The 45,750-nt window shown below is 63.9% G+C and carries 38 protein-coding genes, 1 pseudogene and 1 riboswitch (1 of these 40 running past the window's edge); of the genes and pseudogenes, 17 read left to right on the top strand and 22 right to left on the bottom strand.

Annotation, left to right across the window (positions count from 1 at the left end):
* From FDW81_RS14370 to gcvP, 5 genes are all read right to left on the bottom strand, one after another.
* Positions 1-348, bottom strand: a 348-nt coding sequence (locus FDW81_RS14370) for a serine dehydratase beta chain (protein WP_305004154.1), incomplete at its 3' end; no start/stop codon positions are given.
* Between the two features lie 91 nt (positions 349-439).
* Positions 440-1,759, bottom strand: a complete 1,320-nt coding sequence (gene glyA, locus FDW81_RS14365; RefSeq protein WP_138134887.1) for a serine hydroxymethyltransferase — start codon at positions 1,757-1,759, stop codon at positions 440-442.
* Entirely contained in the window at positions 1,756-2,139 is a 384-nt protein-coding gene (gcvH, locus tag FDW81_RS14360; protein WP_120692540.1) for a glycine cleavage system protein GcvH, read from the bottom strand. The genes glyA and gcvH overlap by 4 nt, the downstream gene beginning before the upstream one ends.
* Positions 2,140-2,242: 103 nt before the next feature.
* Positions 2,243-3,364: a glycine cleavage system aminomethyltransferase GcvT gene (gene gcvT, locus FDW81_RS14355; RefSeq protein ID WP_138134885.1), complete on the bottom strand. Its 1,122-nt coding sequence runs from the start codon at positions 3,362-3,364 to the stop codon at positions 2,243-2,245.
* A gap of 9 nt (positions 3,365-3,373) precedes the next feature.
* Positions 3,374-6,226, bottom strand: coding sequence for an aminomethyl-transferring glycine dehydrogenase (gcvP, locus tag FDW81_RS14350; protein ID WP_138134883.1), 2,853 nt, complete (start codon positions 6,224-6,226; stop codon positions 3,374-3,376).
* A 160-nt stretch (positions 6,227-6,386) separates the two neighbouring features.
* Positions 6,387-6,484: riboswitch (glycine riboswitch) on the bottom strand.
* A 326-nt stretch (positions 6,485-6,810) separates the two neighbouring features.
* Here gcvP and FDW81_RS14345 point away from each other — a divergent pair.
* Entirely contained in the window at positions 6,811-7,926 is a 1,116-nt protein-coding gene (locus FDW81_RS14345; protein WP_240720298.1) for a fumarylacetoacetate hydrolase family protein, read from the top strand.
* 9 nt (positions 7,927-7,935) lie between these two features.
* Here FDW81_RS14345 and FDW81_RS14340 read toward each other — a convergent pair whose 3' ends face one another.
* The gene (locus tag FDW81_RS14340; RefSeq protein ID WP_138134879.1) at positions 7,936-8,127 is read right to left on the bottom strand and encodes a hypothetical protein; all 192 of its coding nucleotides are present in this window, start codon (positions 8,125-8,127) and stop codon (positions 7,936-7,938) included.
* Between the two features lie 122 nt (positions 8,128-8,249).
* On the opposite strand from FDW81_RS14340, the gene FDW81_RS14335 reads away from it, so the two are divergent.
* The 4 genes and pseudogenes from FDW81_RS14335 (at position 8,250) to surE (ending at position 10,640) form a co-directional block, all read left to right on the top strand.
* On the top strand, positions 8,250-8,534 hold the full coding sequence (locus FDW81_RS14335; RefSeq protein WP_138134877.1) for a DUF427 domain-containing protein: 285 nt from the start codon (positions 8,250-8,252) through the stop codon (positions 8,532-8,534).
* A 164-nt stretch (positions 8,535-8,698) separates the two neighbouring features.
* A pseudogene (locus FDW81_RS14330) lies at positions 8,699-8,854 on the top strand (MBL fold metallo-hydrolase); the annotation flags it as partial.
* Positions 8,855-8,871: 17 nt separating this feature from the next.
* Positions 8,872-9,858 (top strand): 1-phosphofructokinase family hexose kinase, encoded by a 987-nt coding sequence (locus FDW81_RS14325; protein WP_138134875.1) that lies wholly within the window; start codon positions 8,872-8,874, stop codon positions 9,856-9,858.
* The gene (gene surE, locus FDW81_RS14320) at positions 9,855-10,640 is read left to right on the top strand and encodes a 5'/3'-nucleotidase SurE (RefSeq protein ID WP_138134874.1); all 786 of its coding nucleotides are present in this window, start codon (positions 9,855-9,857) and stop codon (positions 10,638-10,640) included. Before FDW81_RS14325 ends, surE begins: the two co-directional genes overlap by 4 nt.
* A 22-nt stretch (positions 10,641-10,662) precedes the next feature.
* Here surE and FDW81_RS14315 read toward each other — a convergent pair whose 3' ends face one another.
* The gene (locus FDW81_RS14315) at positions 10,663-11,394 is read right to left on the bottom strand and encodes a GPP34 family phosphoprotein (protein ID WP_138134873.1); all 732 of its coding nucleotides are present in this window, start codon (positions 11,392-11,394) and stop codon (positions 10,663-10,665) included.
* Between the two features lie 257 nt (positions 11,395-11,651).
* Here FDW81_RS14315 and FDW81_RS14310 point away from each other — a divergent pair, with 257 nt between their 5' ends.
* A complete protein-coding gene (locus FDW81_RS14310) occupies positions 11,652-11,906 on the top strand; it encodes a hypothetical protein (RefSeq protein ID WP_205754621.1) in 255 nt (84 codons plus the stop codon).
* Between the two features lie 133 nt (positions 11,907-12,039).
* Positions 12,040-12,513: a GNAT family N-acetyltransferase gene (locus tag FDW81_RS14305; RefSeq protein WP_138134872.1), complete on the top strand. Its 474-nt coding sequence runs from the start codon at positions 12,040-12,042 to the stop codon at positions 12,511-12,513.
* 98 nt (positions 12,514-12,611) lie between these two features.
* Here the strand turns inward: FDW81_RS14305 and FDW81_RS14300 are convergent, their stop codons facing one another.
* From FDW81_RS14300 to FDW81_RS14285, 4 genes are all read right to left on the bottom strand, one after another.
* Positions 12,612-13,085 (bottom strand): SRPBCC family protein, encoded by a 474-nt coding sequence (locus tag FDW81_RS14300; protein WP_138134870.1) that lies wholly within the window; start codon positions 13,083-13,085, stop codon positions 12,612-12,614.
* A gap of 225 nt (positions 13,086-13,310) precedes the next feature.
* Positions 13,311-13,820, bottom strand: a complete 510-nt coding sequence (locus tag FDW81_RS14295) for an OsmC family protein (RefSeq protein ID WP_138134868.1) — start codon at positions 13,818-13,820, stop codon at positions 13,311-13,313.
* 192 nt (positions 13,821-14,012) lie between these two features.
* Positions 14,013-15,050: a metallophosphoesterase gene (locus tag FDW81_RS14290; protein ID WP_138134866.1), complete on the bottom strand. Its 1,038-nt coding sequence runs from the start codon at positions 15,048-15,050 to the stop codon at positions 14,013-14,015.
* A 24-nt stretch (positions 15,051-15,074) separates the two neighbouring features.
* Entirely contained in the window at positions 15,075-15,935 is an 861-nt protein-coding gene (locus FDW81_RS14285) for a phosphatidylinositol-specific phospholipase C/glycerophosphodiester phosphodiesterase family protein (RefSeq protein ID WP_138134864.1), read from the bottom strand.
* A gap of 207 nt (positions 15,936-16,142) precedes the next feature.
* Between FDW81_RS14285 and FDW81_RS14280 the strand changes: the two genes are divergently transcribed.
* From FDW81_RS14280 to fdhA, 6 genes are all read left to right on the top strand, one after another.
* The gene (locus FDW81_RS14280) at positions 16,143-17,249 is read left to right on the top strand and encodes a spore photoproduct lyase family protein (protein WP_205754620.1); all 1,107 of its coding nucleotides are present in this window, start codon (positions 16,143-16,145) and stop codon (positions 17,247-17,249) included.
* A gap of 201 nt (positions 17,250-17,450) precedes the next feature.
* A complete protein-coding gene (locus FDW81_RS14275; RefSeq protein ID WP_138134862.1) occupies positions 17,451-18,779 on the top strand; it encodes a hypothetical protein in 1,329 nt (442 codons plus the stop codon).
* Between the two features lie 110 nt (positions 18,780-18,889).
* Positions 18,890-19,519 (top strand): class F sortase, encoded by a 630-nt coding sequence (locus FDW81_RS14270; protein WP_240720296.1) that lies wholly within the window; start codon positions 18,890-18,892, stop codon positions 19,517-19,519.
* Positions 19,520-19,683: 164 nt separating this feature from the next.
* A complete protein-coding gene (locus tag FDW81_RS14265; RefSeq protein ID WP_138134858.1) occupies positions 19,684-20,259 on the top strand; it encodes a hypothetical protein in 576 nt (191 codons plus the stop codon).
* Complete coding sequence (locus FDW81_RS14260; RefSeq protein ID WP_138134856.1) at positions 20,256-23,117, top strand: ATP-binding cassette domain-containing protein; 2,862 nt, start codon at positions 20,256-20,258, stop codon at positions 23,115-23,117. The genes FDW81_RS14265 and FDW81_RS14260 overlap by 4 nt, the downstream gene beginning before the upstream one ends.
* Positions 23,118-23,511: 394 nt before the next feature.
* On the top strand, positions 23,512-24,729 hold the full coding sequence (gene fdhA, locus FDW81_RS14255; RefSeq protein ID WP_138134854.1) for a formaldehyde dehydrogenase, glutathione-independent: 1,218 nt from the start codon (positions 23,512-23,514) through the stop codon (positions 24,727-24,729).
* 97 nt (positions 24,730-24,826) lie between these two features.
* Here the strand turns inward: fdhA and metH are convergent, their stop codons facing one another.
* Together metH and FDW81_RS14245 are read right to left on the bottom strand one after the other, a co-directional pair.
* Positions 24,827-28,471, bottom strand: a complete 3,645-nt coding sequence (gene metH, locus FDW81_RS14250; protein WP_138134852.1) for a methionine synthase — start codon at positions 28,469-28,471, stop codon at positions 24,827-24,829.
* Positions 28,472-28,716: 245 nt separating this feature from the next.
* Entirely contained in the window at positions 28,717-30,537 is a 1,821-nt protein-coding gene (locus FDW81_RS14245; protein WP_205754619.1) for a DUF4041 domain-containing protein, read from the bottom strand.
* A 343-nt stretch (positions 30,538-30,880) separates the two neighbouring features.
* On the opposite strand from FDW81_RS14245, the gene FDW81_RS14240 reads away from it, so the two are divergent.
* Together FDW81_RS14240 and FDW81_RS14235 are read left to right on the top strand one after the other, a co-directional pair.
* A complete protein-coding gene (locus tag FDW81_RS14240; RefSeq protein ID WP_171027221.1) occupies positions 30,881-32,929 on the top strand; it encodes an NACHT domain-containing NTPase in 2,049 nt (682 codons plus the stop codon).
* Positions 32,930-33,027: 98 nt separating this feature from the next.
* Entirely contained in the window at positions 33,028-33,603 is a 576-nt protein-coding gene (locus FDW81_RS14235) for a hypothetical protein (protein WP_138134848.1), read from the top strand.
* Between the two features lie 253 nt (positions 33,604-33,856).
* Here the strand turns inward: FDW81_RS14235 and FDW81_RS14230 are convergent, their stop codons facing one another.
* The 9 genes from FDW81_RS14230 to FDW81_RS14190 all read right to left on the bottom strand — a co-directional run bounded on the left by FDW81_RS14230 (position 33,857) and on the right by FDW81_RS14190 (position 44,247).
* On the bottom strand, positions 33,857-35,875 hold the full coding sequence (locus tag FDW81_RS14230; RefSeq protein ID WP_138134846.1) for an ABC transporter ATP-binding protein: 2,019 nt from the start codon (positions 35,873-35,875) through the stop codon (positions 33,857-33,859).
* Complete coding sequence (locus FDW81_RS14225) at positions 35,872-37,620, bottom strand: ABC transporter ATP-binding protein (RefSeq protein WP_138134844.1); 1,749 nt, start codon at positions 37,618-37,620, stop codon at positions 35,872-35,874. The genes FDW81_RS14230 and FDW81_RS14225 overlap by 4 nt, the downstream gene beginning before the upstream one ends.
* 115 nt (positions 37,621-37,735) lie before the next feature.
* Positions 37,736-38,182 carry an HPP family protein gene (locus FDW81_RS14220; RefSeq protein ID WP_240720293.1) on the bottom strand — a complete coding sequence of 149 codons (447 nt, stop codon included), beginning with the start codon at positions 38,180-38,182 and terminating at the stop codon, positions 37,736-37,738.
* Positions 38,183-38,280: 98 nt separating this feature from the next.
* Positions 38,281-39,657 carry an NAD-dependent succinate-semialdehyde dehydrogenase gene (locus FDW81_RS14215; protein ID WP_138134840.1) on the bottom strand — a complete coding sequence of 459 codons (1,377 nt, stop codon included), beginning with the start codon at positions 39,655-39,657 and terminating at the stop codon, positions 38,281-38,283.
* 59 nt (positions 39,658-39,716) lie between these two features.
* The gene (locus tag FDW81_RS14210) at positions 39,717-39,959 is read right to left on the bottom strand and encodes a hypothetical protein (protein ID WP_138134838.1); all 243 of its coding nucleotides are present in this window, start codon (positions 39,957-39,959) and stop codon (positions 39,717-39,719) included.
* 73 nt (positions 39,960-40,032) lie between these two features.
* A complete protein-coding gene (locus FDW81_RS14205; RefSeq protein ID WP_138134836.1) occupies positions 40,033-41,127 on the bottom strand; it encodes a DUF3445 domain-containing protein in 1,095 nt (364 codons plus the stop codon).
* Positions 41,128-41,138: 11 nt separating this feature from the next.
* Positions 41,139-42,110: a PDR/VanB family oxidoreductase gene (locus FDW81_RS14200; RefSeq protein WP_138134834.1), complete on the bottom strand. Its 972-nt coding sequence runs from the start codon at positions 42,108-42,110 to the stop codon at positions 41,139-41,141.
* Positions 42,107-42,712 carry a dimethylamine monooxygenase subunit DmmA family protein gene (locus tag FDW81_RS14195; protein ID WP_138134832.1) on the bottom strand — a complete coding sequence of 202 codons (606 nt, stop codon included), beginning with the start codon at positions 42,710-42,712 and terminating at the stop codon, positions 42,107-42,109. Before FDW81_RS14195 ends, FDW81_RS14200 begins: the two co-directional genes overlap by 4 nt.
* A 23-nt stretch (positions 42,713-42,735) precedes the next feature.
* Positions 42,736-44,247 (bottom strand): APC family permease, encoded by a 1,512-nt coding sequence (locus tag FDW81_RS14190; protein WP_205754618.1) that lies wholly within the window; start codon positions 44,245-44,247, stop codon positions 42,736-42,738.
* Between the two features lie 264 nt (positions 44,248-44,511).
* On the opposite strand from FDW81_RS14190, the gene FDW81_RS14185 reads away from it, so the two are divergent.
* Both FDW81_RS14185 and FDW81_RS14180 read left to right on the top strand, forming a co-directional pair.
* The gene (locus FDW81_RS14185) at positions 44,512-45,273 is read left to right on the top strand and encodes a FadR/GntR family transcriptional regulator (RefSeq protein WP_138134828.1); all 762 of its coding nucleotides are present in this window, start codon (positions 44,512-44,514) and stop codon (positions 45,271-45,273) included.
* On the top strand, positions 45,270-45,750 hold the 5' portion of the coding sequence (locus tag FDW81_RS14180) for a cache domain-containing protein (RefSeq protein ID WP_138134826.1). The gene runs 221 nt beyond the window's last position; only the first 481 of its 702 coding nucleotides appear in the window; its start codon is at positions 45,270-45,272; the stop codon falls past the right edge of the window. Before FDW81_RS14185 ends, FDW81_RS14180 begins: the two co-directional genes overlap by 4 nt.

The following is a 45,750-nucleotide window of genomic DNA, read 5'->3' as shown; positions in this document are numbered from 1 at the left end:
CGGCCGCAGCACCATGTCCTTCACCCCGTACGGCAGCGGCACGGAACCGGCCAGCTGCAGGATCCCGGTCCCCGCTATCGAGGCCAACCGCTCCTCCACCTCCGCCGGCAAAATCAGCTCCGGATGGAACCCCTCCAAACCCAGCAGGACCGCGGTCATGGTGCCGTGCCCGTGCCCGGTCGCGGCAAGGGACCCATACAAGTCCACCCGCAGCGACGCCACCTGCTCCAGCTTCCCGGAGCCTTTGAGCTCCTCCGCAAAAACGGCAGCAGCCCGCATCGGCCCCACAGTATGCGAAGAAGAGGGCCCAATCCCGATCGAAAACAGATCAAAGACTCCAACAGCCATGGTGGGATTCCTAACGAGACGTGTAATGGGTGGGTAGAGCGTCGCCAAGGCGACATGCGCACGAGGGGCCGGCGGAGCCGGGACAAGCCACTCAGGCGAGGTTTGCGACGCCCGGGTAAAGGGGGTGGGCTGTTGCCAGGGCTTCGACGCGGTGACGGAGCCCCGAAAGGTCCGTGTCGGCGTCGGCCGTTAAAGCCTCGGCAATGATGTCCGCAACCTCGCGGAAGGCAGCCTCGCCGAACCCGCGCGTCGCCAGGGCGGGCGTGCCGATCCGGAGGCCGGAAGTGACCATCGGAGGACGCGGGTCGAACGGCACAGCGTTGCGGTTGACGGTGATGTCGATCGCCGCGAGCCGGTCCTCGGCCTGCTGCCCGTCGAGCTCGCAGTTGCGCAGGTCAACGAGGACCAGGTGCACATCGGTGCCGCCGGAGACCACACTGATGCCCTTGGCGGTGACGTCCGGCTGGGCCAGGCGTTCGGCCAGGATCCGGGCGCCGGCGAGGACGCGCTCCTGCCGCTCCTTGAACTCGACGGACGCGGCGATCTTGAACGCCACGGCCTTGCCGGCGATGACGTGCTCCAGCGGGCCGCCCTGCTGGCCCGGGAACACAGCCGAGTTGATCTTCTTGGCGATGTCGGCGTCGTTCGTCAAAATGATGCCGCCGCGGGGACCGGCGAGGGTCTTGTGCGTGGTGGACGTGGTCACGTGCGCATGCGGCACCGGCGACGGGTGCAGCCCGGCGGCCACCAGGCCGGCGAAGTGTGCCATGTCCACCATCAGGTAGGCGCCCACGGAGTCAGCGATGCGGCGGAACTCGGCGAAGTCCAGCTGGCGGGCGTAGGCGGACCAGCCGGCCACGATCAGCGCGGGCTTGGTTTCCTGCGCCAGGCGCTCCACCTCGGCCATGTCCACGGTGTGGGTGTCCTCCCGGACGCCGTACGGGACCACGTTGTAGAGCTTGCCGGAGAAGTTGATCTTCATGCCATGGGTGAGGTGGCCGCCGTGGGCCAGGTTCAGGCCCATGATGGTGTCGCCCGGCTTGATCAGCGCGTGCATCACCGAGGCATTGGCCTGCGCGCCGGAGTGCGGCTGCACGTTCGCGAACCCGGCGCCGAAGAGCGCCTTGATCCGGTCGATGGCGAGCTGTTCGACGACGTCCACGTGCTCGCAGCCGCCGTAGTAGCGCTTGCCCGGGTAGCCCTCGGCGTACTTGTTGGTCAGCACCGAACCCTGCGCCTGCATCACGGCGACGGCGGTGTGGTTCTCGGAGGCGATCATCTCCAGGCCGTCGCGCTGGCGGGTGAGTTCGTCGTCGATCTTCGCGGCAATCTCGGGGTCCAGCGCGGACAGGTCCGCGTCCAGGGACGGCGATACCACCTGGGCGAATTCTGTCACTGCTGCCGGGTTCACAGTTCGCCGCCGTTGGCCGAGGCGTACTCTTCAGCGGACATCAGGGGGCCTTCTTCGGTGACGGAGACCTTGAAGAGCCAGCCGGCGCCATAGGGATCGTTGTTGATCAGGGCGGGGTCCGAGACTACTTCGTCGTTGATTTCCACTACTTCGCCGGTGACGGGGGCGTAGAGGTCGGAGACGGATTTGGTGGATTCCACTTCGCCGCAGGTCTCCCCCGCGGTCACCGTGGAGCCCACCTCAGGCAGGTCCACGTACACGATGTCGCCCAGTGCTTCGGCGGCCACAGCAGAGATGCCGATGTTGGCGGGGCCGGATCCGTCAGCAGCAACCCATTCGTGCTCGGCGGAGTATTTAAGTTCAGCAACAACTTTTGCCATGTGTATTTCCTTAGGTTGGTTTTGAAAAGTGAGAGAGGGTTTGGCCAAACCCGACATCAAGTGACGGAGGGTTTGGATACACCCGACATCAAGTGATGGAGCGTTACTTTTGGCGCTTGTAGAACGGGAGGGCTACTACTTCGAAGGGCTCCGGCTTGCCGCGGAGGTCGACGTCCAGGGCGGTGCCGGGTTCGGAGTGTTCGACGTCGACATAGGCCAGGGCAATCGGGTAGCCGAGGGTGGGGCTTGGCTGGCCGGAGGTCACCTCGCCCACGACCGTGCCATCCTTGAGGACGGGGTAGTGGCTCCGGCCGGCGCGGCGGCCCAGGCCCTTGAGGCCCACGAGTTTGCGGCCGGAGGTGGAGCCGGCTCCCAGTGCTTTGAGCTCGGCCAGGACCGCCTTGCCCACGAAGTCGGATTCCTTGGCCAGCGAAACCACAGGGCCCAGGCCTGCGGCGTACGGGTTGCCCTCACGCGACAGCTCATTGCCGTAGAGCGGCATGCCGGCCTCGAGACGGAGCGAGTCGCGGCAGGCAAGGCCAGCGGGGATGAGCCCGTGCCCGGCGCCAACTTCCAGCAGGGCGTCCCACAGTCCGGCAGCGTCCTCGTTCGGGATGTAGATCTCGAAGCCATCCTCGCCGGTGTAGCCGGTGCGGGCCAGCAGCAGGTCCTGGCCGTTGATCTCCACCTCAACGGCGGCGTAGTACTTCAGTTCGGTCACTAATGAGTGCTGTTCGGCCGGGACCAGCGTCAGCAGGATGGCTTCGGCGTTCGGACCCTGGACCGCGATGAGGGAGGTTTCAGCGGAGACGTCCTGCACCTTGACGTTGAAGTTGGCGGCCCGCTCGGCAAGTGCTGCGGCGACTACCGCGGCGTTGCCCGCGTTAGGGACCACGAGGTACTTCTCTTCGCCCCGGCGGTACGTGATGAGGTCGTCGATGATGCCGCCGTCTTCCTGGCAGATCAGCGAATATTTTGCCTTGCCCACCGCCGCGGCGGACAGCTTGCCCACCAGCGCGTAATCCAGGAACGGTGCGGCGTCCGGGCCGGTGACCCAGATTTCGCCCATGTGTGAGAGGTCGAACAGACCCGCGGCGTTGCGAACGGCGCGGTGTTCGGCCAGCTCCGAGCTGTACTTAAGGGGCATCTGCCAACCGCCGAAGTCGGTGAAGGAGGCGCCGGCAATCTTGTGCTGCTCGTAGAGCGCGGTGTAGTTCTCAGTCATCGGAAGTCCTTAGTTCTCAAATTCAGAAAGCGGCGGGCAGGAGCAGACCAGGTTGCGGTCCCCTGCGGCACCGTCGATGCGGCCCACCGGCGGGAAGTACTTGTCCTGCCGGAGCGAGGCCACCGGGAAAGCCGCCTGCTCGCGCGGGTACGTCCGGTCCCAGGTGGAAGAGACGACGGCGGCGGCCGTGTGGGGTGCCTTGCGCAGCGGGGACTCCTCCACACTGAAGTCTCCGTTGGCCACCTGGTCGATCTCCTTGCGGATGGTGATCATGGCTTCGATGAAGCGGTCGATCTCGGCCAGGTCCTCGGACTCGGTGGGCTCCACCATCAGGGTGTCGGCCACCGGGAAGGACAGCGTGGGGGCGTGGAAGCCGAAGTCGATCAGACGCTTGGCCACGTCCTCGGCGGTGATGCCGGTCTTCGCGGTGAGTTCGCGGAGGTCCAGGATGCACTCGTGCGCCACGAGGCCGGTTTCGCCGGTGTAGAGGACCGGGAAGTGCTCGTCCAGTCGGGCGGCAACGTAGTTCGCGGCCAGCAAAGCGGACTTGGTTGCCTCGGTCAGGCCCTGCCCGCCCATCAGCTTCACATAGGCCCACGAAATCGGCAGGACACCGGCGGAGCCGAAGCGGGAAGCGGAAATTGCGACTCCGTGGCCGGCTTCGTGTGCGGCCTTGTTCGCGTCTCCCGGCATGAACGGTGCCAGGTGCGCCTTGGCAGCAACGGGTCCGACGCCGGGTCCGCCGCCGCCGTGCGGGATGCAGAACGTCTTGTGCAGGTTCAGGTGCGAGACGTCGCCGCCGAACTTGCCCGGCTGGGCGAGTCCCACCAACGCGTTGAGGTTCGCGCCGTCAACGTACACCTGCCCGCCGGCAGCGTGGATCGCGTCGCAGACCTCACGCACGTCGGAATCGTACACACCGTGGGTAGAGGGGTAGGTGATCATGATCGCCGAGAGCACGTCCTTGTGGGCCTCGATCTTGGCGTACAGGTCCGCGTGGTCGATGGTGCCGTCCGGCGCGGTGGCCACCACAACAACCTTCATGCCGGCCAGGACAGCAGACGCAGCGTTGGTGCCGTGGGCCGAGGCGGGGATCAGGCAGACGTTGCGCTGCTGTTCGCCGCGGGAGTGGTGGTAACCGCGGATGGCCAGCAGGCCCGCGAGTTCACCTTGGGACCCGGCATTGGGCTGGATGGATACCTGGTCGTAGCCGGTGATCTCGGCGAGGTCTGCTTCCAGCCCCGCAATCAGTTCACGCCACCCGGCCGTCTGGGAATCCGGGGCGAACGGGTGAATGGACGCGAACTCCGGCCATGAGATGGCCTCCATTTCGGCGGTGGCGTTCAGCTTCATGGTGCAGGAACCCAGCGGGATCATGGTGCGGTCCAGCGCCAGGTCGCGGTCGCTGAGCTTGCGGATGTAGCGCAGCAGCTGGGTCTCCGAGCGGTGGGTGTTGAACACCGGGTGCTGCAGGTAGCTGGAGGTCCGCAGCACCTGCTCCGGCAGTTCGAATCCGGAACCCGCAACCACGGGACCGGCGCCAAAGGCGACGGCCACCGCGGAGAGGACCTCCGGCGTCGTGGTTTCATCGACGGACACGCCAACTGTGTCCGCGTCGATGAGGCGCAGGTTGATGCCGCGGGCTTCGGCGGCGGTGATCACCTTGGCGGCTTTGCCGGGCACGCGGACGGTGAGGGTGTCGAAGAAGGTGTCGGAAACCAGCTCGCGTCCGGCCACCTGAAGCGTGGTCGCCAGGGCGCGGGCGTTGTTGTGGACGGTTTCGGCGATCGCCTTCAGGCCGTCCGGGCCGTGGTAGACGGCGTAGAAGGAGGAGACGATGGCGAGCAGGGCCTGCGCGGTGCAGATGTTTGACGTGGCCTTCTCGCGGCGGATGTGCTGCTCGCGGGTTTGGAGGGCCAGTCGGTAGGCGGGCACACCGGCGTCGTCCTTGGACACGCCCACGATGCGCCCGGGAAGGGTGCGTTCCATGCCCTCGCGGACGGCCATGTAGGCGGCGTGCGGGCCGCCGAAGAACAGCGGGACGCCGAAGCGCTGGGTGGAGCCGACGGCGATGTCCGCTCCCTGCTCGCCTGGCGGGGTGATGAGGGTGAGGGCCAGGAGGTCGGCGGCGACGGTGACCAGCGCCCCACGCTCCCTGGCCTCGGCGATGACGGCGGACTGGTCCCACACGCGGCCGGAGACGCCGGGCTGCTGCAGGACCACGCCGTTGATGTCGCCCTCGGGCAGGCCGCCCGTGAGGTCGGCGATCTCCACCTCGAAGCCGAGGGCTTCGGCCCGGCCCAGCACAATGGCAATGGTCTGCGGCAGGAGGTCGGCGTCCAGGACGGTCTTGCCGTCCTTCGCGGTCCTGGACTTGTTCGCGCGGCGCATCAGCAGGACGGCTTCGGCGACGGCGGTGGCTTCGTCCAGCAGGGACGCGTTGGCCACCGGGAGCGCGGTGAGGTCCTGGACCATGGTCTGGAAGTTCAGCAGCGCTTCGAGCCGGCCCTGGGAAATCTCGGGCTGGTACGGGGTGTAGGCGGTGTACCAGGCGGGGGCTTCGAGGATGTTGCGGCGGATCACCGGCGGGGTCACGGTGTCGAAGTAACCCTGCCCGATCATCTGAACGGCGGTCTTGTTCTTGCCGGCAAGCTTGCGGAGCTCACCGAGGACCTGGACTTCGCTGAGGGCGCTCTGGAGGGTGAGCGGCTTGTCCTGGCGGATGGAATCCGGGACCGCGCTGTCCACAAGGCCATCAAGGCTGTCGTAGCCAACGGCCTTGAGCATGGTGTCGATGTCGGACTGGCGGCGCGCGCCGATATGGCGGTCTGCGAAGGTGGTGGGGGACGAATGAACCGTCATGAGAGGAACTCCATAATTCAGGTGGCATATGCTGCCACTTTGATTCGGGTTCCTCCCCGCTCTGTATTGGACCTGAGAGTTTTGTAGTGCCCTGCTGTTCAGCAGCGCGCCACTTGCACCGTCGGTGAGTCCGGTTGCCCGGACTGCTTTCCAGAGTTGCCTTGCCGCGGCGGTACGTGGGCCTGAGAGATTCCTGGGGAGGATTTGCTCCTACGGCGCCTGCAGAACGTACCGGCAGGACTCTCCCGCCGCAGATCATAAGCACGTGCCACTGGTCGGTGACACGGCTCACACCATACCCGGTTACGGTGCGGGATGCAAAATTGCACGCCACTTGAGGCGGACGTACGACGACGGGAAGGCACCGCCGTCGTACGCCTCGCCTGCAGCAAAACGTTATGGACTGCCCCGTCCGCAGGCTGGCTTATGATTCCCAAAGCGACTCCGGCCACCCATGGAAAGAGGTAGCAAGCGTGCCCCCAAGCCAACCGCCAGGTACCGACCGCACCGAGGCGAACACCAGCCCCCTGTCCGTCCTCCCCGAGGATGCCGATTCCGCGCTCCTGGTCGGCCGGATCTGGGACATGGAGACGTCCGGCCCGCGCGTGGTCGCGGTCCAGGGCGATGACATCTTTGACCTCCAGCCTCTCGCCGGAACGGTCTCGGAACTCCTGGAACGTCCCGCCCTGGTGGCCGATGTCCGTGCCGCGATGACGGCTAAGCGGTGGACGGCGTCGGAAGTCATCGAAGCCTCCCTGCAACGCGACAGCACCCGGCCCCATCTGCTGGCACCAGTGGACTTGCAGGTCATCAAGGCCTGCGGCGTGACCTTCGTGGACAGCATGATCGAGCGGGTGATCGAGGAGCGCTGCGGCGGCGACGTGAGCCGGGCGCAGCAGACCCGGGAACTGGTGGCGAAGGCGCTGGGCGGCAGTATCGCCGCCATCCGCCCGGGCTCCCCCGAAGCAGCCGAGGCGAAGAAGGTGCTGATCCAGGAAGGGCTGTGGTCGCAGTACCTTGAGGTGGGCATCGGCCCGGACCCTGAAGTGTTCACCAAGGCGCCCGTGCTGTCCTCGGTGGGGCTCGGTGCGCAGGTGGGAATTCCCTCGTTCTCGCACTGGAACAACCCGGAACCGGAGCTGGTGCTGGTGGCGACGTCCGAGGGCTCGGTGGTGGGCGCCATGCTGGGCAACGATGTCAACCTGCGCGACGTTGAAGGCCGGAGCGCCCTGCTGCTGGGCAAGGCGAAGGACAACAATGCATCCAGCGCGCTGGGCCCCTTCATCCGGCTGTTTGACGGAGACTTCAGCCTAAACACCCTCCGCGACGAGGAGATCCTGCTGCGGGTGGAGGGTGAAGACGGCTACGTGCTGGAGGGCCGCAACTCCGTGGCCAGGATCAGCAGGCCCTTTGAGGAACTGGTGGCGGCAACCCGCGGGCGGCACCACCAGTACCCGGACGGTTTCGCGCTCTACACCGGCACGCTTTTCGCACCGACGCAGGACCGGGACGAGCCGGGTCAGGGCTTCACCCACCATGCGGGAGACGTTGTGACCATCAGCAGCCGGCACCTTGGCTCGCTCATCAACCAGGTGGGCCGCACCGAGGAACTGCCGGAATGGTCGTTCGGGCTGCGCCAGCTGTTCGACTACCTGCACCGGCAGCGCCAGCTGGCCGGATCCGCGCCTGCCAAGGCCTAAGCGCCGCGCTTATTGCGTATCGGCGATGGGCAGGCTGCTCAACGGCGCGTAGGAGAACCAGCTGATGTAGGTGTTCCGGTTGATCCAGGGGATCAGCATCCCCACCAGGGCTATGACAAGCCCCGCTACCGGCAGGAGCGCGCCCGGGAGCCGGGTCCGCTTCGGTGTGGGATGTCCTTCAAGCGCGTTGTTGTCCCCCATGCAGCCGAGTCCAGCCCGGCCGGAAGCGCCTGCCGGGAACAAGTGCGCCCCCTATCCCGTTGGCATCCCTACGACCCGCGGCGCACTCAGAGTGCGGCAGCACCCCAACGAAAGGGATCAACATGGTAAGGGCCATCTGGAACGGAATAGTAATCGCCGAATCCACGGACACCGTGGTGGTGGAGGGCAACCATTACTTCCCGCGCGACGCCGTCAACGCCGGCTACCTGCGGGACAGCGACCTGTATTCGGTCTGCCCGTGGAAGGGCAGGGCCAGCTATCACACGCTGGAAGTGGACGGGAAGCTGAACGTGGACGGCGCCTGGTTCTACCCCAATCCGAAACCGCGCGCGAAGCAGATCGAGGACCGGATCGCGTTTTGGCGCGGAGTGACCATCGAGGACTAACAGAGTCCTTGCCCAAGGCGATAACTACATAAAGCAAGCGGACGACGGCGAGACCACCCGCCGTCGTCCGCTTCCGCTGGCGGGTGGTACGGCAGGGGTACCGGCCGCAGATCCCGGACGGTAGCGTGAAGAGCAGGCCAATGCCATTCGAGGAGGAATCCGGCATGGAAGTCGTCACCATCGAAACGCCCCAGCTCGGCGACCGCACCTACCTGGTGCATGACGGCGAGGTGGGCGTCGTCATCGATCCCCAGCGGGACACGGACCGGGTGGACAAGGCGGTGGCGGACGTCGGCGTGCGGATCAACCACGTTGCAGACCCGCAGGCGGGTGAACCATGGGGTCCGTAGTAATTTTCGCTCCGTCCCCTGTCCTGACCGTCACGGTGGAGGAAGTGGACGGCACCCCCGACATCCACATCCACGCCGGGGGCCAAGGGGTCTGGCAGGCCCGCATGCTGAAGGCCCTGGGCGCTGAGGTGACCATGTGCGGGGTCTTCTCCGGAGAAACGGGACGCATCCTGAAGCACCTGATTGACGACGAAGGAGTAACGGTGCTGCCTGTTTCCGGCGAAGGGAACAGCGGGGCCTACGTGCATGACCGGCGCAGCGGCGAGCGCGATGTGGTGGCGGAATCGCCCGGCCACCAACTAACCCGCCACGAGCTGGACGAACTTTACGGGCTGACGCTGCAGGCGGGAATGAAGGCGGAAACCGTGATTCTCAGCGGCACCGGCCGGGAGGATTCGGTGCCGCCGGACATGTACCGGCGGCTCACTGCCGACCTGCGCACCGCCGGATGCACCGTCGTCGCCGACCTCGCGGGCGAGAGGCTGAAGGGAATCCTGGCCGGGAAGCCGTCAGTGGTGAAGATGTCCGACTCCGAGGTTGTGGACACTGGCCGTGCCAGCGCTTCGGAAACAGACCAGTTGATTGAAGCGATGCACGCCCTCGCGGCGGAGGGCGCGGAATCGGTCATCATCACCCGCGCCAAGCTGCCCTCCCTGTTCCTCAGCGACGGCGAGATCAGCGAAATCCACGTCCCGCAGTTTGAAGCGGTGGAAACCAGCGGCGCCGGCGATTCGCTCACCGCCGGCGTGGCCGCCGTGCTGGCTGACCACGGAAGCCTGCACGATGCCGTTGTCCTGGGCACGGCGGCCGGCGCGCACAACGTCACGCGCCACGGCCTGGGTTCCGGCGAGGCGTCGGCGATCCGTGAAGTGGCCAAGCTCGTGAAGATCGTTCCGCTGGATGACACGAGTGAAGACGAACCGGCAGAACAGCTGAGCCCCGATGAGCTGGCACGAAAGGTCAGGAAATCATGAACAAATCCACGCGTGTCCTGATTACCAACGACGACGGCATCGGCTCCCCCGGCCTGCATGCGTTGGCTGCCGCGGCAGTGCGCGTGGGTCTGAGCGTGGTGGTGGCCGCCCCCGCCTCCGAGGCCAGCGGCAGCAGCTCCTCGATCACTGCAGTGGAAGAAGACGGGAAGATCACGATAGAAGAGCGCCAGCTGGAGGACCTGGACGGCGTTGAAGCGTACGCCGTCCACGGCGCACCGGCCTTCATCTCCATGATTGCCACCCACGGCGCGTTCGGCCCCCCGCCGGACATCGTCCTGTCCGGCGTCAACCGCGGGGCGAACGTTGGACGGGCCATCCTGCACTCAGGAACCGTTGGAGCGGCGCTCACCGCCGGCATCAACGACGGACGCGGCATGGCGGTGTCACTGGACACGGGCATGCATCCAAAGAAGATCCACTGGGACACAGCCGCGCGGCTGGCCACCGGCCTGCTGCCGTTCCTGATGGAGCAGGAGGCGGGAAGCGTCCTGAACCTTAACGTCCCCAACAGTGCCGGGCCGGACCTGCCGGAGTTCCGCACCGCCACGCTGACCAGGTTCGGCATCGTCCAGACCACCCTCGCCGAACGGGGGCAGCAGCACGTGCGCCTAGCTATCGCGGACACCACGGAAACGCCCGATCCGCGCAGTGACGCGGCCTTGCTGGCGGCGGGCTACGCCACGGTTACTGCCCTCCAGCCGGTTACGGGAACGGCGCTGCCGTCCCTTGACGCCCTGCCGCAGGCGGCCTCACAGGCTTAGGGCAGCTATCAGGCGCGGCGCGTCACAGTGTGGCTTTTTCCTCCTCCGCCAGCCGGATCATACGCAGTTCGTCCTCAACGGCACGGGCCGGCCAGTAGTCCTTAGCCAGTTCATCCGCCCACACCCTGTCCGCCGTCGGGAAAAGCTTCGGGAGCAGTCCTGCCGCCTCAAGCAGGGCGATCAGGGCCAGCGTCCTGGCATCGGGGCCTTTGGCGGCAGGCTTCGCGGTGGCAGCCGCACCCTCCTCAGGGGAGCCCGGCCCCGCGTCAGTGGATTCAGGCACCCGGGGAGCAATCCGAGTATCAGTCAGCGCCGCCTCGAGCTTCTGCAAGAGGGCGGCTTCCGGGACATGGTCCTTCTCCGGGTACCGCATTGTCCGGAACAGCCCCAGGTGCTTTTCCCCGACCTGCTCCACAATGCCCAGCGATGCCATCGACTCGTAGACCCGCTGCACCTCGGAACGACCCTCCAGCATGGAGACCCACCGCCGCGGCGTGTGCGGCCGTGATTTGTGCCGGATGAGGTCCAATTCGCGCTGGAAGTCGGTTTCGGGGCTGGTGCCGGTATCTCTAACGTGTTTTCCCCGGAGCTCGATCGCGCCGATCCGCTCCAGCTCGGCCAGTATCGCCCCTGCCAGGGTGGTCCTGAGCGCGAACACGGGTATTTCGGGTTTGCCGTCACTGTCGTTCGTTGCCAAAAGGAGGAAGGCCTGGGGAAGGTTCAGCTCTTCAGCCTTGGGTAATTCCGCGTTCATAGCACTATCGTGCGCGCGTCCTCGAGCTACCACAATGGGCTCTTTAAATGGCCGAAGACGAGGCCCTCACCGTCGCTGTGCCCCTTTCCTGCCCGCCCGGCGACAAGGCCGAAAGACATGCCAATCCGTCAGTTTTGCTGATGTGTATTGTGCAGAAAACTTTGCTTTTTCTTATGCCTGTACAGATCCATACTGGGACACAGGCACATTTGCCGGCCTGCCGCACCCGCCCATAGATTCGGACCGAAGAAGCAACGATGAAGAAGCGTATCCTCCGCCACCCGTTCCTCAGCAGCCCACACTCCCCGGAAAGCCGCGAGGCGAAGACCGGCGAGCATTGCCCAGTCACGGGCTGGTGGGCGCCTTCCGGCGAGGAAGCAGACGCGCATTTTGTGACGGAAGGGAGCATCATGCCGTCCCGCCAAGGGGGCTCCACGTCCTGGGCGCTTGCCGCAGGCAGGATGGAAGCGGCGCAACTGCAGTCTGCATCAGCGGCAGGAGGAGCCCAGTGAACACGTACGGTCCTGACTGGAACCAGGACGGCTGCGAGGATGACTGCCACTTCTGCGACGGCCCGGAAACGGACTAGGTGGCCACTTCCGTCCGGAGAGCAGGTCAGCGCCCGCGGACGGTAGATTTGGTTCGGTGATTTCCATTGACCGGGACGACCCCTCGGGCGGCGATGTCCACCAGCTCCTCAGCGAACATCTGGCGGACATGTTCGCCACGTCCCCTGCCGAAAGCGTCCACGCGCTGGACCACTCCGCGCTGTCCGAGCCATTTATCACCTTCTGGACGGCCCGCGAGCACGGCGATCTGCTGGGCTGCGGCGCACTCAAGCTCCTGGATTCCGCATCCGCGTCCCCCACGCACGGGGAGATCAAGTCCATGCGCACCACGGCAAGTGCACGGGGACGGGGTGTGGCCACCCTGATGCTCAGCCATATCCTCGACGACGCCCGCGCCCGGAACCTTGAGCGTGTCTACCTTGAAACCGGCACCGAGGACTACTTCGCTCCCGCGCGCCGCCTGTACCTGCGGCACGGCTTCACCGAGTGCCCGCCGTTTGCCGACTACTCCCTGGATCCGAACAGCGTTTTTATGGAGCTGCGCCTGTAGGTGGCCTGCTGGAAGTAAAGCGGACGACGGCGGGAGGTCCCGCCGTCGTCCGCTTTCTGTTTGTGGGGCTGGCTTTCCAGCTGATCCCGCTGGGACTGCTAGAACTGCCCGGTGGGGCCGGTGTCCTTGACTTCGCCTCGCCAGCCGCCGGTTTCGGTGCCGCGCGATTCGATGAAGTCCTTAAACTTACGCATGTCGGCCTTGACCTGCATCTCGTCGATCTTCAGGGCCGCGCCTGCCTTTTCAGTGGCTGTTTCCGGCGCCCATTCGAAGTGGACTTTGACCTTCGTGTGATTGGCATCCAGCGGCGTGAACCTGATGATGCCGGCATGGGACTTGCCGTCGGTGCTGCGCCAGGCGATCCGGTCGTCAGGCTCCTGGTCAACTATTTCGGTGTCGAACTCTCGCTTAACGCCGCCCACCTTGGTGACCCAGTGGTTGGTGGTATCGGTCAGCTGGGTTACGGATTCGACACCGGACATAAACTGCGGAAAGGATTCGAACTGGGTCCACTGGTTGTACGCGGTCCGCACCGGGACAGCCACATCCACGGTCTCTTCAACGTGTTCCATCTGCTTCCTCCTCATGACGGGCGGCCGCAACGGCAGACCGGCAGCACGGCATCCTGCCAGTCAGGCAGCCGCCACATCTGCACGATAAGTCCGGCGGCTAAGCGTGTCCAGACCTTCGGAGGTACGGCGAACGCCGTCACCGCCAGTAGTTGGTGACTTTCCCGGACCCGTCCAGCCTTATGGAGCTTCGGCTCTAAGAAGCGGCCGAAAGGGCGCTGTCTTTGCTTAGGATGTCCGGATTTCCAGTTTCACTGGGATGGCGCGGCGGATTGCATCGTCCACGGGGCAATGCCGCAGCCCCCACTCGACAATGTCCCGCGCTGCGCCCTTTACGCCGGGTCCCACCCGGACCGTGACCCGCATGCTGGCCGGGCCGGCGGGGACCTCCTCGGCGATGCCGAGAATGCCACGGTCATCGGATTCGCTGTCTACCTCAACTTCCAGGCCCGTCAGCTCGATCCCCTGCTCCGCGGCACGCATCGTGATGAGAGTGGCGACGCAGGAGGAGTACGCAGCGCGGAATAGCCAGCCCGGCGAGGGGGCTGATCCGCTTCCGCCCACTCCGGTCACCATGTCGGTGACGACGGATGAACCGTCAGGGCCCGTTACACGAATCCGGAGCCCGTCCTCCACCACGGCGGTAGCTGTGGAGTCGCGGTAGCGGGCCTCGTCGGGGTGGGCGGCCAGGTAGGTCCTGGCGGACGTGATTGCTTCAGCTATCTGTGCCTTGCCCATGTGCTTGCCTCCATGTTCTGCAGTCCTTTGCACTTGCCTTGCCTCCGCCGCACTGCGAGCGGCGCCGAGGTGCTCTAATGCTGGACCTGCGGAAACGGGCAGGCAAGAGGAGCGCGGCGCGGTGTCTGGAAGAAGGAAAACGGAAGGGACGACGGCGCAAACCTCCCGCCGTCGTCCGCTTCCGTTTGGTGCCTAGGAGCTGAAGGGGACCTTCTCCCAGCTCAGGACGTCCGCGCCGCCGGCGCTGTTGGCGGCCACCGTGAACCGCACGTAGTTGGTGGCGTTGGCGGAGCCGTCCACGGTGATGCGCTGCAGGTCGTCCGCGGCTGGCTGGCCGTAGATGTCCAGCCAGGGTGAGCCCTCGGCGAGCGGCTGATTCTCGGCGAAGACGTGGCTGTCGCCGTTGATCAGGTAGACCGGGGCGTCGAAGCTGTTGGTTTCTTCGACGATGCCCTGGATGATCTCGCGGAAGCCTGAGACAACCTCCGGGTTGGCGGAGGCCGCATCCAGCAGGTACGGATCGAACATGTCGGCCTGGGTCATCAGGACCACGGCACGGTCGTTGCGGCGTTCAGCATCGGCGAAGGTGTCACGGATCTGAGCCAGGACAGCGTCCGTCCGGTACTCAACCTCGGCCACCTGCTCCGGCGTGGCAGTGGTTTCGCCCAGACCGGTCCACGGCTGGAGGGAGTTGTTGCTGCCCTGGATGTTCAGCACGGAGAAGGCCACCCGGTTCTGGGTGAAGCGGACGTTCTCGGGGAGACCGAGTTCCTCCTGGGTCTTGACCGGCATGGTGGCGCCGAGGGTCTTGCCGGGTTCGTTGAAGAAGACCTCCCGCAGCTTGTCCAGCCGCTCCAGCGGGTTGTAGGCGCCGTTGTTGGGCCGGTGGCAGTCAACCCACTCGTTGTCGCCGGGGGTGAAGACCAGCGGGTGGGTGAAGGTGTCGAAGTCGGCGCGGATGTTGGCGAAGTACTCGTCGGAGCAGACCGAGGAGCCGTTCTTAATGTCGCCCACATGGGTGACGAACTTCAGGGCACTGTCCGCGTTGATGTCCTGGATGCGGGAGGGAAACTTCGCAATCTCGGCGTCGCCGTAGGGGATGTCGCCGATGACGCCGAAGGTGAAGGCGTCGCTGGTGTTGTCAGCGGCTGAGGCGGGCTGGGCCGCAAGGAGGCCGAGCGCCAGGACGGCGGCCGCCGTCGTCGTCGTTTTCATAGTCTTTGAAGGCATGGGGAAGGTCCTGTTTCTGGTGGTTTAGGCGTTGCGGGCGGTGAGGAACTGTTGCAGGCCGGCGAGGTCGTCCGTGTTGATGTGGTCCACGCCGGCGTCGGCGAGTTCGGTCCAGAGGGCGTCGCGGGCTGCGCCGGGCTGGTCCGGGGCGGCCCAGAAGCGGACGCGGTAGCCGCTGGCGTGTGCCTCGGCCACGTAGGCGTGCAGCTTCGCGCGCTCGGCCTCGGGAATGGGGCCGACACCCTGCCAGCTGAAGAGCCTGTTCCAGTTGTCACTGACCAGCGGCATCAGCGCTGCCGGCTTGCTGGAGGTGAGGTCGGCGGAGCGGCCGTCGTAGAAGCTGAAGGCCTTGTCCTGGGCCTGCATGGTGGCCAGCGGGCGGTTGCCGCTGATGACGGCCGTGACCGGACCGGCCTTGGTAGTGCCGTTGGTGTAGCGGCTCATGATGTCGCGGTGCTCGGCCAGTTCCTGCTCGATGGCGGCGTAGGTGGCCTCGCCACCGCTCTTGATGTCGATCAGGAGCTGCAGGCTGCCGTCCCAGTGCGGGTAGACGTTGTGGCCCGGCTGGCTGCGGACCAGGTCCTGCAGCGGGTCCAGGTAAAGGCTCTCGAGCGTGATGCCCGGCTTCACGTCCTCCAGGTCATGGGCCACCAGCAGTTCGCCGTCCACCAGCCACACATCAGCTTCGACGCTGGTGAAGCCGTGTTCCAGCGCATCAAACAGGGGGCGCTCATGCTCATAGTCGTTGTGAGCGTGTGCCTGGGCCAGCGGCCGGCCGACGACGACGGGAGCGGGCCTAAGTGCCTCGGCCTGGCCAGGTGCCGCTGCGGTTCCGGTCAGGGAAGCCAGGACGGCGACGGTTGCGAGGGTGCGTTTCACGAACAAGAAGTACTCCTGGTAACAGCGGGTATTGTTCACAGCGCAGGGGATGCTGCTGGGCTGCCCCAGAAGCCTCTCTTCCGCCCACAAATGGAAACAATCGGGCTGGTGTCGGGCTGGTGAATAGCAGGCATCGCCAAAGGACGGAAGGACAGCTCCGATCACCGCGATTGCGGAACATCCGCATGATTCGCATTGTTATACAGGGTGATGATGACTCTTCAGGACATGGACCTGACCACACTTTCCCCCGCCCGCTTGTGGGTCCCCAAACACGTGATGATTACGCATGCTGCGGCGGATTTGCCCCATACCGCGGAGATCATCAGACGCTGCGAGCGGGCAGGAGTGGACGACATCCGGTTCATGCCCGGAAACGCGCTGACAGGTCTGCGCGGTGCCAGTGACCGCGAAACGTATGCCTCCGCAAAGAACACTTTGGCGGTAGTCGTGGCCCCGCCCAGCGCCCTGAAGCCGCAGCCGATTCCGCCGAGCGCTGACTGGAGGATCGACCTGGCCAAGGGCTGCCCCGCTCACTGCCAATACTGCTATCTGGCCGGCTCCCTGCAGGGTCCGCCTGTGACCCGCGTGTACGCCAATATTGAGGACGTGCTGGACGGCATCCGCACCCACGCCGGCAGAGGGTCCGTCACCAGCGGGACCGTCGATCGTGGTGATGAGGGCACGACGTTCGAACTCTCCTGCTACACGGACCCCCTCGGAATCGAGAGCGTCACCGGCTCGCTTGCCGCCGCCATATCCCGAGTGGGGGCTGGTGAGTTCGGGAGCGACGTGCAGTTGCGGTTCACCACCAAGTTCGACGACGTCGCCAAGTTGGTGGCCCTCGACCATCGGCGCAGAACCCGGATCCGGTTTTCAGTCAATGCAGCGGAAATCGCCAGCCGCTTTGAAGGCGGGACCGCGCGGATGCCCGCCCGCCTTGCCGCCCTCCGTTCGGTGGCGGGCGCAGGCTATCGAGTCGGCCTGACCATCGCACCTGTCATGCCTGTTCCTGGCTGGCGGGAGCAGTACGGCGCGTTGCTCGATGACGTTTCCGAGGCAGTGGCCGGCATCGATGACCTCGATCTCACCGCCGAGATCATCACACACCGCTTTACCCCCGCGAGCAAGGAGGTGCTGCTGGGCTGGTATCCGCGGACTAAGCTCGAAATGGACGAGGATTCGCGGAGCCAGAAGCGTTCGAAATACGGCGGCGTGAAGTACGTGTACCCAAAACAGACCATGGCGGAGATGCGCCAGTGGTCCACGGAAGAGATGGAGCGGCGTTTCCCGGCTGCCCGGCTTCTTTACTGGACCTGAGCTCTAACCGCATGAGGTCCGTGTCGTAGACCATCGTAAACGGCTCGTCAGGGCTTTATTACGATTCAATAACTAGTAAGTGTCCTTACTTATGACTTGCTCAGGTGCTGCAACTATGAGAAAGCCTCTAGAGCTGCACTCCCTTAATGGGATGTCACTGTTGGGCTGGGGCCAACTTTCAATACATTCATAGGGAGAACCATGAGAACACGTAAACTGCTCGCAGCAGGATCCGCCGCCACACTCATCGCTGGCGGTGTTTTTTTGAGCGCCGCGCCCGCGTCAGCGGATAATTCTTCTACGGACTGCCTGTCCGCGCAGGGTGCATTCACGGCCGCGTTGAACAATGTTGAACTTAACGCCGGCCTTAAGGTTGAGCTCGCCGTCGCGCTGCAGAATCTGGTAGACGCACAGGAAACACTGGAACTGCTCCGTGTGAACGGCACGCCGACCCGTGCTGACATTGAGGCACAGATTGCGACCGAGCTTGAGGACACCCGGCTCAAGGTACCGCAGCTGCCCGCCATCCAGGCGCTCATCAACGCAAACGCGAAGGCAGACAGCGCGGTGGGCCAGGCACGGGCGTTGATCGATGCCGCAGATGATGGTCCCCTGGACCAGGCAACCCTGGAAGCACTGGCAGCCGCCGGTGTAAAGCCGGAGCTATTCCTTCTCGCCCCGCTTCTAGAGGCAGCCGAGTTGGAAGCAGCTGTAAATGCAGCTGTTGGGGCCGAGCTTCCCGTGGGCCTCAGCCAGGGGCTGGTGGATGCTTTGCTGCTCGACATCAACAATGGCGACGATGTACTGAGCGTCGCCAGCGTCACCACGCTGGCGGCGCTCGGCATCGAGGTCAAGGATTTTGAAACGCGACAGTTTGACGTAGCCGCAATTGGGGTCGAACTGGATGGTGTGGTCACGGTAGAGGAACAGGAAGCCGCACTGGCCGTGCTTGCCGCACTGAACGCCGGCGACATTGCGGCAATCCTGGAAGCGGACACTGCTCTCGAAGTACTCACTGGCGAAAACCTGGACTTCACGGCCCTGGTAAACCTGCAGACGCAGCTTCTGAAGGCCCAGGCCATTCTCGATGCGCAGGCTGATCTTGGCGCGGCGGTCGCCGCAGTAAACGGTCTCCGGGTTCAGCTCGATGCGCTCGACATCGATGTGCTCGACCTGAAGGCACTCTTCACCACAGCAATTGAAGCGTGCGACGGCGGCAGCGCTATTGGTGGAGGCCTCGATAATGACGGTAACGGCGGCGCTTCAGGCGGAGCCGGGAGCACGGACGGTGCTGCAACCGGCGGCGCTAACGGTGCAGCCGGCGGTACAGCAACCGCGGCCCTGGCCTCGACCGGGGGTGCAGCAACAACGGCCGCAGGCGCCAACGGAACCAACCGCGGAATGAATATTCAGACCGCCGGAACGGCTGCCACCACGGACCCTGCCGGTATCGGAGCATTCCTGGCCGGCATCGGATTCATGGTTGCAGCAGCCGGAACACTGGCTACCCGTCGGATTCGCACCAGCTAATAAGCCCCTGACAGGTACGGGGGTGCCGCTCCACCGGACAGCACCCCCGTACCTGCGGCAACCACGGGAGAGGCCGTTAATCGATGAATGACACCGAGCAAGAGCACAACGTGCCAGCCGAGAAAGGCCGCGGCACACCGCGGGTAGCAATCGGCGCCGTCGTCGCCGTGCTGTTCCTCGCCCTGACTGTCTTCGGAATCATGCTTTCCGGACCCGGCGCCTCCCCGACTTTAACTGCTCCTTCCACGCCGGCGTCGCAAAGCTCCGCAGCTGGGACGGTGACAGCGGCGCTGCCGCCGGTGTCTTCACCACGGCAGCTCTCCATCGAGTCGGCGAAGATCAAGGTTCCTGTCCTCCCACTGACACCCACGGAGTCGGACCTGGCTACGCAGTCACTCGTGCCTCCCGAGACCTTGGATGGATACTGGCTTACAAACTATGGGACGCCGGGAGCAGAATCCGATAACACCGTGTACATCACAGGGCATAGTTGGGAGAACCGCGACAGCCCGTTCAACCGGCTCAGCTCCGACGTCGAAGTGGGGAACACCGTCACGCTGACCACCGACCAGGGGACGATCGACTATGTTGTGGATACCGTCACTACCCACAACAAGGACTCCTTGAAGGACTCGGACATTTGGAACATTGTTCCCAACCGGCTAGTCCTGATTAGTTGCTACACGGAGGATCTTTGGGGGAAGAACGTTATCGTCACGGCGCTGCCGGCAGTGCGATAGTGCGATAGTCCCAGAGTGGGTACAAGCTGCTGGGCCGGGGCCAGCAGCTGCCGGAGACCGGTTGACGGCAAGGTGCTGAAGCAGGGCCCGAATCTATCGGAGACCTGACGTCACACAACGCGACGGCCTCCTGATTCGGGCACACAACGCCCTACCCTTGACAGGTGACATTCACTAAGATTCGCACCGCCGCCGCGAGCTCCCTCGCCGCCGCAGGTCTCCTGTTTTCCCTTGCCGCCTGTTCCGCTCCGGCCACCCAGCCAGCCGCCTCCGACCCCGCGTCCACGGCAACGGCCTCAGCCACCGCAACCGCTTCAGCCAGTGCCGCCGACTCCGGTCCCTGCGACGGCGTGAAGCTCATCGTCGATACGGGCGCGCTTAAGCAGTCCGCAGCTGACAAGAACGTGTGCGTGCCGGTGGACGGCCCGACTCCCGCCTCCAAGGTGCTCGAAGAAGCCGACGTGAAGACCGAAGGCACCGAGCAGTACCCCACCGAGATTGTGTGCCGCGTGAACGGTGTGCCCGCCGCGGACTTCGACATCGTGCACAAGGGTGGCACCTACCGCGAAGAATGCAAGGGCATGACCGCCGCCTTCGCCTACTGGTCCCTTTGGATCAAGTCGGACGGCGGAGCCTGGGAATACGCCCAGGAAGGCGTCTCCACCCTGCAGGTGAGCCCGGGCCAGAGCCTGGAACTGCTCTTCACGGTCGACGGCGAACCGGCCGCGCCCGCGGCATGACCTTCCGACCCGCGCCGTTGCGCGCCGGCGCTGCCCTCGCCGTCGTGTTCATCGCGGCGCGGGTCGTCTACCGCGTCCTTTTCAACGGCGCGGGCATGGGTGAGCCGCTCCTGCTCGATCTGCCGGCGTTGCGGCTGCCTGCCCCTTACGCCCATGTGGTCTTGCTTGGCCCTGTCTCGGGACAAGGCCTGTGGGAGGCGGTCCTGTCCGCCCTGCCGATTGCCGGCATGATCCTCGGTTTCGGCCTGCTCAACGCGCTGGTGGATGTGGCCCGCGGATTCGTGCACCTGGCCCGCCGCGGCCCCCTACAGGGCCTCGCCCGGGCGCTGGTAGTGGCGTGGGCTGCGCTTCCGGCGCTTTCCGACGCCGTTGCCTCCGTACGCCTGGCGTTCCGGTTGCGGGGTGAACGCTTTGGGCCCCGCGCCCTGGTGCCCGTGCTCGAGCGCACCCTTGAGCATGCGGCCCGGGTTGCCGCGGCCTTGGAGTTGCGCGGCTTCGGGAGCCGGGCGGCATACCGCTTTAGGAACGACGACGACGGTCCGCTACTGGTGCGGGACGCGCACTTCCGCATCGGCAACGCGCAGGTGGACGTTGCGGACTTCACGCCGTCGAGGGGATCAATCACAGTCATCACCGGGCCGACAGGCTCCGGCAAGTCCACCGTCCTGCGGGGCATCGCCGGCCTGCTCTCGCACGTGGATGGTGGCGAACTCTCCGGCACGGTCCGCGTCGCCGGAATGGACCGCGCTGCCGCGCCGCCGCGCGACACCGCCCGCGCCGTCGGGGTCGTCCTCCAGAATCCCCGGGCCACCTTCGCTACCACTCGGGTCCGGGAGGAAATCGCCCTCGCCCTTGAGCTGCGGGGTGTGCCATCCGCTACCGCCAAGGCGCGGGTGCTGGAGGTGGCGGAGCATATTGGCATTTCAGGGCTGCTGGACCGGAACGTCAGCACCCTCTCGGCGGGTGAGGCCACGCTCGTCGCCATCGCCGCGGCCGTGGTGGACCGTCCGGCCCTGCTGTTGGCCGACGAGCCCCTGGCCGACCTGGACACAACAGCCCGTGCTCGCGTCATCGCGGTACTTGATGCCCTCGCGCGTGACGCCGGCGTCTGTGTCATCGTGGCGGAACACCGGGCGGAAGCGCTCGTACCTGTTGCCGACTCGTGGTGGACCATTGACGACGGCGCCCTGGCGCCCGGTGCTGCGCCGTCGCCTTCGCACCCAGTCGACACCGGTCCAACGCCGGCACAGCTAACGGACCTCCCGCCCGTGCTGACTGCGACAAAGCTTGCGGTGCACCGCAAGGGCAACCCCCTCGTGCGCGAAGCATCCCTGACCCTGCACCGCGGCGAAGTGGTCGCCCTCGTTGGTCCGAACGGGGCCGGGAAGTCCTCCCTCCTTGTAGCGCTTGCCTTGGGCGACACAAAAACGTACGACGGCGGCACGGTCACCGGCGGCCAAGTCGCCCTCGTGCCGGACGCCTCGGACGACCTCTTTACCCGGGACACCGTCGCGGGAGAGTTGCGTGCGGCGGAACGGCGCCTGGGACGCGGAAAGGGGGGCGCGCAGCCTGAGCCAGGCTTCGCAGCTGCCCATCTCGCCCGGTTACGGGGTGACGTCACGATCCCCATCGGCCACGAGCATCCGCGCGACCTCTCTGCCGGTGAGCGCAGGATCCTCGCCATCGCGCTGCAGACTATGGACAACCCCCAGGTCCTCCTGATCGACGAGCCCACCCGCGGACTCGACCCGGCGGCACGCACAGCCGTCGCCACAGCTCTAAAAGCCGCGGCGGACGCCGGCGCCGCGGTCCTGATCGCCACGCATGACCATGACTTTGCCCGTGGCCTCGGTCTACGGATCCTCCCGATGCGTGACGGCGTCGCACCTTCTTACGAGACAGAAGCCGCCCCGGCTAATGCCGCCCCCGCACAGCTTGCCATCGCGCCACGGTTCCCGGCCCCAAAGTTCGTCGACGAACCAACTGACGCTCACAGCGAGAAGAAGCCCCAGCGCCTTCGGATGCCGCGCGGCGTCGAGCTCGCAGTCCTGGCAGCCGCAAACCTCCTGGCCCTCAGCGCCTTCTGCTGGCCGCTGCTCGCCGCAGCCCTCCCCCAGGACGCGGCCGCGGCACTCCCCTACGCGGCGCTGGCCATCGCACCCATCGCCGCCGTCGCCATCGCCGTGTCCCTGGACGGCTCGGTGCGTTCCGCACACATGGTGGCGTTGCTCGGCGTCCTGGCCGCCGTAGGTTCCGCGGTGCGGGTGGCGAGCAACGGCGTCGGGGGTGTGGAAGCGGTCTTTATCCTGCTGATCCTGGCAGGCCGGGCGTTCGGTCCCCGTTTCGGCCTGCTCCTCGGGGCGGCCACTATCGCCGTCTCCAGTGCCTTGTGGGGCGGGATGGGACCGTGGACGCCGTTCCAGATCTTCGCCTGCGCCTGGGTGGGCGCCGGCGCCGGCCTGCTCCCCCGCCGGGTGCGCGGGAAGGCAGAACTGTGGATGCTGTGCGGCTACGGCGCCGTGGCGTCCTACCTGTTCGGCCTGCTGCTCAATCTGTGGTTTTGGCCCTTCGCGGTGGGCGCCGGCACCGGCATCTCCTACCAGCCTGGCGCGCCGCTGGCCACCAACCTCAGCAGCTTCCTGCTTTACTCGCTGGTGACGTCAACCGCCGGCTGGGACACCCTGCGCGCGATCACCACCATCATCGGGATAGCTGTAGTGGGCCGGGCCATCCTCGCCGCACTCAGGCGGGTGAAGCCGGTCTCCAGCTCAGGCGGAAGCGCTGGCGGAAGCGCCAGCGGTCAAGCCGCGAAGGCCCAGCCCGCACAGGCCAAGGACGGGCTACAACTCAGGGCCTGAGGACCCCGCAAAGTAGTGGCAGGACCCGTGATCATGCATCGATTCTGCATGATTAGCTGCAAAATCTTGCGCTTTTCTTGGCGCCATTGTGATCCTAGTCTCATCATTGCAAGCTCTTCAACCATCAGAGTCATCCTTGTCCGATTCAAACCGGGCAGGCAGCATCGGGATGCTGTCCCACTGGACAGGGCATCCCACTGACGGTCTTCGCCCTCGCGAAGGAAGAGCTGTTCCGTGCCCGTGAATGGTGCTTCGATGGCCTGAAACCTGGGGAGGTATCCTCATCGAAGCACCGCTTTCGGGCATGGGGCAGCGCCTGCAACTTTGCCGGACCAGTGCAAGGCCATCTGGAGGGAAGGCCTGGCACTCAGTACCCCTACCAAAAGGAGTGTCCATGTCAGGAAACAAAGCCGTCGCCTACAAAGAACCCGGTGTCGTCGAAATCATCGACACCGACTACCCGACGTTGGAACTCAAGGATGGGCCCGGCGTTAATCCGGCCAATGTGGGCAGAAAAGTACCCCACGGCGCGATCCTGCGTACAGTGACCACCAACATCTGCGGCTCGGACCAGCACATGGTGCGGGGCCGGACCACGGCTCCCAAGGACCTGGTCCTTGGCCACGAAATCACCGGCGAAGTGGTGGAGGTCGGGCCGGACGTGGAGTTCATCAAGGTGGGAGACATCGTCTCGGTACCTTTCAACATCTCCTGCGGCCGTTGCCGGAACTGCAAGGAGCGCAAGACCGGCATCTGCCTGAACGTCAACCCGGACCGCCCGGGCAGCGCCTACGGCTATGTGGACATGGGCGGCTGGGTGGGCGGCCAGGCGGAATACGTGCTGGTCCCCTACGCTGACTGGAACCTGCTCAAGTTCCCGGACCGCGACCAGGCCCTGGAAAAGATCATGGACCTGACCATGCTTTCCGATATCTTTCCCACCGGCTTCCACGGCGCCGTCACTGCCGGAGTGGGCGTCGGATCCACCGTTTACATTGCCGGTGCCGGCCCGGTGGGCCTCGCAGCCGCCGTGGGCGCGCAGCTGCTTGGTGCCGCCGTCGTGATTGTCGGTGACATGAACGAAGACCGACTGGCTCAGGCCCGCTCCTTCGGCTGCGAAACGGTGAACGTCTCCAACGGCGATCCGAAGGAGCAGATCGAGCAAATCCTGGGCGTCCCTGAAGTGGATTGCGGTGTCGACGCCGTAGGGTTCGAAGCCCGGGGGCACGGCAAGGACGCCTCACACGAAGCCCCGGCCACCGTGCTGAACTCCCTTATGGACATCACCGCCGCGGGCGGGGCCCTGGGCATTCCCGGCCTGTATGTCACGGGCGACCCCGGTGGAATCGACGACGCCGCAAAGCACGGCTCCCTGTCGCTGTCCTTGGGCACCGGATGGGCAAAGTCCCTGTCCTTCACCACCGGCCAGTGCCCTGTCATGTCGTACAACCGCCAGCTGATGATGGCCATCCTGCACGACAAGGTCCAGATCGCGAAGGCAGTAAACGCCACAGCGATCCCGCTTGAGGATGCGCCGCGCGGCTACGCCGAATTCGACGCCGGCTCGGCAACGAAATTCGTGCTGAACCCGAACGGATACGTCAAGGCCTAGAACCCCAGTTGATGGGGCCGGGGACTGCGAGCAAACACCATCTGGTGCAAGCCTCGCCGTCCCCGGCCCCATCTTTCAGCTCATCACCCGCACCAGCTCACACCTTGAAGTACTTCGCCTCCGGGTGGTGGAACACGAATGCGTCGGTGGACTGTTCGGGGTGCAGCATCAGCTCGTCGCTGAGGATCACGCCCATGCGCTCGGGCTTCAGCAGTTCCGTCACCTTGCGGCGGTCCTCCATGTCCGGGCACGCGGGGTAGCCGAGCGAGAAACGGGCACCGCGGTAGTCGAGCTTGAAATACCCTGCCGTGTCCTTCGGTTCCTCGGCCGCGAAGCCCAGCTCCTTGCGGATGCGTGCGTGCCAGAACTCCGCCAGCGCCTCGGTGAGCTGCATGACGAGGCCGTTGAGCTCGTAGTAGTCGCGGTACTGGTTGGCGGCGAACATCTTGGACGTGAACTCCTCGATCTTCGAGCCGGCGGTCACCAGCTGCACCGGCAACACGTCGATCTGGCCCGATTCGCGGGACTTCACGAAGTCGGCCAGGCACAGGTGCCGGTCGCGGCGCTGGCGCGGGAAGTGGAAGCGCAGCCGGTCGGTGCCGATCGGGCCGCCTGAACCACCGTCGGGGGCGAGCAGGCCCGCGGTGCCGAGGACGCCGTCGGAATCCTCGCCGTGGTGAAGCACCACCACCTGTTCGCCCTCGGAGACCACGGGGAAGTAGCCGTAGGCGACGGACGCGTCGAGCATGCCCTCGCCAAGGATCCGGTCCAGCCAGTAGCGCAGGCGCGGCCGGCCCTCGCGTTCCACCAGTTCCTCGTAGGAGGCGCCGTCCTCGCCGCGGCCGGGCTTGAGCCCCCACTGCCCCATGAAGGTGGCGCGCTCATCGAGGAAGGCAGCGTAGTCGTGGAGCGAGACGCCACGCACGATGCGCGTGCCCCAAAAGGGCGGCGCGGGGACGGGATTGTCGGTGGCGACGTCGGACCGGCCGGGCATTGCCTCCGGCTCGGTCACCGTGAACTTCGCCCCTCCCTTGTGGATGCGCTTCTTCAGTGGCGGCAGGCCGACGTCGTCCGGTGACTCGCCGCGGGCGACGCGCACCAGCGGCTCCATCAGGGAAAGGCCCTCGAAGGCGTCCTTGGCGTAGCGCACCACGCCGTCAAACTGCTCCGCCAGGTCCTGCTCCACGTAGGCGCGGGTCAGGGCAGCGCCGCCGAGAATAACCGGCCACTTCTTCGCCATGCCGCGGGACTGCAGCTCCGCGAGGTTCTCCTTCATCACCACAGTGGACTTAACCAGCAGCCCGGACATGCCGATCACATCGGCGTCATGCTCCTCCGCCGCGGCGATGATCTCGGCGATGCCCTGCTTGATGCCGATGTTGACCACTTTGTAGCCGTTGTTGGTGAGAATGATGTCCACCAGGTTCTTGCCGATGTCGTGCACGTCGCCGCGCACGGTGGCGATCACCATAGTGCCCTTGCCGGAGGAATCGGACTTCTCCATGTGCGGCTCGAGCAGGGCGACGGCGTTCTTCATCACCTCGGCGGACTGCAGCACGAACGGCAGCTGCATCTCGCCGGCGCCGAAGCGCTCGCCCACCACCTTCATGCCCTCGAGCAGGTGGTCGTTGATGATGCCGAGCGGGGTCATGCCCTCGCTGCGGGCCAGGTCGAGGTCCTCTTCGAGACCCTTGCCTTCGCCGTCGATGATGCGCCGCTCCAGGCGCGCGCCCGTGGGCAGCGCAGCGAGTTCAGCGGCGCGCTGGTCCTTGAGCGCCGCAGTGTCGACGCCGGCGAACATGTCGAGCATGATTGCGAGCGGGTCGTAAGTGGTGTTGCCGTCGGCGTCGTACTCGCGGCGGTCCCAGACGAGGTCCAGTGCCACCTTGCGCTGCTCTTCCGGCAGCGAGGCGAGCGGGACGATCTTGGCGGCGTCGATAATGCCACTGGTCAGGCCCGCCTGGACGGCCTCGTGAAGGAACACGGAGTTCAGGACGATGCGCGCGGCCGGGTTCAGGCCGAAGGACACGTTGGAGACGCCGAGCGTGGTGTTGATTCCCGGGTACTTTGCGGTGATCTGGCGGATTGCCTCGATGGTTTCAATGCCGTCGCGGCGGGTTTCCTCCTGGCCGGTGGCGACGGGGAAGGTCAGGCAGTCGACGATGATGTCCTCGACGCGCATCCCCCATTCGCCCACCAGGGCGTCGACCAGGCGGGAGGCGATGGCCACCTTGCCTTCGGTGGTGCGGGCCTGGCCCTCTTCGTTGATGGTCAGGGCGATCACGGCGGTGCCGTGTTCCTTCACGAGCGGCATGATGCGCGCGAAGCGGCTGTTGGGGCCGTCGCCGTCCTCGTAGTTGACGGAGTTGACCACCGGACGGCCGCCGATGTGTTCGAGGCCGGCCTGCAGGACGGGCGGTTCGGTGGAGTCGATGACGAGCGGAAGGGTGGAGGCCGACGCGAAACGTGAGACGACCTCCTTGATGTCGGCGACGCCGTCGCGCCCCACATAGTCGATGCAGACGTCCAGCAGGTGGGCGCCGACGCGGATCTGCTCGCGGGCGATGTCCACGCAGTCGTCCCAGCGCTCTTCGAGCATGGCCTGGCGGAACGCCTTGGAGCCGTTGGCGTTGGTGCGCTCACCGATGGCGAGGTAGGAGGCGTCCTGGTCGAAGTTCACGTGCTGGTAGAGGGAGGCGACGCCGGCTTCGCGCTCGGTGGGGATTCTTGCCGGTGCGTTGTCTGCCTTGCTCTCCACGGCTTTGGTGCGGAAGGGGGTAAGACGTTCGACGACGGCGGCCATGTGTTCCGGCGTCGTACCGCAGCAGCCGCCCACCAGGCCCAGGCCGAATTCGCGCACGAACTGCTCGTGCGCGGTGGCGAGTTCGGTGGGGGTGAGCGGGTAGTGCGCGCCGTTGGCGCCGAGGATGGGCAGACCAGCGTTGGGCATGCAGGCGATGGCCACAGAGGACTGCTTGGAGAGGTGGCGGAGGTGTTCGCTCATCTCGTCCGGTCCGGTGGCGCAGTTCAGGCCGATGGCGTCGACGCCGAGCGGCTCGAGGGCGGTTAGCGCCGCGCCGATCTCGGAGCCCATGAGCATGGTTCCGGTGGTCTCGACGGTCACCTCGACGAAGATGGGGAGCCGGATGCCGCGGGAGACGATGGCCTGCTTGCAGCCGTTGACGGCGGCTTTGGTCTGCAGGAGGTCCTGACTGGTTTCGATGAGGAAGGCGTCCGCGCCGCCGTCGATGAGGCCCTCGGCCTGGAGGGTGAAGGTCTGTTTTAGGTAGTCGTAGCTGGTGTGGCCGAGGCTGGGGAGCTTGGTGCCGGGGCCCATGGAGCCGAGGACCCAGCGCATGCGTCCGTCTGTTTCTTCTGCCGCCTCTGCACGCTCGCGGGCGATCTCGGCACCCCTCCGGGCGAGCTCTGTGATCCGGTCGTCGATGCCGTAGTCGGAGAGGTTGGACCAGTTCGCGCCGAAGGTGTTGGATTCGACGGCGTCGATGCCCGTGGCGAAGTAGGCGTCGTGGATGTCTCCGATGACATCCGGGCGCGTGTCGTTGAGGATCTCGTTGCAGCCTTCGAGGCCCTGGAAGTCGTCCTCGAGCGACAGGTCCCGGCCCTGCAGCATGGTACCCATCGCGCCGTCGGCGATGACGACCCGGTGGTTCACTGCATCCAGCAGCTCCTGCGAACGGGCAGGGCGGGGGACGGACTCAATATCAAGCGCAAAACGAGGCATCTAAACAGGTTACGGGCGACCCGCCGCAACGTTGCGCTGTGTGTCCGTGTACTACGACGGGGTGGGTGAGTCGCATTGATCGTCGTGCGGGCTCCAAGCGGTTGGCGAACTACAGCGTGGTGCCAGCGGGGTGGCCGCGTAGCTCGTGGCCTAACGAACCAATAGTGCGGGTCTCCGAGATAGTGGATCGGACGACGGCGGGCCTTCCCGCCGTCGTCCGGTCCACTTCACTGCCGCAAGTGATGTTAGACGGCGGCCGGTATCAAGCCGGCCTCGCGCAGGTCCTTGGATGCGGCAAACTCCTCGGCGGGTGCGTTCTCCTGGTACTCCACCAGTTCCACATGATGCTCAACCAAGGCATCCTTCACGTCCGAAGGGGACGCGTAGAAGTACTCACGGCGCAGATTCACCAAGTTCACGCGCTGGCCAGCAAAATGTTGGTGGAGCATGGTTTCAATGCCCACTGCGTCCTTGGAGAAGAACAGCGCATGGACGTCAAAGAGGAACGGGACGGACGCATCGCCAAGTTCGCGCACTCGTTCCATGGGGTTGAGGCGGCGCGTCATACCGATCTTGACTACCCCTTCACCGAATGCGCCGAGGTTGGAGATGACGTAGACATACCCAGCGCGAGTATTGAGCGCGTTGTCCTCCGCATCGGCCAGCTTTGCCTCTGCGTCTTCGAGCTGCTCCTGGACACGCTGGACACCTTCTAGGTCTCCAGCGGCCTGGAGCTGGACGAGAACATTGGCGTAGTGATCGACTTCTTTCTGCTGCTTGGCCTTTAGCGCTTCCCACTCGCGCTGCGCCTTGGCAGCCTCCCTGGCCTCGGCTCGCGCCTCGGCCTCCATTTGCTTCTGAATGGCGACGGCTTCCAGGTGCCGTGCCGCGAGTTCAAGTTCCTTCTCCCGCAATGAGTGGAAGGCGTTGGTAATCTGCAGACCTATCATGGTGCCCCGCTTGGCGATCTGCTCCCGCGCCTTCTCGAGGCGTGCTGCTGCAGTGTGAAGGTTTCCGGCTTTCACGGTCTTTACACAGTTCTCGGCCTCAGCGTTGTAGGCACGAAGCAAAAGGGCAGAAAGGTCACGGACGAACTTGCTGCCCTCCCTTGTGGAACCGTTGAAAGTGAAGCCAGAGACGGTGGTCACAGCGGTCTTTTCACGCAGCTTGTCCTTGATACGTCCACGAACGGCGGCCAGTTCGTCCGCCAGCTTCACCGACGTCTCAGCAGGGTGCTCGTAATCGTAAAAGCCCACGTTGTGCCGGTCCGCAACCTGCCGGACGTCTAGAAGCTCACCACGGACGGCTGCCAGTTCGGCATTGATCGCCGCCAACTCCCGCTGAGCCGAAGAAATACTACTCTCCAACTCTGAGTCGTGGCGTTCCTTGGCCAGAGTGTCCATGGCCCCGAGCCTCTGGAGGTCAACAAGCATCTGCGCGTTCGCCAGGTACACCTCATCGGCGTACTGCTTCAAACCGGTGGCAGGCAGGGGCGGTGCGCCGAAGCTCGTTCGGTAAGTATTTTCGGCGCTGATGCCGAACCCCTCGGCGGGAGCACCAAAAGCCTTCTTGTACTGCTTCAAGATGTCGACCAGTATCCAGAGCACGCCACCCGCTAGTAGCAGACTAAACGGGAAAGCCTCCGTGGGAACGAAGGCCATAATCAAGAGGCAGGTGCATGCCAAAGCAATATGCTTAGTAAAGCGTCCGGGCGTTTTTTTCGGTTTTTCCGGTTCCTGCGCAGAGCCGGATGATACGTCTGACATGGTTCCCCCATTAGTCGCTGAATGATTCTCGAACGGTAGCAGTAGGGAGCGACAAAACCGTGTGCAGCCGATTCCACCGCTTCTTCCTCCACGCGTGAAATGCACTGCGTGTTTAGTTGCGTACGTCCTGTGACTGCACAGAGCGAGGTTCTCACCCCAGACCGCATCGACGGGGGATGTCTTGGCGGATAGTGCAGGTGACAGCTCAGCCTGAAGCTGCGTGTCCATGGCGCCATCGGCTATGACCATGGCGTGGTTCACGGCGTCCAGGAGTTCCTGCGTGCGGGCAGTGCTGGGCACGGATTCCGTGTCGAACAAAAAATGGGCAATTAAAACAGGTAACGCGGAGCAGCCCCCAATGAATGAGTCGTTAGGCGGGTGTCCGAAAATCGGAGACGTCCCCTCCGGATATTTATGCGAATCCATATGGGTGGCGGCCTCCGCTGTGCCTGCCCCGTTTTCCTTCCAGCCGCTCTAGTCTTGATTTGTGGAATATGACTTGACGCGAATGGGCAGCACAGAGTTCGAAGACATGGGGGTCGCATTATGTGCTGCGTCCTTTGGTCCCGGCGGCCAGACATACGGCACGGGACCGGACGGTGGGCGGGAATGGACATACAAGGGTACTGTTCCAATGCCGTCCTTGCCCATAGACAGTAATGACGCAGAAACAGGTGCGGGCGGAAGCGTATGGACTGGCTACACGGTAGTGCAAGCCAAGTACAAAGAGCGGTTAGTCGGTGGCGCCGAAGACCGTGACTGGCTCCTGGGCGAGATTCAAAAGGAAGTGAATAAGTGGACACGGAAAGAGAGGCCACGACGCCCGAAACCGGACAACTTCCTGGTTATCTCCAATGTCCGTCTCTCAGCGGTCCAGGATGCAGGCGGAATCGATGTAGTTTCCGCCAAGATGGAAGAGCACGCGGCAACGATGAGGCTGGCCGGATGGGCAGTCTGGCACTCAGCCCATATCTCCAGACTCCTAGATGCGCATCCCGGAGTACGCCAAACCTATTTGGGCCTTGTCGTAACAGGAGACATCCTTACTACCTTGCTCGGCAACTTGGTCCAGTTCCAGCCTGACGCTGCTGAGGCACTCACAGGCTTCGTTGCCAAGGAATTACGGGCCTGCAGCAGTGTGAGACTCACGCAGGCCGGAACCGGGCCGGATAAGGAATGGCTATCGGACATAGGAATAGACCTTCCTGCTTTAGACCGTCTTAACCCCACAGATGCTAGGGGTGCGGCGGTTCATCACTTCATAGCACGTGATGTGATCCTTTATGGAGATCGCCCAAGAGACTCCCGAGGCGGTGATTTCACAACGGTTCTGATAGGCGGGCCAGGGCAGGGGAAGTCGACCATTGGGCAATTGATTTGCCAAGCGTACAGAGTGGCTATTCTCGAGGGCCGAGCCTCAGAACTGACTATCGAACATCAGCAAATTCTGGTTGCAACACGCTCTCACTTGGCCGAAATTGGCATTCCTCTACCAAGGATGCACCGCTGGCCTATATACGTGCGTCTCAATGAGTACAGCGAAAGGATCCTCGGCGGTGAGGATTATTCGCTTCGAAGATTCATTGCGGAAGAGATCAATAAGCGAGGAGCCCCCTACTCGCTTACCCAGTCCAACGTGTTTGGCTGGCTTCGTGTGTGGCCATGGTTCCTGGTTTTGGATGGTCTTGATGAAGTTCCGGATGCCTACACACGTAGCGCGCTCCTCGAAAAAATCAGTGAATTCGCTGCGGACGCCGCTCAACAAAAAGCTGACATTTCTATTTTGGCGACGACGCGGCGCCAGGGTTATGAGGACGACCTCCGCACGCTTCAGCCAAGGGAATACGAACTCGTTGAACTCTCAAATGAACAGGCATTAGCCTATGGCCGACAACTAGTTGATTCCCGCCACCGTGCCGACCCTGCGTTCGCGGAGGACGTTTACCAACGCTTGGTGGCTGCTTCGGAGGAGAGGATGACAGCTAAACTTCTTGGATCGCCATTGCAGGTTAGCATCATGGCATCTCTCCTTGAAGAAAGCGTGCGACCTCCAAGAACAAGGCACGCCTTGTTCTCAGCTTTTTATGAAACCGTATTTAAACGGGAAGCGGGAAAAGTCGGCTGGGTTGGAAGAAATGTTCTGGAGCATAAAGCTGATATCGATGCACTCCACGATGCTGCCGGCATGCTACTCCACATTGAAGCTGAGAAGGCCGGTCAAGCTGACGTACATTTGGCAAGGGCAGATCTGCAGGCGATTGCCACCGAGTACTTGATCTCTCAGACCTACACCGCCGAAGAGGCAGCCTCAGCTGCTGAGAATCTCATCGGTCTAGCCCGCGACAGAATCATCCTGCTTGTGGAGTCGTCCGTAGATAAGTGGGGCTTTGAGGTCCGCAGCTTTCAGGAGTTCATGGCGTCGAGATACCTCACGCAGGGTCCGGAGGAAGAGATACTGGCCCGTTTGCGACTGCTCGCCAAAAGCAGCCACTGGAGAAATGTTTGGCTCTTCGCTGCGGCGGAAGTTTATGGGAGCCGGCGCCACCTTCGTGAGAGAATTCTATCGATAGTTATGGAGACTGATGTCCAAACTATGGCGGAGCACTTGGCTAAGCCCGGCGCTGTCCTTGCAGCAGACATGTTGATGGATTACTTTGCAGCCGACACCCCGGGACTGCAAAGCCAATACTGAACAAGGTCCTTGAGATTCTGGACACTCCCCTTGTAAATATACATCTGATTCCAGTTTTGCAGGATGCTACCGAGCGGGATCCAGTTTTCAGGCGAAAAGTGGAACAGCGCTTCAATGATGCACTCAGCGCCGGTGGCCCCAGAAAAGGACACATGCAAACCATTATGCGTATTTGGGTGAAAAATCACACTGGAGCTATCCCGGCATATGTCAGGATGCGCTTGGGTCCTGAGCCGACACCGTCAGGGACTCGCATTTCAGCTCAAGAGATTAGAGCCTCTATAGCAAAGAATTCCACAAGCTCAAAAAGTGTAAAAATATCATTGAAAACCATGAAGGACGCCTTCGCATTGGTTCGCCGTGACGGTCTGAATGCCGACGAACTATCTACGCTTGATGACTTCAATAAGTTTGCGGGGAATGTGGCCTACGTAAATAACCAGCGAGACCTTTTTATGATAAGCGGCAGGAATTTTAAGGATCAGCGTGCCGTCATCGCAAGGATCATTGAGTCGGAATCTCTTTGCAGCGCGTTTGCCGATGCCTTGGACGAGCTGTCAGAGTCGGACTTGGCTGCGTCTGCCTGGCTCATCCGTGAGATTGGCAGATCCATCGGGGAACGCTTTGTCGGCCAGCAGCTCGAAGGTGTAAGCGCGGTTCCCCGGGGAGCTTAGCAACCCCTTGCCCTCTAGCGCGTGTTCTTCAATCGAAGAGGTTGTAGCCCTGCGAGCATAAGCGTTGTCGGGACAGTTATTCCGAGGAATCCATATCCAGCCGAGACAACGAACTGAAGATCTTAGTATTGCTTCAGGCAGACGCGATTGTACGGTTCCAGGAAAATGCAGCATTCAGCCGAACAATACAGTCCGTGATCTCAGTAAGGTTTGGTTGGACACTATTTTCCGCACATCGTGCATGACCGAACATCTAAACCTCCGCCGCAGGCGCCGCGAACTGGGCCTCGTATAACCGCGCGTACGCCCCGCCGGCAGCCAGCAGTGAAGCGTGCGTGCCCTGCTCCACGATCTGGCCAGCCTCCATCACCAGGATGAGGTCGGCGTCGCGGATCGTGGACAGGCGGTGGGCGATCACAAAAGAAGTCCGGTCGGACCGCAAAGCACTCATCGCCTTCTGCACCAGCACCTCGGTCCGGGTGTCCACTGAAGACGTCGCCTCGTCCAGGATCAGCACCGATGGCCGGGCCAGGAACGCGCGCGCAATCGTCAGCAGCTGTTTCTCCCCCGCCGAAACGTTGGACCCCTCGTCCTCCAGAACCGTGTCGTACCCGTCCGGCAGTGACCGCACAAACCGGTCCACATACGTCGCCCGCGCCGCCTCCAAAATCTCAGCTTCAGTAGCACCAGGCCGGCCGTACGCAATGTTCTCCCGGATAGACCCGGCAAACAGCCACGTATCCTGCAGCACCATCCCCAGCCGCGAGCGCAGCTCGCGCCGCGGCACCGAGGTGACGTCCACGCCGTCGAGCGTTATCCGCCCGGCATCCAGCTCGTAGAACCGCATCATCAGGTTCACCAGCGTGGTCTTCCCCGCCCCCGTGGGCCCAACAATGGCCACCGTCTGCCCCGGCTCCGCCACCAAAGAAAGCCCGGAAATCAGCGGCTTGTCCGGCGAATACGAGAAGGACACGTCCTCGAAAACCAGCCGCCCCCGCCCAAACACCGGACCGGCAGAAGGGGCAGGCTCCACAGATTCCTCGTCCTCATCCAGCAACGAGAACACCCGCTCCGCAGAAGCAACCCCGGACTGCAGCACGTTCGCCATGGACCCCAGCTGCGCCAGCGGCATGGTGAACTGCCGCGAGTACTGGATGAACGCCTGCACGTCGCCCAGCTGCATCGCCCCGGACGCCACCTGCAGGCCGCCCACCACGGCGATCCCCACATACACCAGGTTCCCGATGAACGTCATGGCCGGCATGATCAGCCCGGAAATGAACTGCGCCCCGAAACTCGCCTCATAGAGCTCCGCGTTCTTCTGCCGGAACCGCTCCCCCACCTCCTGCTGCCGGCCGAACACCTTCACGAGCGCGTGCCCGGTGTAGGTCTCCTCGATCTGCCCGTTCAGCTCCCCCGTGTGCTTCCACTGCGCCACAAACAGCTTCTGCGAGCGCTTGGCAATCAGCGCCGTGATCCCCAGCGTCAGCGGAATGGTCACCAGCGCGATCAGCGCCAGCGTGGGCGAAAGGATGAACATCATCACCAGCACTCCCAGCACCGTCAGCACCGACGTGACCACCTGGCTGATGGTCTGCTGCAGGCTCTGCGAGATGTTGTCCACGTCGTTCGTCACCCGGCTCAGCAGCTCCCCGCGCTGGATCGAGTCGAAATACTTGAGCGGCAGCCGGTGGATTTTCGTCTCGATCTCCCGGCGCAGCCCGAACACCGTCCGCTGCACCACCCCGTTCAGCACGTACGCCTGCACCCACATGAACGCCGACGACAGCACATACAGCACCAGAGCCCACGTCAGCACACTGCCCAGCGCCGCAAAGTCGATCCCCTGCCCCGGCACCAGGTCCATCGCACTGAGCATGTCCGCGCGCTGCCCCTCCCCCGACGCCCGCAGCTGCGCGATCACCTGCTCCTTGGTGGTTCCGGCCGGCAGGTCCCGGGACACCACCCCGGCGAAGATCAGGTTGGTGCCCTCCCCCAGCAGCCGCGGCCCGATCACGGACAGCGCCACCCCGGCCACCGCCGTCACGAACACCAGCAGCAGCCACGCCCGCTCCGGCCGCAACGTCCCCATCAGCCGCTTGGCCGACGGCCAGAAGTTCATCGCCTTCTCCGCCGGAACGTTCATCCCCGCGAACGGCCCGCCACGTCCCGGCCCGCCTGCCGGACGGGGAATGCGTACGACGGCGGCGCCGCCGGGTGCGGACGCGGGCGCAGCCTTGGTGCCGGCTCCGGGAGAGGGCTGGCCGCTCATACCGTCTCCTCCGCCGCGAGCTGCGACGAGACGATCTCGCGGTACGTTTCGGAGGTTTCCAGCAGCTCGCGGTGCGTTCCGCGCCCCACGATCCTGCCGTCGTCGAGCACTAAAATCTGGTCCGCGTCCACGATGCTGGACACACGCTGGGCGATGATCACCAGCGTGGCGCCGGCGGTGCTGCGCTTGAGGGCCTGGCGGAGGCGGGCATCGGTGCCGGTGTCCAGCGAGGAGAACGAGTCATCGAAAATGTACAGCTCGGGCCGTTTCACCAGGGCCCGGGCGATGGCCAGCCGCTGCCTCTGCCCGCCGGAGACGTTGGTGCCGCCCTGACTAATGGGCGCGTCCAGCCTCTCCTCCATCCGCTCCACGAAGTCGCGGGCCTGGGCGATCTCCAGCGCGGTCCAAAGCTCGTCCTCGGTGGCGTCCGGCTTGCCGTACAGCAGGTTGCTGCGGACGGTGCCGCTGAACAGGAAGGGCCGCTGCGGGACCAGGCCGATGTGCCCCCAGAGCAGGTCCGGGCGCAGCTCGCGGACGTCCACGCCGTCCATCCGCACCGAGCCTTCCGTGGCGTCGAAGAGCCGTGGCATGAGATTCACCAGGGTGGTCTTGCCGGCGCCGGTGCTGCCGATGATCGCCGTCGTCTGCCCTGCCCTGGCGGTGAAGCTGATACCGGTGAGGACGGGCTGGTCGGCACCCGGGTAGGCGAATCCGACGTCGCGCATCTCCAACTCGCCGCGGCGGCGGCCGTCCTGTCCCGCCGTCGTACTGACCGGATGAAGCGGCGGCCGGACGCTGGACTCCGTCCGCAGCACCTCCCCGATCCGGTCGCCGGACACTGCGGCGCGCGGGATCATCACGGCCATGAACGTGGCCATCATGACGGACATCAGAATCTGCAGCAGGTAGCTCAGGAACGCGATGAGCGTGCCTACCTGCATGGAGCCGTCCTGGATGCGGAACGAGCCGAACCAAATCACGGCCACGGACGAGACGTTCAGGACCAGCATCACCAGAGGGAACGCGAGCGCCATCAGCCGGCCGGCGCGCAGGGCGGTGTCCGTGACGTCCTCGTTGGCGCGGGCGAAACGCTCGGTCTCGATGTCCTCCCGGACGAAGGCGCGCACCACGCGGATGCCGGTGAGCTGTTCGCGGAGGACCCGGTTCACGGTGTCGATCCGCTTCTGCATCTTCTTGAACAGCGGCACCATCCGGACGGTGATCAGGCCGACGGCGATCAGCAGCACCGGGACGGCGACGGCGATCAGCCAGGACAACTGGGCGTCCTGCCGCACCGCCATGATCACCCCGCCGACGCTGAGCATGGGCGCGGTGACCAGCATGGTGGCGGACATCAGCACCAGCGTCTGTACCTGCTGGACGTCGTTGGTGGACCTTGTGATCAAGCTGGGGGCACCGAACCTGGTGACTTCCTGCTCGGAGAACTCCCCGACCCGTTTGAAGATGGCGCCGCGCAGGTCCCTGCCCACCCCCATCGCCGCCTTCGCCGCGAAGTACACCGCGATCACGGCGCAGACGATCTGCAGCAGCGTGATCGCCAGCATCACCCCGCCCAGGCTCAGAATGTAGCCGATGTTCGCCTTGGCCACGCCCTCGTCGATGATGTCCGCGTTGAGCGTGGGCAGGTACAGGGACGCGATGGATTGCGCCAGCTGGAAAACCACGACGGCGGCCAGCAGCTTCCGGTGCGGCCGGACGTATTCAACAAGCAGCTTCCAGAGCATGCGGCTCCCTGACTTCTTGCCCCACGGGATGTGATGCGAAGCTCAGTTTACGTCCGGGGGCCGGGGTGGAGCCGCGGATGCTCGCGAGAGATTGTCCTGGACCTCCGCTTCCCTGTCAGATCCAGTACGTCGGATACCTGGCTCCGCGGAGCCAGGACCCGAGCATCCCGAACGCCACCAGGATGCAGGCGGCGATCCCGGAACACACCACAAAGGAGACCTGTCCCGTCGTCGCCATGGTACCGATGACTGCGGTGGCGGCCGCCGGCGAATGGGGCATCCTCAGCCACAAAGTCGCGCCGATAGCCACACTGCCCGCAACCGCGGCAGCCCAGAACGAATGGCTGACCAACCCCGTGCCCACCCCCACCAGGGCGGAAACCACCTGCCCTCCGATCACGCTCCGCGGCTGCGAAAGAGGCAGATGGGGCGCCGCGGCCACGAGCGCCATGGACGCGGCCATCGGGGGAATGAGCAGGAGGTGGCCGGACAGCTTCCCCAGCAGCACCAGGCAGCCGAGGGCGGCAACGCTGGTCAAAGTGGTGGCAACCAGCTTTGCCATCGGAGGCCGGCCGGGAGCCTGGGAGGACCAGCGCCTGCGGGGCTGAGCGGGATGAACCGATGACCGGGCAGGACTGGTAACGGGCACGGCCATCCCCTTTACCCGGCGACGAAGTACAGGCGCTTGTTGACGAACTCACCCATGCCCAACGGACCCATTTCCCGGCCAAAACCTGAACGCTTCACGCCGCCGAAGGGAAGTTCCGCTGCCTCCGCAGCGATGATGTTGACGTGCGCCATGCCAACGTTCAGGCGGGACGCAATTTTCGCCGCACGTGCTGTGTCGGTGGAGAAGACCGAACCGCCCAGGCCGAAGTCCGAATCATTGGCGAGTTCAAGCGCTTCTTCATCGCTTGCTACCTTGTACACAGTCGCCACGGGCCCGAAGATCTCTTCGCGGAAGGACGCCGAATCGCGGCTAATCCCTGTCAGGACGGCCGGCGAGAAGTAGGCACCTTCCCCTTCCGAAAGAACACCGCCAACTTCAAGCGTGGCACCTTCGGCGACAGCGCGCTGGACCTGGGCGTTCACTTGCTCCGCGGCAGCCCTGCTGGAGAGCGGACCGTAGGCGCCCTCCGGCATGTTCAGGGGATCACCCGGCACGAGCCCGTCAGCGAGCTTCTTCAGCTGGGCCACGAACTCGTCATAGATGTCTTCCATGACGATCATCCGCTTGTTGCCGTTGCACACCTGGCCCCCGTTGAAGACCCGGAAGTTCCAGGCGTCCGCAGCGACCGATGCGAGGTCATGGGAGTCGAGCACGATCATGGGGTCGGTTCCGCCGAGTTCGAGGACAGCCTTCTTGAGGTGCCTGCCGGCCTGCTGTCCGATAATGGAGCCGGCCTGCTCAGAGCCTGTGAGGGACACGCCCTGCACCCGGGGATCGGCGATGATCGCAGCGATTTGGTCGTGGGTGGCAAAGATATTGGCGTAGCCGCCGTCGGGAACCCCTGCTTCTTCCATGATCTGCTGGATCGCCAGCGCTGAACGGGGGCAGATGTCTGCGTGCTTGAGCAGGATGGTGTTGCCGATGACCAGGTTGGGCGCAGCGAAGCGGGCCACCTGGTAATACGGGAAGTTCCAGGGCATGACGCCAAGCAGGACACCCACGGGGCAGTTCTCGATGATCGCCTTGCCCGGAACAGTGCTGGGAATCTCCTGGTCAACAGCGAGGCTGGGGCCGTGCACGCCATAGTAGTCAAGGATCGAAGCGGCGAACTCCACCTCTTCGATGCCCTCTGCCAGGGGTTTGCCCATCTCCAGTGCGATGAACCTGGCGAGCTCTTCCTTGCGCTCTTCGAACAGCTCAGCGATGCGGCGGACAACCGCTGCTCTCTCCTGAATGCTTTTTTCGCGCCACAGGCCGTAGGCGGCGTCAGCACTGGTCAGTGCCTGCTGGATCTGTTCGTCCGAAGCTGCTTCAAAGGTCTCGACGACCTCACCTGTTGCGGGGTTCTGAACCCGGTACCGGGACATGGTGCTCCTTTGTTGTGTTGCTTCTCTGACGGGTTCCTGGTGCCCAAAGCTCTTTGTAGTCAGGGCTGATACGTGAACCGGCTGCCCGTGGTCGGTGCCTTTTCCACGGTCAGGTGATGCCCGGTGATGTTGCGATACATGCGGCGCTCCAGGGTGGGCGAAAGAATCCACAGAGCCGAACCACTCGTCGTTTTCGCCACGACTGTTCCGTGATGCAGGAGTTGGCCGTTGTTGGAGAGTGACACTTCGGTGCCAAGTTCAACTTTGGCCCATGCATTACGTGTTGCGGGTTCCACTTTCATTTGGCTGCTCTTCCGTCTCTTGCCACGACGTCGTGGACTGGATTGCCAGCGTGCAGGTTTTTTCGGGTGTCGGTCAGTTGCCGCCCGGCTGGATTCCTTCAGGGGCCCAGGGGTAGCCGGTTGCCAGGGGTGCACCGTCGTCGTGGCGGGAGAGCCACTCGACCGCAGCCTCGTGGTAGCGGTGGAAACCCTTGTAGTCGACGAGCTCCGGGTCCAGCGAAGCGAGGGCACGGTGGATGCGCTTTGCCCAGTCGGGTGCGTATTCCACCAGCTCAGCCAGGCTGACCAGGTAAGTACGGACGGGGAACACTATGGCGTTCGACCGGGGCAGACGGTGCAGGGGCTGCAGTTCGATGCGCAGGTACACCTTTTCTCCCGCGTTTTCGCCGTTGACGGTCGCCCGATCAGGGGCCCATTCCGGGAGCGTTTCAACTGAGGTCTCGAGACGCGGGTTGACGGTGAGCGACCAGTTGACCCGCCGGACGGGGTGGCCGGGCTTCATGCGCAGCAGGAACTTGAGAGCCCTGTCCAGGATGCCCATTTCGTGCAGCTTGGGCACCGGGCCGTGGAATTCGAAGAAGCTCATGCCGAGGTTGAACTTCAATGAGTAGTCAGCCCGCTGGGTGGTCATGCCTGCGCCGATGACGAGCGTATTGTCCTTTTCCTCGAGGACTACGAATTCGCCCTGTGCCTGCCGGGTGGCGTACTCCATCGGGTCCATCGGCAAAGTGGACGGGTCACCGAACGTGAAGGAATCGTCGATGCCGAGTAGCCGGTTCTGCCACCGCCACTCGTTTCCGTTCTTGGTGAGGGTGAAGTGCTCCGGAAAGTCCCTGGCGTAGGACTCAAAAATGAGCTCGAGCAGATCCCACTGCGCTTCCAGCATGTGCGGCAGTGCAAGGTAGTGGACGCCCGGCATATCGCTGAGCATCTGGGCGCGGTGGGTGCACTCGGAGACGTAGTGTTCATCGATATCGAACGCGGCCCGCAGGGCGCCGTTTCCGGCCGGAACGTGTGGTTCCAGGTTCATAGAGTACATGTAATCGTCGTCGGGGAACGGGAACGGCAGCCGGCGAACGCCCTCGGGTGAGTTCCGGAACTGGTATTTGCCTTCCGGCGTGTAGGTCTCGTCCGTTTTAAAGGCGGCTGATTCAGATATCGCGGTCATGGGATTTTTCCTTAAGCGTTGATGACGAGTTTGGTGCAGGTGGCCCGCGATACGCAGGGCATGATGAGCTTGCAGGTTGCCCGGTCCGACTCGGACAGCCAGTCGTCGCGGTGATCGATGGTGCCGTCAAGTTCCAGGACCTCGGTTTCGCACTCTCCGCAGGCGCCTCCCCTGCAGAGGTAGGGCAGCTTGTGGCCTGCCTCCTCCACTGCTTCGAGCAGTGATTGCTCGGGAGACACCTCGATAACTGCTCCGGAGCGCGCCAGGGTCACGGAGAACGGGTCGCCGGTGGAACCCAGGTCCTCGAATCTTTCGAAGTGGATGTTCGAGTCCGACCAGCCAAGGGCGTGGGCGGAATTGACCACGTCATCGATCATTCGCGTTGGCCCGCATACGTAGGCGTGCGTGCCAAGTGGCCGTCCTGCCAGGACGTCCATGGTGTTGAGCCGGGATTCGCCGTCGTGGCCATACAGGGTGACCCGCTCGCCGTAGCGCTCCTTAAGCTCGTGGCCAAGGGCAGCGTGCTCCGGGCCGCGGACGGCCAGGTGCAGCTCGAAGGAGCTTCCCTTAAGGCTGAGTTCTTCGAGCTGGGCAAAGACGGGGGTGATGCCCACGCCGCCGGCGATGAAGAGGTGGTGCCGGGCGTGTTTCGACACCGGGAAAAGGTTGGCCGGAATACCTGCGAGGAGAATATCGCCCTCGCGGACGTTGGTGTGCATGGCCAGCGAGCCGCGCTTGCCGTCGTCGACCCTGCGGACGGCTATCTGGTACTCGCTGGTGTCGTAAGGCGAACTCATCAGTGAGTACGCGTTGCGCCTGGTGTCTCCATCGGCCGGGATCAGGACGGTGATGTGGCTGCCGCCCGAGAAGGGCGGGAGCCAGGAGCCGTCGGCTGCGCCGAAGGTGTACCGGTTGATTTCCGGGGTCACCGCTTCGATTCGTTTTACCCGGAGCCGCAGGGCTCCGTGCTGGGACTCGCTCACGTATCCAACTCCTCATTTTCCGGCATTTCGCCGGGTACTTCGCTGTCTGCTTTCACTCCTTGGAAGGCCGCGAGCCTTCCGGAGTAGTGGTCGCGAACGATCAGGTTCAGTTCACAGCCCGGGCATTCAAAGATCCGGTGGGTGACATTCTCGGAATAGTGGCCACAGTGCGCGCACCACACGCGCCTTACAAAGGAACCGGCGTGCTCGCGCAGCACTTCGTCCCGGTTCATGCCGTAAGAGGTGGCCACCTGCATTGAGGTGCCGATAAACCCCTCAGAACCGGTCAGGTACAGCCGGGTGCCCATCTTCGCGGTCGCCAGGTACGCATCGAGTCCGCTGACGGCGTCTGCGTTAGTTGGGAACACGGCCAGGTCACGCACCTTGAACTGTTGGAGATCGATCAAATAGTTCTGGCCGGTGAATGATTCGGTTGAGTACAGTACGGTGGTTGCCGCCAGCTGTTCAGGGGTCATCGCCCGGAGCAGGCGTACCAGCGCTTTCCCGCCGCTGCCCTGGCCGGCAGCGAGGTGGATGAGGCCGCTCGCCATCGGCGTCAGCTCGTCGTATACAGGTCGGCTCTTGATGCCGGTAATCAGCATGGGATTTTGTTACCTTTCGTCCTTCACAGCGGCGGGCGGGCGGAGAGCGCCGGAACTGCATCGGCCGCCGGAGCGTCGCCTTTGAGGTGGGGCTTCTTCCAGGCCATGTACAGCAGACCGAGCGCGACCACCGTGACGGCGGAGATCAGGACCACGTGGTTGGCGAACCACCCGTCTTCGGGTGTCCGAGGCCAGGCCATGTCGACCATGCCAAGCACACCCCAAGCGAGAGCTGCGATATTTACCGGAATGCCCCATACGCCCAGCCGGAAAGCTCCGTTCGGCTTCCAGCCCAGGATGCGTGCCCGAAGCGCGGCAACGACAACCATCTGGAAGCCCATGTACATGCCCATGGCAGCGAAGGAAATGATGACGGTGAGCGCGTCGCTGGAGACCTTGGATCCGATGACGATGAGTGCCGGCACCAGCCCGGCCAGGAGCAGAGCATAAGGAGGCACATGGCGGGATTCGCTGAACGCGCTCAGGAGCTTGCTGGCCGGAAGGATTCCGTCACGGGCCATCGAGTAGGCAAGGCGGGAGGTTGCCGCCTGCAGGCTCAGCACGCAGGAGAGGAACGAGATAAGGACGACTGCGAGAACGGCCTTGAAACCGATGGGGCCAAACGCCGAAAGGAGGATGTTGCCCACAGGGTCCGTCTCGGTCCCTGAAATCACGGCAGCGAAATCGGGAACTGCAAGGATAAGGGACAGGCAGACGAACATCGCCGCGAAACCGCCAATGTAGATGGTCATCCGCATGGCTTTGGGGATGGTACGGCCCGGGTTGGGGACCTCCTCCGCTACGTCGCCGCAGGCCTCAAAGCCGTAGTACTGGAAGATGCCAATGAGTCCGGCAGCCGCAAATGCAAAGAAGTAGTTGTTGCCTTCCCCTGCACCAAAAGTCTGGAACAGGACGCTGAGGTCATGATGCCTTGCGGTAGCAAGCAGCCAGATGCCCACTACCAGGGCGCCACCCAGCTCTGCGAGGAGGCCGATCATGGCCACTGCGTTCAGCACTTTTGTGCCACCAAGGTTCAGGACTGTAGCAAGCGCTATAACCACGAGGCCGCACAGGATCGTGGCGTCCACGCTGCTTTCCATGCCGGCCAGGGTGCTCAGGAACGGGCCAGCCCCGTATGCGACGCTGGCGATAGTGGTCAGGAGCGCTACCAGGTAGACCCAGCCATTCATCCAGCCCCATTTGCGGCCCCAGAGCCTTCTGGACCACGGATAGACGCCGCCGGCCACTGGATAGGCCGCTACCACTTCACCGAAAACCGTTGCCACCAGGAGTTGTCCGACTCCCACGATGACCAGGGACCAAAACATCGGCGGCCCGGCCACGCTCAGGGATGCCGCGAACAAGGAATAAATCGCTACTACAGGTGACAGGTAGGTGAATCCCAGCGAGACGTTCCCCCAGAACGTCATCTCCCGCTTGAATTGCCTCTCGTATGAATAACCAAGGCTGGCAAGATGCTGAGCGTCGTCATCGACGTCAAGCTCCCCAACCGGTTCGGGGGTTTCTACACGCATTGGACTCCTTCTTTCGGTCATTACCGCTACCTGTGAGCGGGACCACGTCGTAAAAACCATAGTTTCATATCTTTAGGAGCGCAACCTCTGCCGGCGAGCCCGCAAAAAGTAGGTCTTTTTGCCGCTTCCTCAGGTACATCCGCTTCCTAAAACTATGAAATCCACTCTTTTTGCCCCTCCTGAAGTACACTTCAGAAGTAGCGAAGCCAGCAGGTCTTACCGGTATTAGAGTTACTGCTGTCCCTATTTCCGATGGAGTCGTTCTTGGCATCTACCACCGCTTTCCAAGCCCAGGTGTACCGGGCGTTGCCGGAAACAGAGCGCTCCGAAGCCATCGTCAACAGGATCTCCAAGGCGATCGCCCTTGGCCTGCTGAAGGTTGGCGAGCGGCTTCCCCCCGAAACAGCACTGTCGGAGATGTTTGGCGTTGCGCCGTCCACTCTCCGGGAGGCGTTGTCCGACCTTCGTGATCAGGGAATTGTTGCCACGCGGAGGGGGCGCAGTGGCGGCACGTTCGTCGTCAAGCAGCCCTTCACATCCGCCGATGTCATAAAAAAATGGTTCCAGGACACGTCCATTGCCGAGATCCGGGATCTGGGGGACGAGCATGCTGCCATCGCCGCCGCAACCGTACGACTGGCCTGTGAACGGGCGGAACCTCATGAGATCAACCGGCTGTTGGAACTTGCCCGGAGCGTTGTCATGACGGACAAATCAGAACTGCAGGCACGCGCCGACAGCAGATTCCATATCGAGCTGGCGGTCCTGGCGCAGTCCCCAAGGCTTACGAATGCAGAAATCAGGCTCCAAGCCGAGACAGTTCAAGCGCTGTGGGCCCCGGTATCACTGACCCGGGACCCGGAACAGGTGGCCGCCGAGCACTTGGCCTTGGCCCGCGCCATCGCAAATGACGCACCTGAAGATGCTCAGCGACTGGTGCTGGAGCACATCCGGCATGACGTCCACCATCTGGTGGACGCGAAATTGTCCCTCGGATACCCGACGTATCAGCAGGAGCGCCCATGACAACCACTACCCCTGCGACCAAGGCCGCGAAGGAAATTGCTGCCTGGACGAACGCTCTCGGGCTGGACGTCGACAAGTTCGCATCCCGCACGGCCGCGTTGTGGACGAATCACCACAGCCCTTTCAGCGTTACGCCCCGGGACGTGGGGCAGCTGGAGAGCATGAGCAAGGACTTCCTCGAAACGCACAGTTTCGTGGTGGGAGCTGGAGTCATCTTCTCCGCAGACGCCATCGAGAACCGGGACGGCGTTCTGGAGTGGTGGATCAGACGTGGAGAGGGAATCGAAAAGCTGGAATTCGATCTCACCCCTGGCGGCGAGCGGTTTTACGATTACCAGAACATGCCCTTCTTCACCTCAGCAAGCCGCACAGGGGAACGGTCGATGTGGGGGCCCTATGTCGACTACCTCGGCCTGGACGAATACATCCTCACCTACACCGCACCCATCCATGTAGGTGGAGAGTTTGCCGGGGTAG

The organism is Pseudarthrobacter sp. NamB4 (assembly GCF_005796185.1).
In the GTDB taxonomy this organism is placed as follows: Bacteria; Actinomycetota; Actinomycetes; order Actinomycetales; family Micrococcaceae; genus Arthrobacter.
This window is presented reverse-complemented; position numbering and strand designations above follow the sequence as displayed.

Coding starts and splice junctions, on each gene's coding strand:
- gcvP (WP_138134883.1), bottom strand. CDS start 6,226: ATGACGGTTCATTCGTCCCCCACCACCTTCGCAGACCGCCATATCGGC.
- FDW81_RS14340 (WP_138134879.1), bottom strand. CDS start 8,127: ATGGGGGACAACAACGCGCTTGAAGGACATCCCACACCGAAGCGGACC.
- FDW81_RS14280 (WP_205754620.1), top strand. CDS start 16,143: ATGACTCTTCAGGACATGGACCTGACCACACTTTCCCCCGCCCGCTTG.
- FDW81_RS14215 (WP_138134840.1), bottom strand. CDS start 39,657: ATGTCCCGGTACCGGGTTCAGAACCCCGCAACAGGTGAGGTCGTCGAG.
- FDW81_RS14190 (WP_205754618.1), bottom strand. CDS start 44,247: ATGCGTGTAGAAACCCCCGAACCGGTTGGGGAGCTTGACGTCGATGAC.
- FDW81_RS14325 (WP_138134875.1), top strand. CDS start 8,872: ATGGGGTCCGTAGTAATTTTCGCTCCGTCCCCTGTCCTGACCGTCACG.
- FDW81_RS14195 (WP_138134832.1), bottom strand. CDS start 42,712: ATGCTGATTACCGGCATCAAGAGCCGACCTGTATACGACGAGCTGACG.
- FDW81_RS14225 (WP_138134844.1), bottom strand. CDS start 37,620: ATGCTCTGGAAGCTGCTTGTTGAATACGTCCGGCCGCACCGGAAGCTG.
- FDW81_RS14335 (WP_138134877.1), top strand. CDS start 8,250: ATGGTAAGGGCCATCTGGAACGGAATAGTAATCGCCGAATCCACGGAC.
- FDW81_RS14290 (WP_138134866.1), bottom strand. CDS start 15,050: ATGCCTTCAAAGACTATGAAAACGACGACGACGGCGGCCGCCGTCCTG.
- FDW81_RS14345 (WP_240720298.1), top strand. CDS start 6,811: ATGGAGACGTCCGGCCCGCGCGTGGTCGCGGTCCAGGGCGATGACATC.
- FDW81_RS14205 (WP_138134836.1), bottom strand. CDS start 41,127: ATGACCGCGATATCTGAATCAGCCGCCTTTAAAACGGACGAGACCTAC.
- gcvH (WP_120692540.1), bottom strand. CDS start 2,139: ATGGCAAAAGTTGTTGCTGAACTTAAATACTCCGCCGAGCACGAATGG.
- FDW81_RS14295 (WP_138134868.1), bottom strand. CDS start 13,820: ATGGGCAAGGCACAGATAGCTGAAGCAATCACGTCCGCCAGGACCTAC.
- fdhA (WP_138134854.1), top strand. CDS start 23,512: ATGTCAGGAAACAAAGCCGTCGCCTACAAAGAACCCGGTGTCGTCGAA.
- FDW81_RS14310 (WP_205754621.1), top strand. CDS start 11,652: ATGAAGAAGCGTATCCTCCGCCACCCGTTCCTCAGCAGCCCACACTCC.
- FDW81_RS14315 (WP_138134873.1), bottom strand. CDS start 11,394: ATGAACGCGGAATTACCCAAGGCTGAAGAGCTGAACCTTCCCCAGGCC.
- FDW81_RS14220 (WP_240720293.1), bottom strand. CDS start 38,182: ATGGCAAAGCTGGTTGCCACCACTTTGACCAGCGTTGCCGCCCTCGGC.
- FDW81_RS14275 (WP_138134862.1), top strand. CDS start 17,451: ATGAGAACACGTAAACTGCTCGCAGCAGGATCCGCCGCCACACTCATC.
- gcvT (WP_138134885.1), bottom strand. CDS start 3,364: ATGACTGAGAACTACACCGCGCTCTACGAGCAGCACAAGATTGCCGGC.
- metH (WP_138134852.1), bottom strand. CDS start 28,471: ATGCCTCGTTTTGCGCTTGATATTGAGTCCGTCCCCCGCCCTGCCCGT.
- FDW81_RS14230 (WP_138134846.1), bottom strand. CDS start 35,875: ATGAGCGGCCAGCCCTCTCCCGGAGCCGGCACCAAGGCTGCGCCCGCG.
- FDW81_RS14260 (WP_138134856.1), top strand. CDS start 20,256: ATGACCTTCCGACCCGCGCCGTTGCGCGCCGGCGCTGCCCTCGCCGTC.
- FDW81_RS14300 (WP_138134870.1), bottom strand. CDS start 13,085: ATGGAACACGTTGAAGAGACCGTGGATGTGGCTGTCCCGGTGCGGACC.
- surE (WP_138134874.1), top strand. CDS start 9,855: ATGAACAAATCCACGCGTGTCCTGATTACCAACGACGACGGCATCGGC.
- FDW81_RS14210 (WP_138134838.1), bottom strand. CDS start 39,959: ATGAAAGTGGAACCCGCAACACGTAATGCATGGGCCAAAGTTGAACTT.